Here is a 56538-nt window from a genome sequence, read left to right as displayed (position 1 = left end):
CGCCGATCAGGCCGTTCACCAGGTACAGGCCGGCCCCGGCGACAGCGCATTCGGCGCGGGTGATCGACGGCGCGTCCGCGGGCATCGCGATGAGCGCGTCCAGGCCCGCCCGCGCGGCGTAGGTCGCCCATGCCGCCCCCGCGTTGCCGTTGGTGGGCATGGCGATCCCGCGCGCGCCCAGCCGCCCGGATACCCCACCGACGGGGACGTTTTCGCCGCCCGGCGCTTCCTGGACAGCCGTGCGGACACCGGCGATCCCCGGCCGTTCGGCAACTACGGGATCCGCCGCCGCGAGGACGGCCGGGCGATCGGCGGCATCGGCTTCCACGGCCCCCCGGACGAGAACGGCGGCGTCACGATCGGCTACGGCCTCGTCCCCTCGGCGCGGGGCAGCGGCTACGCCTCCGAAGCCCTGCGCGAACTGCTGCTGCTCGCGCGGGCACACGGCGTCACCCGCGTGAAGGGCGACGCCGACCTGGACAACGTCGCGTCCCACCGCGTGATGACGGCCGCGGGCATGCGGCCGGCCGGACAGGACGAACGCGTCAGGTACTTCGACATCACATGGACCGGCGCGACGGCGAACACATCGCGGACCGCACCGGGGCCGCGTACCCGGGGATGACGTGGGAGCCCGAGGAGGCCTTCGCCGCTGTCGCCGACCACCACCGGGGGCGCCGAAGCGGGACGAGCCCCTCAGTTCTGCGTCCAGCGGTTCCGCAGCCGGGCGAGCTCCGTCGACCACCTGCTCCGGCGGTGGCCGCCGACCGCTTCGGAGGCCTCCGGCGGGGACACGGGCAGCCGGACCGATTCGCTGTACGTCTTCCACGCCCGGTACCAGTTGGGCGCCAGGACGGCGGCGAGCATGATGAGCGGGACGAGCACGGCGGATATCAACACGGCTGCTCCCTTCCGTGCGGCCGTCGCGCCGGCGGGGGCGCGACGGGCTGCGAGCGCGGACAGGGGTCGGGGGACGCGGGTCCGCCGACCGGACCGGGTGGAACGGGCTCCGTCCGATATCGTCCTCCCGGCCGCGGCATACGCAAATCGAGTGAACGGCCGCCGGCCGTGCCGCTCCTGGTCACCGTGCCTTCCCCCGGTCGCGACGTGGGCCGCGCCGCTGCCGCCCCCGATGCTCCGAACGGATGACGGGGTAGCGCCCTTGGCCACGGGTCGTGGGGGCCGCTCCCCTGACCGGGCCGAAACGGTCCGCCAGTGGATGGCCGCGGCGGCGCCGTGCGCGGCGGGCCGAACGGCGCGGGCTCCGCCTGCCCCGGCGGCAGGTTCCGGCGGCAGTCAATCCGCCGGATGACGGAGGCGGCCGGCCTCTGCGGTCGTAGCTGACGGCCGCGGGGAAGGTGGTTCCGCGCAGTCTTCCGCCGGGGGTGTTTCCCGCGGTGGGCGAGATGGGCAGCCAGGGACTGTGCGTGCGTTCCCCGGGGTTCGTTGACATGTGGAGATGAGGGACCAATGCCTCCTGAGATAGTCGGGCGTCGAGGCGCGTTGGCAGGGGAGAGGTTCGGGATCGGCGACAAGCCCCTCACGTTCGGGCGCAAGGCCGGGAACACGGTGGTGATCGCCAGCGTCAGCGTGTCCCGTCTGCACGCGGAGGTGCGCCGCGAGGGCCACGGTTTCGTGCTCTACGACCGGGGGAGCAGCAACGGGACGCGGGTCAACGGGGAGCGCGTCACCTCGCACGTGCTGCAGCCCGGCGACGAGATCGCCATCGGTGACGAGACCTTCGGCTTCGAGGCCGCCGACGCGATGGAGACCATCCTGGACCTCTCCCTGCTGGAGGCGCTGATGCCGCCGGCGGAGCCGGCGGAGCCCGGGCCGGTGCTGAGGGTGACGGTGGCGGGCGGCGGTCCGGTGGGGCTGGCGTTCGCGCTCCTGCTGGAGGACCTGATGGGCCGGCGGGTCTCCGTCACCGTCCATGACAGCCGTTGGACGCAGGACGGGGACCGCGTCGTCTGGAAGGACGAGGGGCAGGGCAACGTCCGCCGCCAGCAGGTCGTGACGGTGCAGAGCCGGCAGTACCTGAACCTGCCCGAGGCGGTGCAGGACCGGCTGTTCACGGAGGGCACGTACACCGAGATGTGGCCCGCGGGCCCCGACTCGATCCGGGGTCACAACCCGCGCAACATCCGCATCGCCTACATCGAGGACACGCTGCTGGACCTGGCCAACGCCAAGCGCGACCGCATCCGCCTGGTGCCCGCCCGGTTCGACGCGGCCGAGCAGCAGGAGGCGGTGGCCCGGGACCACGTCCTGGCGATCTGCGAGGGCGGGCGGTCCCGCACGCGCGAGCACTTCGCCGCCAGGTTCGGGACCGCCGACACGTCCATCTACTCGCTGGACGGTGAGCACCTCCAGGACGTGGTGCTGGGCCTTCGCGTGAGATCGAAGCTCTCCGACCCCATGACCGTCCTGCTGACGGTCGCTCAGAATCGCTTCCTCCTCAACTCGCTGCGGGGCGAGGGGTTCCTGAACATGCGCCTGACCGACGCGGAGGCGCGGGAGGTCGTCGGCATCGACCCGGTGCGTCAGGTCTTCGAGCAGTGCATCGCCTCCCGCCCCTGTGTGATGAGCCGGGACGGCCACGGGGACTTCCACTGCTCCACGCACAGCACGTTCTTCCTGCCCGCCCTCATCAAGGGCTCGGCGCTCTGGCAGCGCGTCAAGGAGTGCCTGGCGCTCTTCGACGTCGACGAGCGGGACCTGAGCGCGATCACCGCCTTCCGGCTGGACATGGTGCAGCGCCCGCGTTTCACGGCCCGCCTCCACCCGGCGACCGCGGCCACCCCGGGGACGTACGGGTTCCTGCTCGGCGACGCCGCCAACGCCATCCACTTCTGGCCCGGGCGCGGCCTCAACAGCGGCCTGGCCTCCGCCATTTCACTGGCCCGCACGCTCAGCGGCACCTGGCGCGGCAGGGCGCTGCGCGACGCGGACTTCGTACGGCACGAGGCGGCGATGTCGATGCTCCAGTACCGGCACAAGAGCCGTGCCTGGAACGCGATGATCACCACAGACGAGAACGGGGTGGGTCAGGCGATCAAGGACAAGATCGCGCGGAGCATCGAGGAGTCCGCCGCGGGAAAGCCGGACCGCGAGGCCGACATCGACGCCCTCATGGAGCAGCTCCGCGCGATCCGGGAACGGCTGGCCCCGCGCATCGCCGGGATGCCCGACGACCCGGCCCTGCGACAGCGGTTGGAGACCCTCGGCGACGAGACGCTGCGCACCCTGCGGGACAGCGGTCCGTGGGACACCGTCACCGTCGGTGGCGAGGAGGTCGACATCGACATCTTCTACCGGGACGCGCGGCCCGCCTCGCGCACGACCCCGGTGGTCACCTGAGCCGCCCGGTCAGAGGCCGACGGCCCCGGGCGGTGCGGCGCCCGGCTCGTCGAGGACGGCGGTGATCAACCCGGGGAAGCGGTCCTCCAGGTCCGCACGGCGCAGGCTGACCAGGCGCTGCCGGCCGTGCGGGTCGTTGCGGATGACGCCGGCCTCGCGCAGCGTCTTGAGGTGGTGGGAGAGCGTGGACTTCGGGATCTCTCCGTTGACCGGCTGGCAGGCCGCACCCTCCAGGGGGTGGTCGGCCAGCCGGCGCACCAGCTCCAGCCGCGAGGGGTCGCTCAGGGCGAAGAGCACATCGGTCAGCACCAGGTCCGCGGTGTCGGGGTGCGGCAGCTCCCGGGGGGCTCCAGTCATGGTTCGATAATAGTTGAACAATCGGCGTGCGTCTGCTTACTCTCGAATGGTTCGATATTTTTGGAACCATTCGGAGTACCGATATGCACACCCAGCGCCTCACGCGGCGGATGCCGCGACCGGTCGGCTTCTGGTTGCTGGCCGCCACCCTGCTCGCCTTCCTGGCCGCCTCCAGCGCACCCTCCCCGCTCTACGTGGTCTACCAGCACCAGTGGGGTTTCTCGCCGATCGTGCTCACCACGATCTTCGCGGTCTACGTGCTCGCGCTGCTGGTGGCGCTGCTCACCGTGGGAGGGCTGTCCGACCACGTCGGCCGGCGGCCGGTGCTCCTCGCGGCGCTGGTCGTCGAGGCCGCGTCCATGGTCGCGTTCCTCACCGCGGACGGGGTCGGAGCGCTGTTCCTCGCACGCGTCCTGCAGGGCGTGGCGACGGGCGCGGCGGCCGGGGCCATCAGCGCGGGGCTGATCGATCTGCAGCCGTCGCCCACCTCGCCCCTCGGCTCCCTGCTGAACACCGCGGCGCCGGCCACCGGACTGGCCGCCGGGGCACTGGGCGCGGGCCTGCTGGTGCAGTACGCCCCGGCCCCCACCCGTCTGGTCTTCGTCGTGCTGACCGCCCTGTTCCTGGTGCTCGCGGCGCTGATGCTGTTCCTGCCCGATCCCGTCTCGCCGCGACCGGGTGCCTGGGCCTCGCTGCGGCCCCGGGCGGCCGTGCCGGTCCAGGCCCGCCGGACCTTCCTGGCGGCCACGCCCTGCCTCGTCGCCACCTGGGCGATGGGCGGGCTCTATCTCGCGCTCGGCCCGTCCCTGACCGCCGGGGTGCTGCACATCGGCAGCCATCTGGTCGGCGGCCTGGTGGTGACCACCCTCTTCGGGATGGGGGCCGTGGCCTCGCTGGCCGTCCGCGACGTGACGCCGCGGCGGATGATGACCGGCGGCTCGGCGGTGCTCGCCGTGGGGACCGGGCTCACGCTGCTCGCCCTCGCCGGACCGTCCACGACACTGTTCTTCCTCGGGACCGGGCTCGCCGGCCTCGGCTTCGGCGCCGCCTTCCTGGGCGCGTTCCGCTCCCTGGCGGTACTGGCCCGGCCCACCGAGCGGGCGGAGTTGTTCGCGTCGGTCTACATCGTCAGCTACCTGGCGCTGAGCGTTCCCGCCGTGGTGGCCGGGCTCGCCGTGCCGTCCTTCGGCCTGCACGACACGGCGACGGTGTACGGCTCCGCGGTGGTCCTGCTCGCGCTGCTGGCGGCCGTCTCGGGAGCCGTCGTGCACAGGCCCCCGGTCGTGGTACCGGCGACGGCCGTGCCGGCGGAGGAGCCTTCCGCGGCGACGGGCCGGCGGACCGTGACGGCGGTCGCCTCCGCGCCGGCCGGCGAGCCGGGGTCCGGCATCTGACCGTCGCGCCGGGCGGGGCCCGGTAGGACCTCGCCGGCGGCCCCCTGGCGGGAATTGTGTCATCACTCGATGACTACACTTGATGACATCGCTTGGTGACATCAAGGAGAGTCGTGGAGAACCCCGCAACGGCAGGGCCGCCGTCCGGTCGGCAGCGCGCGCTGGTCCCGGTGCTGATATCGCTCGGCATGCTGGTCGCCGTCGTCAGCAGCCTCGGCGCGCCACTGGTGCCGACCATCGCCGCCGAGGAGCACGTGTCCCTCAACGACGCCCAGTGGTCGCTGACCGTCACGCTGCTGGTGGGCGCGGTGGTCACACCGGTGATGGGCCGGCTGGGCGACGGACCGCGCCGCCGCGCGGTGATCCTCGCCGCCCTGGTCGCGGTGCTGACCGGCTGCGTCCTGGCGGCGCTGCCGCTGGGCCTCGGCTGCCTGATCGCCGGACGAGCAATGCAGGGCCTCGGCCTCGGCCTCGTCCCGCTGGCCATCGCCACCGCCCGGGACGCCCTGCCGCCGGAGCGGTCGCGCCCCGCGGTGGCCATGCTGTCGATCACCACGGTCGCCGGGGTCGGTCTGGGCTACCCGGTCACCGGGTTGATCGCGCAGTCCTTCGGGCTGTACGCGGGCTACTGGTTCGGGGCGGCGGTCAGCGCCGCCGCGCTGGTGGCCGCCGCCATGGTCCTGCCGGCGTCCCCACGCCGCGCCGCGCCGCGACTGGACCTTCCCGGCGCGGTGCTGCTCGGCGCCGCCCTCGCCGGAATGCTGCTCGCGCTGAGCGAGGCCGAGCTGTGGGGCTGGTCCTCGGGGCGGCTGCTCGCCCTGGCCGGGCTCTCGGCGCTGCTGCTCGGGGCATGGGCCGTGCACGAGCTGCGGACCGCGCGGCCGCTGGTCGACCTGAGGCTGATCAGGGACCGCACCGTGCAGACCGCCAGTGTGACGGCGCTGGTGGCCGGTCTCGGGATGTACCTGCTGGTGTCGTCGGTCACCCGGTTCGTACAGACGCCGAGCGACGCCGGTTACGGGTTCGGGGCCTCCGTGGCCGTCACCGGGCTGGTCCTGCTGCCGTTCTCCCTCGCCAGCATGGCCGCGGGCCGGATCGTGCCGCCGCTGGCCCGGCGCGCCGGCACCGCGGTGGTGCTGCCGGTCGGGTGCGCGGTCTCCCTGGCCGCCGTGCTGACCTTCGCCCTGGCTCGCGGACAGCTGTGGGAGCTGTTCGCCGTCATGGCAGTGGCCGGCTTCGGCATCGGCTGGATGTTCGCCCTGCTCCCCGGACTGATCGTGGGCGCCGTGCCCGCGCACGAGACGGGCAGCGCGATGAGCTTCAACCAGGTGCTGCGCTACGTCGGCTACTCCACCGGAAGCGTGCTGAGCGCCACCGTCCTGCAGGCCCACACCGTCACCGGTCACGTACTGCCCACGGGCGACGGTTACCGGACGGCCGCCCTGCTGGCCTGCGCGGTATGGTCGGCCATGATCGTCGTGACCGCGGTCCTGCCGCCGAGACGCCGACGTGGTGCGGTCGCCGCTCGCGTACCGGGGGCGGCCGTCGTGCCCCGCACGCCGGACGAGGACGCGGCCCGGGAGGTGGTGCGGTGACCGACGGCTCGCCCTCGCGCAGGCGGGACGCCACGCGCAGCCGCGAACTGCTGCTCCAGGCGGCGGGTGAGCTCTTCGGCGAGCGGGGCTTCGACCGCACCACCACCCGCGACATCGGAGAGCGCGCGGGCGTCGACCCCGCGCTGATCGCCCGGTACTTCGGCAACAAGAGCGCCCTGTACATCGCCGTGCTGCGTGCGGAGACGGGTGACACGCCCCCGCCGGACCTGCTCGACCCCGAACGTCTGCGTGCCCTCTTCGAGCGCAGGGACCGGCGTGGCGCGGGCCCCGTCTTCCGGTCGGCCGTCCACGCCCACGACGATCCCGCGGTGCAGGACGCCGCTCGCGCCCAGCTCCACCTGCGTCTGGTCGACCCGCTGCGCGAGCGGTTCGCCCGCGACGGTCTGGACCGGCCGCAACTGCGAGCGGAAGTGGCGACCGCCGCATTCGTCGGGGTGCTGCTGGCCCGCGGCGCGGGAACGCTCGACGAGCTCGCGGCGGCGGACTCGGAGGAACTGCTGCCCCTGGTCCTCGCGGCGTTGCGGTCTCTCGACACGTGATCGTCCCGGCGTCCCGAGGTGCTCGTCAGCCGCTGGCCCCGCTCCCGGATGGGCCGTTCGCGGCCTGCCGCGGGCGCACTGGGTGATCGCCTCGAGCACGCCGCGGTTGTGGTGAGCGTAATCGTCGCGGCAGGTGTGGCGGGGGATGAACCCGGCCTGGATCTCGCCGGGCCAGGGCTCGTGGCCCTCGCGGCAGCGGGCGAAGCGCTCGAGGTCGCTCGCGTGCAGCTCGTGCGTCGCGGAGCGGGCCTCGTCCTCCGCACGCCGGACGGCTGGGCCTCGGCCAGGGCCAGTTGCCCGTCGGGGATCTGCCGGCGTGCCGCGGCGGGCAGACGGTGCGGGAGCGGCCCGAGGCGGGTGCGCTCCACGTCGAGGGCGCCTCGCAGCAGTTCCTCGGTCACGGGAGTGATGATCAGGTTCTCGTTCGCGTGCAGGGTGCGATGCCGGTCCATGGGCTGGGTGCGGGCCGGGCCCGTACGTTCGGTGGTGACGTGCCGGGGCGCGCGCTCAGGACGCCGGCCGCTCGCGCAGCAGGGCGTCGAGCGAGTCCAGCGCCCACGACCACGACTCCTGCGCGGTGACGGGCGTGTGGTCGAAGCCCCCGGCCAGTTCGAGGCTGACGTAGCCGTGGAAGACGCTGCCCAGCAGACGTACGGCGTGCGTCTGGTCCGGCTCCGGGAGGTCGTAGCCGCGCAGGATGGCCCGCGTCATCTGGGCGTGGCGGACGCCGGCGCTGGCGGCCGCGGTCTGCGGGTCGAGCCTCAGCTGCGCCGCCGCGTAGCGGCCGGGGTGCTCCCGGGCGTACGCCCGGTACACGTTCGCGAAGGCGACCAGGGCGTCCTTGCCCGCGCGGCCGGCGAGGGCCTCGGCCGCCCGGTCGGCGAGTTCCTCCAGGGCGAGCAGGGCGATCCTGGTCTTCAGGTCCTGGGAGTTCCTGACGTGCGAATACAGGCTCGCGACCTTGACGCCGAACCGCTCGGCGAGGGCCGAGCAGGTCACCTGGGCGAAGCCGACCTCATCGGCGAGCTCCGCTCCCGCCCGCGTCAGGCGTTCCGCGGTGAGTCCTACACGTGGCACAGTGCGCCTCCCTTCTCCGTAAAGGATTATGCGCATACCTAAAGTAATTAGGCAAACGCCTAGTGGCGATCTGGGTGTGGGCACGCAACGCTACGAACGGCCCACTCAGGATGCGGGGCAGGTCACGGCATGTAACGGTCGTCATGTGCATTTCGGGTTCGGCTGGGACCAGGGGACTCCTGGACGGCTTCTGCCGTCGCATGATCGTCCGCCTCGCCCAGGACGCCGGGGTCAACTGCCCCGAACGACCCCTGTCGTACAGGGGGCCGTGACCTCGGACGTATCCCACCCCGCACGATCCACAAACCACTCCCCAAGTTCTGCTGAAACGTGAAGGGTCGACTCGACCGCCGCCGTGTCGTGCCGCGCTGCGGTGTGCCGCGCGACGCCTCGGCATGGGCAGTGGGCCGCACCCTTCGGCTACCCGGAAGGAATGGGCTGTGAAGGCTCGTCTTGGCTTGAGCCGGGGAAGGACGCTCGTGGCCGTTGCGCTGGCCACGATCGTCACCTCGGCCCTCACCGGATCGTTGTCCGCCGTCGCGGACGGCCACTCCGGCAACTCCATAGGCTCCGACCACTGGGGTGTCATCACCCGGAACACGATCGGCTCTCCTGTCGCCGTCCTTCGGGACGGCCCGTTCGGCTCGTTCGGTGTCACCGGATCCGCCTCCCGGCCGCCCTACGGCAACGGCAGCCTGGGCATCGAGGTGGCGGACGACTCCACCTCCCTGAATCCCCCGAGTGAGAAGGTCGACTTCGGCAACGAGGTCGACTTCTACGGCGGCCGGGTCCGGGACCTGACGGCGCTCGGGTTCCACGTCTTCCAGACCCAGGAGAACGTGGACTTCGCCAACGCACGCAACCTGCCGAACATCAAGATCGAGATCAACCCGAGGCTGACGGCCGACCCCTACTCCACCATGGTGTGGCTCCCGCCCGCGGTCACGCAGACGAACCGGTGGAGCGGCCCCCTCAACGCCGTCACGACTGGCGAGTGGTTCCTGTCGGGCGGTGAACTGACGCCGCTGTGCACCCAGTCCAGCCCGTGCGACTTCATGACGCTGAGGAACGCGCTCCCGCAGGCGACCATCTACTCCGTCGCCGTCGGCAAGGGCCGCGACAACCTCTGGGCCGGCGCGGTCGACGGCCTGCGGGTCAACCGGTACGTGTACGACTTCGAGGCAGATGGCGTCAGGGCCCGCCGCGTCGGCTGACGGCCGTGACCCCTCCCGCCGGGAGGAACCCCCGGGCCGTCGCCGGAGCGAGCTCACCGGTGACGGCCCGGACCGCGTCCGCCAGGTCGCGTCAACCGCCTTTCCGCCGCGCCTCGATGACCAGCAGGGTGATGTCGTCACCGCGAGCGGCGGACCGCGGCCCGTGCCGGCCGGTCAGTGACCGCGGCCCAGGGGGGTGGACAAAGCGGACGACCAGGTCGAAGCCGGGCCGGACACGGTGCGGTGGGGCGTCCGGCGACGCGGTCAGGCGTTGCACGAGGCAGTCGACGGCCTGCCGGGCGATGGCCTTGTTGTCGGGGGAGATGGTGGTCAGCGTGATCGTGCCGTAGCGCCCCTCCTCGATGTCGTCGAAGCCCACGAGCGCGACGTCCTCCGGCACGCGCAGCCCCCGGGTGGTGAGCACCCGCAGGGCGCCGATGGCCTGGAGGTCGTTGTAGGCGAAGACCGCGTCCGGGCGGGCCCCGCGGTCCAGCAGATCGGCCATCGCCTGGGCGCCGTCCGCCCGGCCGTACCCGGCGATCAGGTCGCCGCGGCCCGAGTCCCCCTTGGAGGCCGCAGCAGTTGACCCCCTGAGTGGGCGTCGACCAGGCGCGCGGGGTCCTGCTCCCTGACGGCGTCGGCGAGCTCACCGGTTGCCTGCTTGCTCCACTCGCCCCAGCCCCCGTTCATCAGCGTCCACACCAGGACGGACGGGGTGCTGATGTGCTGGTCGACGATCTGGTGGACCTGGTCGAGGAAGGCCCGGCTCTCCGGGGTGCCGGCGGCCGCCGTGCCGCGGCTCGGCATGTCCTGCCGCGCCATCAGGCCCAACTTGTCGGCCCGGTAGTACCAGCGGTCCGGCTCGACCTTGATGTGCTTGCGGACCGCTTTGAAGCCGGGCTTCTCGTGCTGCGCGGGGTCGTACTTCAGGGCCTCGTCGGTCGGCGCGGTGTAGAGGCCGTCGGGCCAAGAGCCCTGGTCGAGGGTGGCGAGCACGAACACCGGTTTGCCGTTGAGCAGCTTGATCCGGTCGGTGCCGCCGGGGGGGCGCCGTCGGCCCGCCGGGTCGGCCGGCAGGTCAGGGGGGTGGTGCGGTCGCCCCAGAGGCGTCCGAGGGCATGCGCTCTGCGGCTGCCCGTTCCCCGCGCCCACCTGTGGAGCCCGGACGACCCGTACCTGTACGACCTCGAGGTCACCCTCACCGACGGCCGCGGCAAGGACCGCGTCGGCTCCCTACGTCGGCATGCGGTCGATCGAGGGCGGCCATGCCCCGGACCGGCGGCCCGGGGTGGCGGATCCACTGGGTGCGCGCCCGCCGCGGACATGCTGCTGCGGCGGTCCGGGACCGCCGCAGCAGCATGTGATCGACGGGGGCGGCGTCGCCGCCCGGACGTCAGTGCAGTTGACCGTCGGGGGACACCGGTGTCGTCGCTGGTTCGGCGGGGGTCGCCGCGGGGGCGGCCCAGGCGGCCTCGGCCGCCGCCGCCCAGGCGGGGTCGGCCCAGGACGTGTCGGCCCGTTCGTCGGGTTCCAGGACGTCCTCGCCGTACAGGTCCTGCAGCCAGTTGCTCTGGTAGATCGTGTCGAGGTAGCGCTCGCCGAGATCCGGCGCGATCGCCACCGACGTGAGGCCCGGCGCGCCGTTCTTCTCGAGCCAGCTCATCGCGCCGCTGACCACGGTGCCCGTCGAGCCGCCGAACAGGAAGCCGCGCCGGGCCAGCCGGTGGCAGGCGCGGATGGTGTCCGCCTCCTCGACCAGGACGACCTCGTCGACGAAGGACTCGTCGAGCAGCGGCGGGTGGACGCTCATGCCGAGCCCGGGGATCATCCGCCGGCCCGGCGCCCCGCCGAACGTCACGGAGCCCACGCTGTCCACCGCGACGACCTTCACCGGCCGGGACCACTCCCGGAACCAGCGGGCGCAGCCCATCAGCGTTCCCGTGGTGCCGGCCCCGACGAACACGACGTCGACCTCGGGGAACTGCCGCGCGATCTCCGGAGCGGTCGTCCGGTAGTGCGCCCTCCAGTTGCCCGGGTTCGTGTACTGGCTGAGCCACACGTACCGGTCGTCCGAGGCGCACAGCGCGCGGACGAAGTCCAGCCGCGCGCCGAGGTAGCCGCCGTGGGCGTCCGGCCCGGAGATGATGTGCACCTGGCTGCCCAGGGCCTTCATCAGGAGCCTGGTCGACAGGTTGCACCGTGCGTCGGTGACGCACAGGAACCGGTAGCCCTTGCTGGCGGCGATCATGCTCAGTGCCACGCCCAGGTTGCCGGACGAGGACTCGACCAGGATCGACTCCGGAGTCAGGATCCCCTCCCGCTCGGCAGTCTCCACCATCTCGGTCGCGGCTTTGAGCTTGATCGAACCGGCGAAGTTGAAGCCCTCGCACTTGAGGAAGAGTGATCGCCCGAAGATCGACTCGAGGTCGACGAAGAGCTCTTCCTCGTTGAAGGCCTGGGGAACGGATATGACTGTCACGATGGCCTCCTCATCTGCAGCGCGACTCCCGTCCAGACGGGGCAGCGCGTCAGCGGCCGCTGTGTCCTGCACTGATGAGCTTGCGTGGCTGGACCGTTGGTCTTTCCCGGAGGTACCTCCGCATGCGGCTCCTTGTCGTCCGTGGCCGTGCCGCCCGCCCCGCCGTCGGGTGCCCGGGCCCAGGTCCGGGGGCCTGGCGTCGTGGGGGCGGGTTCGCGGCCGTTCATCCGTACCGGCGCAGTTCGTGGAAGAAGTCGTCGATGACGTGCAGCTCGCCGGAACGCGCCACCTCGTCGTAGACGTACTTGCCGACCGCGAGGTCGAGGACTCCGAGGCCGAAGGGCGAGAACACCACCGGCCGGTCCTCGCGGAGCGCCACCCGTCCGGCGATCACGTCGTCCAGCGTGCCGGCCAGGAAGTCCCGGTTGCCCGTGCGCTGCTCCGCCAGGTGCGGCGACGTGTCCGCCTTCAGGCAGTGCTCGACGTCGTCGACCACGTTGGTCGAGCCGAGCACGATCTCCGGCGTGAGGTCGCGCAGCGACATGTGCAGCACGAGCGGCTTGTGCCCGAACCAGGTCATGTCCCGCACATGGGGCTCGCCCGCGACGGTGGCGAAGACCACCAGGTCGCTCGCGCGGATGATCTGCTCGGCGTTGTCGTACAGGGTGATACGTCCCGGGGCGCCCGTTTGTTCAACGTAGCCGCGGAAACCCTTCGCGCTCTCGGCCGACAGGTCGTGCACGCCGATCTCGTCGAAGTGCCAGCCGGTGCCCACCAGGTAGGTGTGGATGTAGCGGGCGATCAGCCCCGTCCCGATGAACCCCACACGCCGGGGGCGCTGGTCGGGACGGCTGAGCCGGTCGGCGGCCAGGGCCGCCATCGCCGCCGTCCTGGTGGCGCTGATGATGGAGCTCTCCAGGCACGCGATGGGGTAGCCGGTGTCGTGGTCGTTGAGGATCAGTACCGCCGAGGCGCGGGGGATGCCCGCCACCACGTTCTCCGGGAAGCTGGAGATCCACTTCAGGCCGTCCACGCGTACGTCGCCGCCGATCGAGGCGGGCAGCGCGATGATCCGGGCCGTGGGACGGTCGGGGAAACGCAGGAAGTACGACGGCGGGTTCACCGAGTCACCGGCGGAGTGCAGCCGGTAGGTGGTCTCCACCAGCTCCGTGATCTGCTTCTCGCGCCCGTGCAGCGCGCGCTGGACCTGGACACCGGGGACCACCGCGAACGGCGGTACGGTGAGCGGCCCGGAGGGTGCGGAACCGTGGGTGGTGGAGCGGTTGCCGGTCATGCGGTGGTCACCTCGACGGTCGGGGAGCAGTCGGCCAGGCGCACCGCGTCGGCCATGGCGACGAGCACTTCACGGGAGCCCTCGTACGCCTCGCGGCTGTGCGCGGTTCGGATGTTGTCGACGAGCATCAGGTCGCCCGTCTGCCACGGCTCGCGGGCGGTGTTGGCCTCGTAGACGTTGTTGAGCAGCTGGACGACGTCCGCGCCGATCGGGTCGCCGTTGCCGAAGCGGGTGTTGAACGGCAGGCCTTCGGCGCCGTACATGTCCACGAGGTACTCGTGCACCTCGGGGTCCATCGTCCATTCGTTGAGGAACGCGATCTGGTTGAACCAGCAGCGCCGGCCGGTGACCGGGTGGCGGACCACGGCACTGCGCCGCTGGCGGGTGTGCAGGGCCCCGTCCGGCTGCCACTCGAAGGCGATGGCGTTGGCGCGGCAGTAGTCCTCGACGGCGGAGCGGTCGTCGGTGCCGAAGGCCTCGGCGACGGTCGCCCCGATCTCGTCGTTGTAGCTGCGGGTGAGCAGCCAGCCCTCCCGCTCGAAGCGCTGGACGAGCTCGGGCGGCAGTGCCTCGAGCACGGTCGGCGCGTCGGCCACCGCCGTCGCCCCGCCCTCGTCCGGGGCGGTCAGGCAGGCGAACATCATCAGGCCGGGGAACTCGAGCCGGTAGCTCAGTTCGTGGTGCATGCACATCGGCTGGTTGGGCGGCCAGTTGGAGGAGGAGTACAGGCCCTCGGCGTAGGTCCGCCGGGACGCGAAGGCCTCCTTCTCGGCGGTCAGCCGGCCGGCCAGTCGCTTGACGACGCCGGCCGCCTTGTCCGCGTCGCTCAGGCCGAGGCCGCGGATCAGGACCGAGCCGTGCTCGGCGACGACCGCGCGCAGCGCGTCGCGGTGCCCGTCGGCCCAGCCCGCCGGGTCCTCGACGGCCCCGGTGCGCAGGATCGGGGGTGAGCCGGGCCGCAGCTCGAGGTCGAGCAGGGACGGAGGGGAAGCTGAGGTCGACAACTGCGTCTCCTCTCGGTTGCCGTTCATGGGGAGGCCAGGAGTTCGGCGGCGCGCAGGACCGCCTGCGCCACCTCGTCCGGGCAGGTGCGGAGGAAGTGGTGACCGCCGTGGGCGAGCTCGTACAGATCGACGTGCTCGGCCAGCAGCTGCCACTGCCGGTACCGGCGGGAGTGGTCCGCCGTGTACGGGTCGTCGGCGGCGACGACCACGGTGACCGGCGCCTGCAGCCGCACCGGCGGTGCGGAGTCCAGGGCGTCGGCGAAGTATCGGTGGGCCGCCACGCAGTCGTGGCGGTAGGCGGCGGCCACGCGCCCGGCGCGCGCCTTGTCCAGCTCGGCGAGCCGGCCGTAGCCGTCGTCGCCGCTCAGCTCGGCGGCGATCTCGGTGTCGCTGCGGGCGGCCAGCGCGTCGGCGGCGGCACGCCGCCCGGCGGAGTCGCCGAGCAGTTGCGCGCCGAGGAACACGCGCTGGACCTCCACGCCCTTGTCCTGCAGCCGCCGGGCGGTCTCCACCGCGAGGGCGGTGCCCGAGGAGTGGCCCCACAGCAGGATCCGGGACAGTCCGCGGCCGGCGATCTCCTCGACCACCGCGTCGGCGACCTGTGCCATCGGGGCGAAGGGCTCGTCGCGGGCGGCCGGGTCGTGGCCGGGCAGTTCGACGGCGTAGACCGCGCAGCCGGCGGGCCGCAGGGCCGCGGCCAGCGGCCGGAAGTTCACCGCGTTGCCACCGGCGTACGGGAAGCACACCAGGGCGCCGTGCGGCTCCCCGTCCGGCTCCGACAGGACCTGCAGCAGTCCGGGCCGGCCTGTCGTCCGGCCGTCGGCCAGCTCGGCGAGGTCGGCGAGGACCGGATGCGCGGTGACGTCCTTGAGCGAGATCGCGCGGTCCAGCAGGATCGCCAGCCGGACAGCCGACAGGGAGGTGCCGCCGCGGTCGAAGAAGTGGTCCCGGCGCCCGATCCGCTCCTGCGGGATGCCGAGCACCGCCGACCACGCCCTCGCCAGGCGCTGCTCGGCGGGGGTGCCTGGGGCCTGCCGGTCCGCCTCGGCGGAGGCGGGCCCGGAGCCCTCCTCCGCGGCGAGCGCCGTCAGGGCCTTGCGGTCGATCTTGCTGTTGGCGGTCAGCGGCAGGCTCTCCTTCCAGTGGAAGGCCGCGGGCACCATGTACGCCGGCAGGGACGCCGCCAGGTGCTCGCGCAGTACGTCCGCCGCCACGGGCCCGGGACCCGAGTAGAAGGCGACCAGCTGGCTGCCGTCGTCGCTGACGACGACCGCGCCGTCGCGCACGCCCGGCGCCCGGACCAGGGTGTTCTCGATCTCGCCGATCTCGATGCGGAAACCGCGGATCTTGACCTGGTGGTCCTTGCGGCCGAGGAACTCCAGCGTGCCGTCCGGGTGCCAGCGACCGTAGTCGCCGCCGCGGTACAGCCGCTCACCGGCGTGGTGGGGGTCGGTCAGGTACGCCTGCCGGGTGCGCTCGGGGTCGTTGATGTAGCCACGGCCCACGCAGACCCCGGAGAAGACGATCAGCCCGGGCGCGCCCAGCGGCACCGGGGAGAGGTGCTCGTCGACGACGTACACGCGGACGTTGTTGACGGGCCGGCCCAGCGGCACCCAGTCGGTGTCCGGGACCCGGTCCATCACCGCGTGGTTGGTGTCGTCGCTGGTCTCGGTCAGCCCGTAGGCGTTGACGAGCTTGACACCGGGCCGGGCGGCGAACCAGCGCTTGACGAGGTCCTTCTTCAGGGCCTCGCCGGTCACCGACACGCAGCGCAGATCCGGCAGTTCGCGCGGCTGCCGCTCCAGGGCGGACAGGACGACGTCCAGGTAGGAGGGGACGAGCTGGAGGACGTTCGCCCGTCCCTCGGCGATCGAGTCGAGGAAGCGGTCGGCGTCCAGGATCGTCTCCTGTCCCACCAGCAGGGTCCGCCCGCCGACGAGCAGCGCCGAGACCAGCTGCCACAGCGAGATGTCGAAGCACTGCGGGGCGGTCTGCGCGACCACCTGCCCCTCACCGATGCCGAGGTCGTCGATCTTGGCGTAGAGGTGGTTGAGGAATCCCGCGTGCTCGCACATCGCGCCCTTGGGCTCCCCGGTCGAACCGGAGGTGAAGTATATGTACGCCAGCTGGTCGCGGCCGACGGCCACGCGCGGGTCCTCGCTCGGGTGGTCCTCCGCGTAGGCCTCCTCGACCAGCAGCCGCTGCACCTCGGGGAGCGCGGACAGGGCCTCGTCCAGCGTGGCGGTGCTGCCGCGCTCGGTCAGCACCACGCGGCACTCGGCGCGGGTCAGGGTGTTCCTGATCCGCCCGGCCGGGAAGTGCGGCTCGATCGGCAGATAGGCCCCGCCGGCCTTGAAGACGCCGAGCACGGCGGCCAGCCAGTCCAGGTTCCGCTCGGTGACGACCGCGACGACGCCCTCGCGCTCCAGACCGCGCGCCAGCAGGGCGTGGGCCAGGCGGTTCGCGCGGGCGTTGAGGTCGCCGTAGGTCCACTGGCGGTCGCCGTGGACGGCGGCGACCGCCTCCGGGTGCGCCCGGGCCCGCTCCTCGAACAGCTCGTGCATCCTGCGGTCCGGCAGCTTCTTGTGCGGTCCGGCCATCCCGGCCAGCTGCAGCCGGTTCTCCTCCGCCGACAGCAGGCTCTTGCGGCTGTGCTCGGCGTCCAGGTCGGCGGCGATCCGCGCGAGGGCGGCCAGGTGGTAGCCGGCGACACGGGCCGCCGCGTCCTCGTCCATGACGTCGGTGGCGTAACGCAGCCGCAGCGAGAGGCGGCCGTCGCGGTCCGACGCGCTGACCCACAGCACGGTGCCGGGGGCGAGCTCGACACCACCGCCGGACAGGTCGAAGACCGTCTCGAACAGCGGCTCGGCCAGGTCCAGCTCCTTGCGGAGCGCGTCGACCGGGAAGTCCTGGAAGGCCAGCAGTTGCGACTCGGCGCCGTGCGCGTCCAGCAGCAGGGACCGCCATGAGCCGGGGCCCGCCGACAGCCGGCACGGCAGCACCGCGCCGCCCGCGGCGACGTACCCCGTCACGACGTCGGTCTCGCCGGAGAGCGCGGCCAGCACCCTGGCGTGCGCGGCCAGCAGCACCGAGCCCAGGGGGACGGTCACCTCGTCCGCCACACGGCGCACGGACGCCGTGAGGCCGTCGGGGACCGCCACCACGTGCTCGGCGGCGCCGATGACCGGTTCGGGAGCCCAGCGGGGGATCGCGGTGAACCCGCCCCTGAGGAGCACCCCGCGCCAGAACTCCCGTCCGGCGTGCGCTGCCATGTCCATCGACCTGCCTCCACTCGCGGTTTCCACGGGGCTACACACCGCTGATCAGGGCGGCGGCGCGATCGCCGCCGCTGTTCGGGTTCTTCGGGTTCTCGGGCATCTCGCGGGCCGGGTTGCCACCCCACCGGGCGCGCGGGGGGAGTTCCTCGCCCTTCATCACGAAGGAGTCCGGGGCGATCACGGCGCCGTCGCCGACGGTCACGCCGTAGTGGACGAGGGCGCCGACCCCGAGGGTGCAGCCGGCACCCAGCGAGCTGTGGTCGGACTTGAACGCGCCGTCCTCCTGGGAGTGGCTCTGGATGACGGTGCCCGCGTTGAGCGTGCAGTCGTCGCCGATGGCGGCGAGGGAGCGCTCGGGGAGGAAGAGGCCGTCGTCGAAGACCCGGCGACCGATGCGCACGCCGAGCAGGCGCCAGACGACGTTCTTGTACGGCGTGCCGTTGAGGACGTTCAGGTACTCCGTCGCGGCCGTCACCTTCCAGTAGCGCTCGTGCTGCCAGAAGTCGATGTCGTAGATCGAGCAGTACAGCGGTCGCAGACCGCGGAACCTGGTGACGACGCGCTCGCCGAGCACGATGTAGGTGACGGTGACCATCAGGACCACGACGTTCGCGAGGGCGACCGCCGCGGCGCCGTACGTGGGGTACAGGTCGGCGGCGCAGGACGCGATCAGGGCGACCAGGAAGAGCAGCAGCCACTGCAGCATCAGGTGCAGTACCGCGGTGCCGGTGTTGTGCTTGTTCTTGTCCGCGAGCAGACGCCGGAACGCGTCGCCGTTCTTCAAATGGTCGAATTTGCTGTCGCGGTCCACCGTCCGGGGAATCTCGAAGCTGGGCGAGCCCAGCAGCCCGACGTTCTCCCGGACCGGTCCCTCGACCGGGACCATGACCTTCGTGGCCAGCAGGCAGTTGTCGCCCGTCCTGCCCTGGGAGGGATAGGCGATGTGGTTGCCCAGGAAATTGTGCGGGCCGATCGCCGTCCGGGTGACGCGGAAAGAGGTGCTCGAGTAGTCCGCATTCATGATGGACAGTCCGTCGGCGACCATGGTGCCGCTGCCTACCTTGCTCAGGTACGGATTCTCGTGCTTCACCTCGGTACCGAAATTCGAGCCGGTCTGTTCCACCGGCGACAGGTCGTAGCCGATGGCGCGCAGGTAGTGCACGACGGCGGAGCTGTCACCGAACAGGACGCGGAAGAACTTCCGGTTGGTGAGGAAACCGATGGTCCGGTGGACCCCGTAGCGGAATCCGTAGAGCGGGTGCACGGTGTCGGGCTTCACGAGCGGGTGCAGCAGCCGCGGCACGGTGACCGCGACGAGCAGGCCCAGCAGCAGAGCCCCGCAGAAGAGCACCAAGGAGGCGACCAGGGCGTCGGCGTAGAAGGTCCACGTCGTCAGGGCCGTCGGTCCCGGCTCCAGCAGGGTGTCCAGGCGCGGGACCACCGCGAGCAGCATCGCCACCCCGCCGACGGCGAGCGGGATCCATACGGCCAGGAGGATCAGCAGCTGTGACAGGCAGTAGGTGACGCGGCGGATCCTGCCGCACCCCACCGGCGCGACCACGCGGTAGTCCGCCGCGCCCGGCTGGGCCGGGGAGCCGTGCCAGCGCTCGCCGGCGGGGACCGCCTGGCCGCTGTGGAGCGAGGAGGCGTGGCCGAGTTGGGCGCCGTCGCCCATGGAGGTGCCGATGTCGAGCACCGTCACCTCGCCGATCAGCACGTCCTTGCCGAGGGTGACCGGGCCGGTCTGGATGGCCATCGAGTGGCCCCGGTAGCAGGAGAAGTACGAGTCCTTGCGGATCACCGTGCCGTCTCCGATGGTCAGCAGATCGGTGCAGACCGGGACGTGCTTGGAGAAGATGGCGACACCGCGTCCTATTCGCGCGCCCATGGCCCGCAGGTACAGCACGTACAGCGGAGAGCCGACGAACAGCACCATGGGGTTCGCCCGGATCAGCGTCCGCACGCACCAGAACCGGAAGTACGCCAGGCTCCAGATGCGGATCTCCTGCGGCTTCCACCGTCCGACCAGCAGCCACTTGCCCGCGATGGGCAGGACGCAGACGCCGGCGAAGGCCGCGCCACCGAACTCCACGGACCGCAGGTAGGTGTCGAAGGGGTTCGCGCCGGCGGATATCCACTCCGCCCCGCGCGCGATCACGAGCGCGGCCAGGTACGAGTAGCCCAGGAAGAACAGCGCTTGCAGCACGCCGCACACCACGTAGCGCGGCGTGCCCTTCGCGGCCGCCACCTGGATCGGTTCCGGGACCGCAACGTCGGCGAGGGCCGGCGTGGTGGCGGGGGTCTGGGCGCCGGTCGGCGGGGTGTCCGCCATGGCCGTCGCGAGACTTCTGATGGTCGGATACCGGTAGATGTCCTTCATCGACACCGACGGCAGATCCTGGTGCTTCCTCACCCGGGCGCAGAAATGCGCCATCACCAGGGAGTCGGCACCCATTTCCGTGAAGAAGTGGCTGTCGACCGACACCCGGTCCGCGTGCACGATGCCCGCCAGGATGTCGGCGAGGATCCTTTCCGTGCCGCCGGCCGGGGCGGTGTGGGGGCCCCCGGTGGTTGAAGATTCATCGGGATCCGAAGCGGGATCGGACGCCAGGACCTCTGCAGATTTTTCCACGATGTGAGCTCCTTGAGGAAAAGTCGACCACGGGCGGCCGGTAAGGCCGGTACCCGGTGTCCCTCGCGCCCCGGCTTATGGGCCGGAGCGAGTAATCCGGAAGCCATGCGGTCGTGAGCTCTTCTCTCGCCATACAACCATATGTCGCTCCTCGTAGTCTCCGCCGTCCTCGTTCGGACTGCCACTCGAAGATGATCGAAGGGGCATGTCGCGGCCCTGGGCTGCGTAAAAGCTCGAGAAGTCACGACGAATCGACGAGTACCGTTCTGGAAAGCCGGAAAAACCACCGATTCCCAGGGTTGCGGGAAAGAGACGGAGCTGCGATAAGCGCTACCGAGAGTGGTCGTCCAGGTCAAGAGAGTTGAAAGGCGACGGCCGAGTGCTGAGGGCTCGTCACATGGCAGAGCCCGCCCGCGCACAGAGTGCGGGGGCGGGCTCTGCGGTCACGCGCAGTCGTACGTGAAGCCCGTCGTGACGGAGTGGTGGCCGGGCGCGGTGATGCGCAGTTCCGCCTGCGCCCGGTACGAGCCGTGGCCGCGGAACGTCCACAGCAGGTGCAGCCGGGCCTCGTGGCTGCCGCGGGGGACCTCCTCGTACAGCACGTCGGAGGACGTGCCGTCGTTGCGTAGCCAACGGTAACTGATGGTGCCCGGGCGGCCGTTGGTCGTGACGACCGCGACGAGGTCGACGGTCGTGTCGCAGGCGGGTGCCGACGGGGACGTCGTCACCCTCACTCCCTTGACCTGCAGGCCCGGCCCGAAGCGCTGCCAGGCGAGGAAGAGGAGCACGGCCACCAGCACCGCGGCGGCCAGGGCGTACCCGCGCGGCCACCTGCGACGTCGCGGTTCCGGCGGGACGGTCGGGGCGATCAGGCCCCGCCATACCTCGGCGGCGATGTCGGCGCGGGCGGCGGCCCCCGGAGTGACGCCGGGCCCGAAGCGCAAGACCTCGCCCTCGACCCGGTCCGGGAGGACGACGGTGCAGCCGGAGTTCACCGTAGGCGCCGCTCCGTCGGCGCCGGCCGTGGGCTCGAGCCGTGCCGTCGGCGGTGCGGACGGCGCCCAGTGCTCGGCGAGGACGGTGGCGCTGTACTCGGGATCGGCCACGGGCCGTACGGCTTCGGCGTCCTGGGGCGTGGCGTCCTGCGGCGGTGTGTCGTTCGGCGGTGTGTCCGCTGGGCCGAGACGGAAGGTGGGCTGGGTTTCCTCCGGAGGGAGGTCGCGCGACCCGCTCATGTGATCACGCACTGACGGGTGAGGATCTGCTGGAACGACTGCCCGTTGGCCGCCGCCGGATCGGTGCCCGCCACCGCTCCGAACCAACAGCCGCCGGCCCGCGGGAACGTGTGGTCGGCGGTGAAGTCGTACGAGGTCGAACCGCTGCGGGTGAAGGTCTGCGAGCCGTCCACGGTGCCGCGCTCGCCCTTCGCGTCGCTGGAGTACCACGTCACCGTGACGGTCACCGGGCGTGCATCACTGGTGCGCAGCCGGATCGCCGCCGAGGCGCTGAATGCACCCGTCTGGGTGAGCGAGGTGACGGAGACATCACTGACACTCACCGGCGGTGTCGTCGGCGTGGAGGGCGACGCCGGCGGCGTGGCCGTCACGGACGCGGAAGCCGTGGCCGATACCGTCGTGGTCGGCGTCGGCGCGGTCGGCGTGGTGACGGCGGTCGTCCCGGCGGAAGCCGGGGCGCTCTGCGGCTCCGAGGGCGACGGACTCGATGACTCGGGCGAGGGACTGCCCGGTGGAGCCGTCGTCCCTGGCGCGGCGGAGCTGCCGCGCGGGGTCGCTCTCGTCGTTTCCCCTGTCCAGTTGGCGGTCGTCTGCCGCGGGCCCTCCCCGGAGGCAACCGCGGCGAAGGTCAGCAGTCCGGCGATGATCACACCACCCGCCGCGGCGAGCATGCCCTGACGTGTCAGACGCCGGGCGCCCCCGCGGAGCACGGTGGTGGCCAGGTCGGCCGTTCCCGCTGCCGGTCCCCCCGATGGGAAAAGCAGCGGCAGCAACGCCGCGAGCGCGGCGAGCCTGCGCTGTCCCCGCTCCTCCCAGTCGTCTCCGTAGGCCGCTCCCGCGATCACCTCCAGTTCCGCGACGAACGCCTCCGCGTCCGCCGGCCGGTGCGCCGGGTCCTTCGCCATCCCGCGGAGCACCAGTTCCCGCACCGGCTCCGGGGCCAGCTCCACCGGCACCGGCGCTTCGATGTGCTGGACGGCCAGCTCGGCGAAGTTCGCGCCTCCGAACGGCTTGCGGCCGGTGAGGCACTCGAAGAACGTCGCCGTCGCCGCGTACACGTCCGCCGCGGGCGACGCCGGGCGCCCGTTCCACTGCTCGGGAGCCATGTAGGCGGGCGTTCCCACCACGGCCCCCTTGGTCCCGCTGCGCAAGGCGATGCCGAAGTCGGCCAGCTTCGACGATCCGTCCGCCGCGACCAGTACGTTCTCCGGTTTGTAGTCGCGGTGCACCACACCGGTGCGGTGGGCGGCGGCGAGGCCGAGAAGCGACCCCTTGAGCACCACCAGCGCTGCCTCGGGACCGGTGGCTCCCTCCTGGCGGAGGAGCGCCCGCAGGGCTATACCGTCCACCAGCTCCATGACGATGGCCGCGCCCTGCGGAGACTCCACGTACTCGTACAGACTGACGACATACGGTGTTTCCAGACCTCCCAGCAGCTGTGCCTCGGCTCGGAACTCCTGAACGAACTCGGGGTCGGCCCGCAGTTCGTCGCTCAGGTACTTGATCGCGACGGGCGTTGACGTGGCGTCATGGGACGCGAGCACCACACGACCGCCGCCGCCCGAGCCCAGTTCTCTGGCCTCGGTGTACCCGGGAGCCCTCCAGCCGCTCATTCACTTGTCCCCCCTGCCCGTGGCGCGGCGCCGGCGGCCGCGTCGACTTTTCCTCTCCAGACACGATTCCCGAACGACCGGTTCCCGGGGAACCCCCCACCCGGCTGAACACCCCCCGCCGACCGTCCGTAGTACGGGGGGACATGCGTTCCGATCCACCGAACGGCAACAGGGGAGGCGGCCGGCATGGCCCCATCGCGCCACGTGCTCAGCTCCGTCGTCGCAGGCACGGCCGTCTTGCTGCCGCTGACCCTGGCGGGACCGGCCGCCGCCCACGGCGCGCCGGTGTCCCCGGTCAGTCGTGCCGCCGCGTGCGCGTCCGGAAGCGGACAGTACGCGGGGACCGCCGCCTGCCGGGCCGCCGCGGCCGCGAACGGCGGGAGCCGGCCTTTCGCGGACTGGGACAACCTCCGCGTCGCCGGGGTCGCGGGCCGCGACCGCCAGGTGATCTCGGACGGGAAGCTGTGCAGCGGCGGCCTGGCCGCCTTCCGCGGCCTCGACCTGCCCCGCACCGACTGGCCGGCCACCCGGCTGACCCCGGGCGCCGGCTTCACCATGGCGTACGGGACGACCATCCCGCACCAGGGCACGTTCAGGATCTACCTCACCAAGGAGGGCTACGACCCGAGCCGCCCGCTGACCTGGTCGGCGCTGGCGAGCGACCCCTTCGTCAAGGTCACCGACCCGCCCGTGTCCGGCGGGGCCTACCGCATCAGCGGGCGGTTGCCCTCGGACCGCACCGGGAGGCACGTCCTCTTCACGATCTGGCAGAACTCCTCGACGCCCGACACGTATTACTCCTGCTCGGACGTCGTCTTCCCGGCCGCCGCGGCCAAGGCGCCGGCCAGGCCCGCCAAGCCGGCGAGGCCCGCCCGGCCTTCGGCGACCGCGGCCACCACAACGCCCGAGGCCACCGCCTCCCGCAGTACGGCGTCCCCCTCCGCGGCCCGGACCGCCGAATCCGCCGCGGCCGCCCCGGCCTCCCCGCGGGACGCGGTCCGCACACCGGCGACCCAGCCCGTGGCCGCCGAGAGTGAGGGACCGGGACGCACCCTGACGGCCCTCGCCGGCGCCACCGCGCTCGGCGGCATGGCCGCGGTCGCCCTGCTGTTCCGGCTGCGCCGCTCGCCCGGCGCCCGGCGCCGCTAGGGCGTGCCGTCACATGCCCGCCTGCCCCGCGGCGCCTGGCACGGCACCTCGCTGCGTTGTCGAATCGTCCGAGTAGCCCACTGCGAGGACGACTCTCCGCCTTGCGATGCACCGCACCAGACACCGCGGGGCCCGCCCTCCGGGCGGCCGGCGCTCATGTGACGACACGCCCTCTTGGCCGTGTCGTCACATGCCCGACCCCGGCCTTCGGCCGGGGTCGGGCGGTGGGGGCACCTCCCAGCGGTAGCTGGGAGAGCTCCTTCGACGACACGGCCTCCATCCCGAAGGGCCGCCGCCTAACTGAGGGGTTCGCTCAGCTCGATGGCGCGCAGAGCGGCCGCCAGCGCCGGTGCGTCGCCGACGTCGAGGGCCGTGTCGGTCAGTTTGATGACGTGTTCGTCGCCGTGTGCCAGGGCCCGTTCGAAGACCTCTTCGGGAGTCGGCGTGCCCGGCGCGGCGTACGAGACCGCTTCGTCCGGTGCGTACATGGCGGTCACCGCCGCGGAGGCCGTCCAGGCGGCGCGCAGGCTCGGTACCCACAGGGCGCGCGGGAGCGCGGGCAGCGTGCGCAGGACGGCGTTGGGGGCCGTGGCCGCGTGGACCAGCATCGTCTCCTCGCCGTGGCCGTGGGTGGCGTACCGGTGGGTGGCCGCCCGCACCAGTTCGGTGAGGCGGTCGCGGGCCTCGTCCGGGTCGGTGATCCCGGCCGCCCACACCGGCAGGCCCGTGACGCGGTCGAGCCGGGCCGGGAAGCCGCCGTCCCGTACGGCGATGGGCGCCACGGCGTCGAGAGCGGCGGCCGCGCTGCCCGCGCCGGGCAGCGGCGTGGGGTCCGTGACGGGGTGGTGGCGGGCGGCCCAGTAGCCCAGGCCGTGGGCGAGTTCGGCCAGCCGCGGTCCGGTGCTCTCACCGGCCAGCAGGGTGCGCACGGCGTGGCCCACCCGGATCACCGGGTGCGTGGAGCCGCCGTGGATGCCGGGCAGGAGGCGGGGCCACCACTGCGTGAGCACCTCTTGCCAGGGCTGCCCTGCGATCTCCCGGCCGAAGTAGCCGATCCAGTCCGCGGCGCGGCGTGGATCGCCGAGCGCGGAACGCCAGTTGCCCTCCGTGACCGGTTCGACGGCGGACGGGAACTCCTCGAGCTTGTGTGCGTACAGGTCGAGCCAGCGGTGCACCGCACGGGCCTGTCCGTGGGCGGCGAGGGCCTCGACGGCCATCGGCGCGTGATTGGTGAGCCGTCCGAGCCGTTCAGGCCCCGATCCGTGCAGCCGCTGGAGCGCCTCGTCCAGGGTCCCTGTCGTATCCATGGCCAGGACAGTAGGCGGGGCGCCGCGGCGGCGTAACCGGCCGCGGACGTAGGACCGGACCTAGGTCCGCTGCCGGGTTCAGGCCGGTGGGTGGCGCCGCTGTGGCCCACGCCCACGCCCACGGAACCGGCCGGGCGGCTCCAGGCCCACGGCGCCGTGCAGATGAGACCAGACCCGGCACGCCGGGGCCGGCGCGTGCAGGCGCGGACGGGGGGTGTGCCCGGCGGCCGACTCGGCGGCTTCGGGCGTGGCGGTGGCCATGCCGTCGTCGGCGTCGCGGACCAGCGCGCTCAGCGGCTCGTCCCGGCTCGCGAAGCGGCGACAGGGCGAGCGGGGCGCTCGACGCCGCCCTCGCCTGGTGCCGCGGACTGCTCGCGGGCCGGTGACGGCCGCGCCCTCCTCCTTCGCCGGGCCCCTACGGCGCCGGGACGAGACCGTCGGCGACGAGGCCGGCCAGGACGGCCTCCCCGAGCGCGTGCACCGCGGACCGCGGACGCACCATCACGGTGAACTCCTTGATGAGGTCCGCCTCGTCGACCTGCAGCAGGTCGATGCCGTGGATGTCCCTGCCGCCCACGGTGGCGCGGAACACCAGCACCGTCGACGGCGCCTCGGTGCCGTCGGCGCTGGTCTCGACCGTGCCGTCGAGGGTCCCGACGTAGTGGAAGTCCTCGAAGGTGCGCAGCAGGACGCCGAAGAGCCCAAGCACCATGGGCTTGCCCTCGAACGGCGTGAACTTCACCGGGCTGTAGAGGCGGATGTCCTCGTGGAGCAGCTCGTCCAGCGCGCCGAGATCGCGGCGCTCGACGGCGGACCGGAAGCGGTCGGCGGCTGTCATGGCTCCTCCTGGTCGTCCGGCTCCGGACGTCGACACTCAGAACATTGATTACTCCGTTTCTTGAGTATCATGGGGCGCGGCCACACGGAAGAGCGAGGCACGGCCGGACAGGCGGACGGAAGGGAGCGGGGATGGCCCTGCGGCACGCGGTGCTGGCCGCGCTCCTGGACGGGGAACTCAGCGGCTACGAGCTGGCGAAGGCTTTCGACATCGGGGTGGCGAACTTCTGGCACGCCCTGCCGCAGCAGCTCTACGCGGAGCTGGCCAGGCTCGACAAGGAGGGGCTCATCGCCGGCCGGGAGGTCGTCCAGGACAGCCGGCCCACCAAGCGCCTCTTCCACGTCACCGAGGCCGGGGTCGCCGAGCTGGAACGGTTCGCGGCGGCGGTCGGCAAACCCTCCTTCGTCCGGGACGACCTGCTGGTGGCGGTACAGGCCGCCGACGTCGTGGACGCGGGGGAGCTGATCGCCCGGCTCGGCGAGCGGGCCGCCTTCGCCGACGCCAAGATCGAGCTGTTCGAACGGCTCCTGGTGCGGATGCGCGGCGGCCGCACCGAGGAGGAGTTCCTCGGCCGCGGCCGCCGCGTCGGCCCCTACCTCACCTGCCTGCGGGGCCTCGCCTTCGAGGAGGGCAACCGGGACTGGTGCCGGCGGGCCGCCGAGGTCCTTCGGCTGCGCGCCCGCGTCGCCGAGGAGCGCTGACGGGCCGCCGCGCCGGTTTCGTCACGCCCGCAAGGCGGCCGTCAGCCACGCGACGGCCGGGGCCAGCGCGGGCGGTGCGTCCTGGCCGGCCACCTGCGCCAGCAACTGCCAGTAGCGCTCGTAACGGGAGTCGTGGGAGATCTCCAGCCGTTCGGCCAGCCATGCCCGGAACTCGGGGCCGTCCGCCCGGCCCGACAACTGCGCGTAGACGCCGACGAGTTCCTCCACGACGGGCCGGGCCGACGCCGAGGCCGGGTCGACACCCGCCGCTACAGCGCCGCCCGCGCGCTCCCGCAGCAGTTCGGCCGTCCGGCGGGCCGCCGCCGGGTCCGGCTGCCCGCCTTCGGCGAGCGCACGGCTCTGGTCGGCGACGGCGCGGCGGACGCCGGCCCTGAACTCCTCGTCCTGGATCAGCTCTGCCAGCTCCACCCAGGCGCCCACCTGCTCCGGCGCGGCGTCGTCGGGGAGTTCGGGCATCGCGGCGCGCATCATGGCCGGGAAACCGGGGTCGACGTCGATGCCGCTCACGATGTGGTCGACGAACTCGTCGACGAGGCGGCGGCGTTCACGTTCCGAGAGGGTGGCGAGTCGGTGCATCAGTTCCGTCTCCTGTGGTGAGGCCCCGCGCCCCGCGACCGTCCGCAGCACCGTCTGGCGGATCCGCAGCATACGGATCTGCACCTCCAGAGCCTCGGCGTGGGCCGCGGCGACCTCGGCGACGGTGACCTTGCTGTCCAGGATCGAATGGACGGAGGCGAGGTCGATGCCGAGGTCGCGCAGCGTGCGCACCAGGGCCAGACGGTCGAGCGCGGCACGGTCGTAGAGCCGGTAGCCGGCGGGTGTCCGATCGGTCGGCGGCACCACCCCGGTGTCCGACCAGTACCGGATGGTCTTGACCGTCAGACCGGTCAGCCGGGCCAGCTCACCGATGGTGTAGAGGGTGTCGTCGTCCATGTCCGCCATCCTGGGGTCTCCCGCCGCGGGAGACTCAAGCATGCGCCCCGGGCGCTCGCGCGCTCATGTCGCGATGCGTCCGCCGGGACGGCCGTGGTCTGACGCGCCGCGGCTTCGCGGCCGCCGCGGGCGTGCAGGCGGCCTCCCTGGCGGGGTGGCTCGTGCCGGTGCTGGTGCTCGCCCTGAAGCCGCTCGCGTCGTGACCGCCGACGCCGCACGTCACCAGGCGCGGGCCTCGCGCAGCAGCAGGTCGCGGACGAGGCCGAGGTGGGGGTGATGGCCGGAGCCCGGGCGCTGGACCAGGTAGGCGGTGTTGATGGGCGGGTCGGCGGGGTCGAGCAGCGGCACGAGCGTCCCCTCCGCCAGGGCGGCGGCGCACAGGTAGCGGGGGAGGACGGAGAAGCCCGCGCCCGCGGCGACGGTGGCCAGCACGCCGCGCAGGTCCGGGACGGTCACGGCGGCCTGCCCGGTGAGGCGGCGGCCGAAGACATGACGCCAGTAGCGGCGGGCGATGGGCAGGTCCTCGGCGTACGAGACGAGCGGGACGCCGCTCAGCGCGCCGGGACCGCCGGACGCCACGTCCAGCCGGGCCGCCCGTGACGGGGCGGCCACCAGCACGAACTCCTCGTCCATAAGAGGGACGGCGCTGAGCAGGCGGCCCCGCGGGCGGTGCGTGGAGATCACCAGGTCGTGCTGTCCGGCCCGCAGCGACTCCAGCAGGTCGTCGGTGAGCCCGGTGCCGATCCGCAGCCGTACGCCGCGCTCCACGAGCGGTGCGAGCGCCGGCAGCACGCGCTCGCACAGCAGCTCCGCCGGGCCGCCGAGGCGGACCGGCTCGGCGGGCAGGTCCGCGTCCCCGTGCCCGCGGTCGGCGACGGCGGCGAGCGCGTCGAGCGGCTCGGCCACCCGGCCGGCGAGCTCGTCGGCGAAGGGCGTCGCGGCGACCCCGCGGGGCAGCCGCTCGAACAGTTCCCGGTCCAGTTGCCCTTCGAGCGTACGGATCTGGGTGGTCACCGTCGGCTGGGAGAGCCCCAGGAGCCGCGCGGCGGCGGTGAAGGAACCGGCGCGGTGCACCGCCAGGAAGGTGCGCAGCAGCGTCAGGTCCAGCGATCCCCCTCCCGGGGCCCGGTGCTCCGGGCGCATTCCCGGCGACCCATTGGAATCCGTATGGCTCATGGTAGTGATCCTATTGGAATCCAATGGGAGGTCCGCCCTACCGTCGTGCTGTCGGCCCGCACCGAAGCGGGTCGGCGGCAACCGAGCACCCCAAGGAGACCTGACAGCATGGCGAAGATCCTGTTCGTCCTGACCGGCGCCACGTCCTGGACGCTGTCCGACGGCACCGGGCACCCGACCGGCTTCTGGGCCGAGGAGGCCGCGACCCCCCACCGGATCCTCACCGCCGCGGGGCACGAGGCCGTGGTCGCCACCCCGGGCGGCGTCGTCCCGGCCGTGGACCGGGCGAGTCTGGCCGCCGAGGTCAACGGCGGGGAGGAGGGCGCCCGGGCCGTCGCCGAGGAGCTGGAGACGATGACGGCGCTGCGGCACCCGATCAAGCTGGAGGAGGCGGACCTCGACGACTACGCCGCCGTGTTCTACCCCGGCGGGCACGGCCCGATGGAGGACCTCGCCGTCGACCCGGTCTCCGGACGCCTGCTGACCGCCGCCCTCGACTCGGGCAAGCCGCTGGGCATCGTCTGCCACGGCCCCGCGGCCCTGCTCGCCGCCGAACGCGCCGATGGCAGCTGGCCCTTCGCGGGCCACCGGCTGACCGCCTTCAGCAACGCCGAGGAGACCCAGGCCGGACTCGCCGACCGGGCTCCCTGGCTCCTGCAGGACCGCCTGGTCGCCCTCGGGGCGGACTTCCAGGAGGGCGAGCCGTGGGCGCCCCACGTGGTGTCCGACGGCAACCTGATCACCGGTCAGAACCCGGCGTCCTCCGGCCCGCTGGCCGAGCGTCTGCTCGCCGCGCTGGGCTGAGGCTGGACCAGCCCGCCCGGCGCCCCCGAGGATGGGGTGCCATGAAGGTGGAGAGCGTGGCCGACGCCGACGCCCTGGCGTGCCTGGCGCACGAGGGCCAGACCGACCGCATCGGCGTCCCCTACATCGAGCACGTCCGGGCGGTCGCGGCGGGGCTCGCCGCCTTCGGCCCCGAACTGCAGATGGCCGGTCTGCTGCACGACGTCATCGAGGACACCCCCTGGACCGCCGGCCGGCTGCGCGCCGCCGGCGTCCCGGACCGGGTCGTCGCCGTCGTCGAGCAGGTCACCAACGAGCCGGGCGTGCCCTACGAGGACAAGCTGCGGCGGATCGCCGCCTGCCGCGAGGCGGCCCTGGTGAAGATCGCCGACAACGCCCACAACAGCCATCCGGACCGGGCCGCACGCCTCGACGAGGCGCAGCGGCTGCGGCTGGCCGCCAAGTACCGCCGAGCACGCGCGATCCTGTGGCCCGCGGTGCCCCGTGAGGACGTCGCCACGATCCTCGCGGCCGTCAACACTGCGCTGCTGCCGGACCTCCCGCCGGCCTGCGGAGCGCGGTGACCACCCGCTGCAGGCCGGCCAGCCAGATCGCGGCGTCGACGGCGTAGTACAGCAGCGGGTCCGGGGCCCGGCCGCCCGAGGCCGCGCAGACGTCCGCGATGACGGTGTGGTCGGTCGGCACGCTCCGCTGCGGGGCGTCGTCGGGCGCCGGACGCATGGCCCCCGAGCGCAGGTCGTACGTCAGCGGCAGGGTCGTCAGCCGCAGATGGTGCGCCGCGTCCCGCAGGTGCGCGGCGCTGAGGGGCCACGCCGCCAGCGCGCCCGGCGGGCAGTGGTCCACCAGGGTCTGCCCCATGGTGAGGACCCGGTTCCCGGCCAGCACGATCGCCTGGAAGTCCGTCGGCAGGGGCGGGCCCGCGCCGGGGGTGTCGCGTTCGGTGGCGAACTGCGCGTAGCTCGCCTCCGCGATGAGCTGGGCGAGCCGGGCCCTCCGCAGCGCGTCACCCATCGTCCCGGTCCCGGTGATGCAGTCGGTGATCTGGGTGACCGCCCGGGTTCCCTGGTCCAGCAGCCGCGAACAGGCCCGTCCCAGCTCGCCCGTGCCGCCCCGCGGCCAGGCCAGCAGTCCGACGAGGATGCCGGTCAGCGCGCCCGTGACCACGTCCACGATCCGGAACGCGGCGAATTCCGGACCCGTGGGGGCGATCTGCGTGAAGGCGGTGGCCACCGCGACCGTGAGGAAGGCCTGGCTCCACCCGAGACCGAGCACCGGCCCCGCGGTGAACGCCAGGAAGAACACCGGCGGCATCGCGACCGCGTACACCAGCGGCCGGTCGCCCACGAACAGCAGCAGCGCCGCCGCCAGCGCGGCCCCCACCACCGTGCCCCGCACCGCGGGGAGTACGGTCGTACGGGTACCGGCGGCACTGGTGCGCATCACCGTCAGGGTGGTCAGCAGCGCCCAGAAACCGTGCGACAGTTCGAGCCCACCCGCGATCAGCCGCGCCACGGCGAGGGCCAGCGCGATGCGCACGGCGTTCTGGAAGTAGACCGAGCGCGGCGTGAGATGGACCCGCATCCGGTGCCCGTACAGCGCGACGGGCGACTGCCCCGCGTACCAGAACGGCCCCAGCCGTTCCGCGGGCCGGGTCGCCTCGGGCCGCACGGGCGCGCCCAGCGCGATCCGCACGGAAGTCACCAGGAAGGCCGCGGTGTACGCGATGTCGAGCGCGATCGCCCCGTCCCGCACCGTCGTCGCGGAGGCCGCCCCGGACACCGGCCGGCGGACCCGGTGCTCCTCGAAGGCCGTCGCGGCGGCCGCGCACGGGGCGACCGGGGGCGCCGGGCTCTCGCCCCTCAGGGCCAGGGCGGCGCCGTGGCAGGCGGTGGCCGAGGCCAGCAGCATCCGTGACCGCGCGGGATCGGGACCCGGCGTCCGCTCCGCCGCGTCCTCGGCCAACTGCCCGGTCTGCGCGAGCAGGTGCCGCACGTACGCGGCCCCCTGGCACAACGCCCGGTCGCGCGCCCCCGCCGACACCGGTCGCTCGTCCTTCGGCACGTGGCTCATGCGCAGTTGCTGCGCCGTCTCCAGCAGATGTTCCGGACGCTCGGACACCACCGGCGGCTCCAGCGCCAGCGCCCGCAGCGCCCGCGCCGCGGTCTCGCACGCGTGGGCGAGCCGGTCCTGGTAGCGGCCTGGCGACGGGTCCGGCCACACCGACACCTCGGCCGCCGCCATCAGCAGCACGCCGACCACCAGTCCGGACAGGCGCAGGCCCAGCGTCTGCGGCTGGTACGGGGGAAAGCACGGCAGGATGTAGAACAGCTGCAGGCCGTTGGCGAGCCCCACCAGCTTCGGCCCGCCCACCCCCGCGTACGTGACCGCGAAGCCGACCCCGAGCATTCCCAGCGCCGCCGTCCAGTCGCTCACGGCCAGTGCCGTGCCCAGGGCGACCAGCAGCGCGGCCACCGGCAGCGCGGCCAGCAGCGTCCGGGCACGCTCGCCCGGCGTACCGGGCACGTACGACAGGGCGCCGGAGGCGACCGCGCCGAAGAGGGCGTAGATCGCGACGATCGGGTCGCCGAAGCCGTAGCGCGCCACGAAGAAGCTCAGGCACGCCACCAGCGTCACCCGCGCGGCACGGCGCACCGCCCGGAGGCCCGGATCACGCGCCCGCACCCACTCCAGCCCACCGCGACCGGGCACTCGCGGCCTCCTCGCTGCTCGGGTCCACGACTCGCCGGACCCCTTCAGATCACCGTAGGCCGGGCAGGACCGCCCGGCCACCGCGTGGCCCGGCGGCGTCCGCGCCTCACAGGCGTACGGTGACCAGCGCGATGTCGTCCGCCGCGCCCCCCGTGACGCCCAGCCGGGCCAGCAGGGCGTCCGCGAGTCGCTCGGCGCTGAGCTCGGGCTGCTCGGCGAGCGCCGTGGTCAGCCGGGCCAGGCCGGTGTAGATGTCCTCCTTGCGGCGCTCGATCAGCCCGTCGGTGTAGAGCACCAACGTGTCCCCCGGGCGGTACGGCACGACCGCCTGCGGGCGGGCGACGGGGGAGGGACGGGCACCCAGGGGCGGGTCGGTGGCCTGGTCCAGCAGCTCGCAGCGGCCGTCGCCGTGGAGCAGCACCGGTGGGGGATGCCCGGCGCTGCTGTAGCTGATCGTGTGTCGCGCCTTGTCGATCAGGGCGCTGACGGCGGTGGTGGCCACCGCGCCGTCGACGCAGCGGGCGTACAGGCCGACGACCTCCAGGGCCCTCGCGGGACCGTCGACGGTGCGCATCGCCGCGCTCAGCGCGCTGCGCAGCATCCCCATGACGCTGGCGGCCTCCAGCCCGTGGCCCACCACGTCGCCGACCGCCACCGCGTAGCAGCCCGGCGAGAGGTTGACCACGTCGTACCAGTCGCCGCACACGTTCAGCGAGCCCGCGGCCGGCAGGTAGCGCACCGCGATGTCCTCGTGCCGGGCCAGATCGGGCGAGTGGAGCATGGCCTCCTGCAGCGTCAGGGCGACCTGCCGTTCCCGGGCGTGGGCCTCGCGCAGCTGGTCGTTGAGGCGCTGCAGTTCGCGGGCCCGCGCGTACAGCTCGGCCTCCATCGCCTGCTCCCGCTCGCTCAGCTCGGAGCCCTGCAGCCCGTGCCGGTGCCGGCGGGCCTGGACGAACGCCGTCACGTCCTCCACCCGGTGGATGATCCACGCCACGGTACCGTCCGGCCCGAGGACGGGGGTGTTGATCGGGCTCCACCAGCGCTCCTCGAACCTCCCGGGCTCGGCCGTCACCGGGATGTCGTACTTCTGCGGCGCCATCGTGTCGCCCTCGCGGGAGGTCAGCACCCGGTGCAGGGAGGCGCTGAGGTTGCGCACCCCGTCGGCCAGCGGGTCGGCGGGGTTGTCCGGGAACGCGTCGAAGATGTACTGCCCGATCAGGTCGTCCCGGGTGCGCCTGGTGGCCTCCAGGTAGGCCCGGTTGACGCCCACGATGACGAGCGTCGCGTCCAGCACCAGGTAGGGGCTGGGCATCGCCGCGAACAGCGCACCGTAGTCGATCTGCGGTGTCGCCTCGGTGTGCTGCTCGTCGTCCCCCCTGTCCGGCAGGGTCACCCGACCAATCTATAAAACGTTCGCCCGGGCGGCCCGCCCAGCGACCCCGGGCTTGGCCGGGCGTCCGCGGGATCAGCCCGAGGCGAGCGAGGTACGGGACTCCAGGTCGCGCCGCGTGGCGTCGCCGTACTCGCCGCTCTCGTCGCCGCGGACGCCGTACCAGACCTGGAAGCGGGCGACGGCCGCGGCGAGGCGCCGGTCGAACCGGCCGTCGACGGCACCGCCCGCGTACACGTCCGGGATCCGCAGCAGCCGGGCCTGGAGCTCGCTGACGGCCGGTCCGGAGTCGCCCTCGCGGAGCACCCCGCCGACGGCGCCCGTGCCAGGGGAGCCGGGAGCGGCGGCCGTGGGCGCGCCGGACGCGGCGGGGGCGGCCCCTTGCGAGGGGCCGCGATGGAGGACGCCGGGGGAGAACAGGGCGAGGGCGAGGGCGAGGGCGAATCCGGCGGCGCCCCCGGTACCGGTGAGCACGGCGAGGTCGCAACGCTCGCGTGGTGCGGGGAGAGCGGCGGAGCCGTCCCGTCCGCCCCACCGCCCGGGGATCCGTTCCGTGGGGCGCGGACCTCGGCGGGGGCGGCGCGGTGCGCGGCAGCGGCTGGGTGTCGGGACCGTCCTCCCGGGGCGGGGTGGATCCGCCGGCGGGGCGGAAGAGGCCGAGGGAGTCCTCCCACGGCTCGTCCGGCCCTCCGGCCGTCTCCCGCGCGGGGATGACGCGCGTCGGCTCGATCATGCGGCGCCGTGACGGTCTTCCGCCGGACGGGTTCGGCACAGCGGTCCCCCTGTTCTCCCCCCTTCATCCGTTACGGGCCGACCACGTGAGGACCGCCGGTGGGCGCAGGCTCCGGGAATCGCCGAATTCGCCGCGGCCCGGGCATCGTTGGGGTATGCGTGCGGCCGGCCCGGCGGCGCCGGCGCGGAACCCTGATGACCTTGTGCGGGCCCGTCGCCTATCGTCGTGGCTGCGGAGACCGCTCCGCGGGTGACGGCACCGAGTGGAGGACGACTGTGCGCTACCGGGACCTGGGACGCAGTGGGCTGAGGGTGTCGGAGATCGGCTACGGAGCCTGGGGGATCGGGGCGTCCGCGTGGGTGGGCGCGACCGAGGACGAGTCCGTACGCGCCCTGAACCGCGCCGTCGACCTCGGGGTGAACCTCATCGACACCGCCCGCGGCTACGGCGAGAGCGAGCGGATCGTCGGGCAGGTCGTCCGCGAGCGCGCCCGGGCCGGCGATGAGATCCTCGTGGCCACCAAGGTGCCTCCGAAGAACCGCCTGTGGCCCGCCCCCGACGGCGTCGACCCCGCGGAGGCGTTCCCCGGCGACCACATCCGCGAGAGCCTCGACACCAGCCTGCGGGCCAGTGGGCTCGACCACTTCGACGTGCTCCAGTTCCACGTCTGGAGCGACGAATGGGTCGGCCGCGGGGACTGGGCGGAGGCCGTCGCGGACCTGAAGCAGCAGGGCAAGATCCGGCTCTTCGGGGTGTCGGTCAACGACCACGAGCCGGACAACGCCCTCGCCCTGGTCCGCAGCGGGCTCGTGGACACGGTGCAGGTGATCTACAACGTCTTCGACCAGGCGCCCGCGGACGCGCTGCTCCCCGCCTGCCAGGAGCACGGCGTCGGCGTCATCGTCCGGGTAGCCCTCGACGAGGGCGGCCTGACCGGCCGGATCACCGCCGGGACCACGTTCCCCGAAGGCGACTTCCGCAACCGCTACTTCCGCGACGACCGTCCCGCGCAGGTGGAGCGGCACGTGGACGCCATCGTCGCCGACCTCGGCATCGACGAGGACGACATGGCGGAGACCGCCCTGCGCTTCGTGCTGAGCGCCCCCGCGGTCTCCACCGTCATCCCCGGCATGCGGTCGGTGCGCAACGTCGAGCGGAACACGGCGCTCAGCGACGGACGCTTTCTGACGCCGGAACAGCTCGCGGTCCTGGCCCGGCACCGCTGGGAGCGCAACTTCTACGGCTGACCGGCCCGACCGCCCGCGGCATGAACGCCCCGGCCGGGGGAAGGCGCGCTTCCGGACGGAACGGCTCGTTCACGGAGGTGGCCATGGCAGCCTCGACGGCTCACGCCGACCCGCCGGAAACGTTGCGGACCGATGTGCCGGCCCGGCTGGGCCCGCCCTCCGGGCGGGCGGCGCTACTTTGACGACAGGGCCACTAGAGCGCGCCGCGTTCCACGCAGCCGCGCAGGAACGCGGCCTGCCCGGCGTGCTGCAGGTCGTCCGACACCACGCTGACCAGCCGTACCGCGAGCGTCACCGGAGGATCCCAGCTGGTGTCGACGACGCGCGGGAAGTCCGTCTCGCGCAGCGTCCGCAGATAGCCCAGGGTGTGCTCGTACACCGCGTCGTGATAGCCGGTCAGCAGCTCGCCCGACTCCACGCGCAGCGCGGCGACGTCCTTGGGGCGGTGGCCGTACCCGGTGTCGTACGGCGCGAAGGGCAGACCGAACCGGTCGGCCCAGCCGCCGTCGGTCCACAACTGCCCGGTGCCGGCGACGCCGGCCACGTGATCGTCCTGAACGCGCGTCAGGTGCCAGATCAGCCAGGCGATCGAGTTCGCCCCCTTGTCGGGGCGCGCGTGCAGGGCGTCCAGGGACATGCCCTCGACGGCCTCGTGCACGGTCTCCTGGATCCTGCCGAAGGCGTCGGCGAGCAGGTCTGCGCTCTTCATACGTGCTCCCTCGTGCTCCCTCGGTCTCCTGCGCCGGGCGGCCCCCCGGTGCCACTCAGCCCACGCTAGGCGTGCCGCCCCGCCACGGCCACCAGACACTCCAGCACCCGGCGCGGCGGCTGACTCGCGGCACCGTGCGGGCGGCGGCACACGCCCCGGCTCCGCCCTTGCCTCCGCGGAGGTACGCGGTCGCGCGGCTCAGCCTCGCGAGCTCCACCGGCGGCCCTGTGCCTCGTGCCGCCGGTGGCCCTTCCGGTCGCCTTCGTCCGCCTGGGTGAGTCCCCCGGCCCGCCGAACTCGTGGGCGTCGTCCTGATCGACCGCGGGCGGCCGGCGGCGCCGGGGGCCGGCCGGACCGCGCGTCAGCGGATCGCCAGGACCAGGGTCACGACGTAGTGCTCCTCCATCATTCCGTCCGGGAAGTGCCGCAACAGGCGCTCTCGTTCGGCGGCGAGGAAGACCCGGGCACGTTCCTCGCCGAGCACCAGGAACGCCGACTGGGTGCCGATGTTCGCCAGATGCACCTCGACGGGCACCCGCCGGGACCACGGCAGCCGGTGCTCGGCGAACCCCGGCCCGTCCGGCAGCCGCCCCGAGCGGGGATGCGACAGCGGCCCGAAGAACCCGCCCAGCCGCTCCTGCTCGGCGGCGATCCACGGCACCGAGACGTCGGGGTCGTTGCGCCACAGCGCGAACGCGCCGCCCGGCCGGAGCACTCGCAGGGCCTCCGGAACCGACCGCCGCGGATCGGTCCAGTGCCACGCCTGGGCGTAGGTCACGAAGTCGAAGGCGCCGGAGGCCAGCGGCAGCCGGTCGCCGTCCCCACGCACCAGGCAGACGTCCGGCAGGTCACGGCGCAGCTCCGCGGCCATGCCGTCGCCGGGTTCCACGGCCACGACCCGGGCGCCGCGCTCGTGCAGCAGCGCCGTGGCGATACCCGTCCCCGCGCCCACGTCGGCGACCAGGGCACCGCGCAGCCGGTGCCCCGCGAGCTCCTCGACGGCATCGAGGAGGGCCGGCGGGTAGGAGGGACGGTTCGCGGCGTACCGTCCGGCTGCCCGGTCGAAGGAGCGGGAGCGAGGTGAACTGGTCATGCCCCCATGATCCTCCGCCCCGGCCGGCCGCAGGGCGCGGTCCCGTGCGGGTCCGCGGCCGGCCGGTCAGTCCCAGCGTCCGGATCCGTGGGCCGCGGCACCCGCGGCGGGCCGGATCCACCGCGTGGCCAGGAACGCGAGGCAGCTGACGGCGGCGATGAGCAGACCGGGACCGATGCCGCCGCCGCTGCCGATCGCGCCCAGCGCGGTCGGATCGCTCGCGGTGCCCGGGTAGACCGGCGCGCCACCCGGAGCCGTCGGCGCCCCGGGCGCCCCGGGAGCCGCCTGCCGCGCGCCCTGGCCGTTGCCGGAGCCGCCGGAACCGCCCCCCGAGCCGCCGCCCGCCTCACGGGTGGGGGAGCCGGCGAAGGCGGGCGGTGCCGCGCCCGGCGCGTCCGCACCGGCGGGCGGCGCCGGGGCGTCACCGCTGTCCGTGGCGCGCGGCAGGCTCACACCGAGCGCCGCCATCGCCGTGGTCACCGGCTGGAAGAACGTGATCCCGCCGGCGGTGCAGTCGCCGCTGCCGCCCGAGGTGATCCCGAGCGCGAAGCCCTGGGCGAACAGCGGGCCGCCGCTGTCGCCGGGCTCGGCGCACACGGAGGTCTGTATGAGACCGCTGACCGTGCCCTCGGGGTAGTTGACCGTCGCGTTCAGCCCGGTGACCTGACCGGAGTGCAGCCCGGAGGTGCTGCCGCTGCGGAAGACCTCCTGCCCCACGAACGGGTCGGCCGCGCCCGTGATCCGCGCCACGCGTCCGGCGCCGACCCCGACGACGCTGCTGTGGTCGGAACCGTCGTTCTGGTACTGGACGAGCGAGAAGTCACCGCCGGGGAAGGAGGTCGAGACGGTGGTGCCGACGGGGTTGGTCCCCTGGTTGTCGGCGAACCAGCCGGTGCCCGGCGGGCCGCAGTGGCCGGCCGTCAGGATGAAGTCCGTCGTGCCGTTGGTGACGTTGAAGCCCGCGGAGCAGCGACTGCCCCGGGTCAGGATCGGCGCGGCGCCCGCGGTCCTGGTCGTGAAGGAGGCCTCGGTGCGCTCCATGCGCACCTGCCCGCCGATGCCGTCCGCCACGGACCGCAGCCGTGCCCACCACTCGGCGGAGACCGTACTGTCGGCCAGCACGACGACCTCGTTGGACACCGGGTCGACCGACCATGCCGTGCCCGGTACGCGCGGGGCCTCGCGCAGCCGCCCGGCCGCGTTCCGCAGGTCGCGCATGCTGTAGCGGACGACCTTTGCCCGGGCGCCCGCCCGGGCGACCTCGGCCGCGGTGTCCTCGTCGGTCACGGCGACCACCGGGCGGCCCTCGTCGTCCACCCAGCTCCCGCCCGTCCGGACGTCGCCGAGGCGCGCCGCCAGATCTCTGGCCAGGCCCGCCGCGTCCGTCGCGCCCTGCGCGCCGGCCGGGGCGTCCAGGACCTGGCTGCCGCCCCTGGTCCGCGTGCCGTCGGGGGCCGCCCCGAAGGCCTGCGACATCATCACTCCGCCGCAGACGACTCCCGCGACGGCCACGAGTCGCAGCGCGCGCTGCACCTGACGCCGTGTGCGCCTCACCGTGCCCCCAATATCCGCTTCCGTACTGCAGGTCACCGGCATGGACTGCCGCGGGTCCCGAGTGGGGACCCGGCCTTCCATACGTGCGGGGGAGCCGCCGCGCTCACCGCGCGCCGGCGACGATCCACACGCGTGGAGGTGCCCGGGCCGGCGCAGCGCCCTATCGTGGCCTGGTCGCCGGTGCCGGCGACCAGGCGAGGCATCAGGGGACGACATAGGTGGTCAGTTCGAGGCGGTCGTCGAGGTCGGCCGTCCCGTCGCGGAGGTCCTCGCCTTCCTCGCCGACGGGCGCAACGCCCCCAAGTTCAGCCCGCGGGGGCAGGAGATCGTGCGCACGCCGGACGCCCCGACCGCGGTCGGCACGGTGGTCGCCGGCACCGTGAAGGATGCCGGGATGAAGTCCCACCGGGAGTTCGGTGTCACCGAGTCCGACCCGCCCAACCGGATCCGCTGGACCGAGCAGTCGAAGAACCCGGTCACCGCCGAGGGCGGCTACGACCTGCAGCCCGTCTCCGAGACCACCACCCGGGTGCGGAGCTTCGACCATCTGGAGGGGCACGGGCTCGGGAAGCTCCTGGCGGGCCTGGCCCTGAGCGCCGCGCGCAAGGACGCCCCGGCGTTCGGGCTGCGGATCAAGGCCGCCGTCGAGGCCTCCTGACCCCCGGGTCCCACCAGGCCGCAGGCCCGTGCCGCCGTCGCGGCAGGGGTCACCCGGGTCCGCCGCCGACAGCAGACCCGGGTGACGTACTCGGTGGCCGCGCCCGCCGCTGCCGGGCGGCGTGGCGGCTCAGTAGCGCAGCACCGCCGCGATCCGGTCGTGCTCCGCGAGGCTGTCCGGCGCCACGAAGTGGACCTCGGCGCCCTTGTCGAGAGCGGTCTCCACCAGTTCGTCCACGATGTCCTCGCGGATGCCGTCCTCGAAGCCGCCCGCCTCCGGGCCGTCGCCGTCCACCGGGGTGAGGTGACCGTCGCTCAGCCGCACCGCGCGCTGGAAGTCCTCCTCGACCACGACGAGTTCGGCGCGGCCCTCGCACACGGACTCCCACACCTCGTCCAGCCCGGCCGCGAAGATCCTGCGGCTGCGGGCGTCCACCAGCCTGCGGCCGATGCGTTCCGCCTCCCGCTCGGCGAACTCCTTCTGCGCCGGGGCGAGTTCCTGGAGCAGCGTCTGCGCGGGGCCGTTCGCCAGACCGCCCTTGTGCACGACGGCCACCGCGGCGTCGGCGGCGGTGCCGACCTCCTTGAGCAGGGCGACCGCGTCCGGCAGCCCGACCAGGTACAGCGGCCGGCCGTCGGCGGCGAGGAGCGAGGCGAGGGCGCTGTCGACCGACCGCAGGAAGCGCCGCGTCTCCTCGTCCCGGAAGGTGCTCGGGTGGTCGCCGACCTGCTCCTGCCGCTCGGGGTCCCACTGCACGGGGTCCGGCTCCAGGGGGAAGCCCTGCGCCTCCTGGGGATGCAGCGTCTGGCCGCTGCCGCTCCACAGGGTGGCCCGGTCGGCCGCCACCGTGACCACCCAGTACGGGCGGGCCCTGGCCTTCGCGGCGACCAGGTTGCGGGTGAGGAAGCTGTCGCTGAGCACCACGCGCTCCGGGACGGCCCGGGGCAGGGTCCAGATCTGGTGGTCCCGCTCCGTGGCGTACATGACGAGCCCGTCCAGCGAGTAGCGCAGGTCGACTTCGGCCGCGGCGGCCTTGAGTTGCGTCTTGATGGCCATCCGGGCCCGGCGGGACGCCTCGGGATCGTGCTCGATCCGGCGCTCGGCCTCCGCGAGAAGATTGCGCAGCCGTACGGCGTCCTGGGCGTTGTCCGGTTCGCGCCGGTGCGTCGGCATGGTCAGCGACACCGCCGGATACGGCCTGGTCGCGCGCAGTTCTCGCAGGGTCCCGGCCGTCAGGGCATAGGTTTCCATGATCGCCTCCCTGAGAGGTCCGCGGTTGCTCCCCGCGGACGGGGGCACCCCACACCCCGAGCGTCGCACACCAGGCGGGCCGCCGCCTGCCGGGGAAGGCGGCCCGGAGGCGCGGCGTTCAGGCGTGGTTGCGGTGGTGCGCGCCGAAGCCGGAGTCCCAGGCCCACATGTGGGTGCAGCCGGGGCACTGCAGATGCAGCACGGGCCCCTTGTTCGACAGCAAGTAGCGCCAGTGGTCGGGGCAGTTGCGGCCCTCGGCGCAGGTGGCGCACTCCCGGTGGTCCGCACAGCGCGGGCAGGGCACCCACGCCCGCCGGCCGGGGTCGGCCGTGGGGTCAATCGGAAGCAGCACCGTCGTCCTCCCCGGGCTCGGCACGGGGCGGCAGCACACCGGCTGCCACGAGCGTGCGGTACACCGCCTCCTGCTCCTCGTCGAGGCCGGAGTAGAGCAGCCGGTACGCGGCCTCCTCCTCGTGGAGCACTGCCACCGGGTCCCAGTCCTCGCCGAGGGCGGCGAGGACCTCGGCCCCGCGACGGGTCTCGTGGTCGGTGAAGTCGAGCTCGAACGCCTGGAGGCGGTCCGGGGTGTCGTCGTCGTTCATGTCGCCCGCTCCCGGGGCAATCGGGGATGAATCCACTCTGTGTAACAAAGTGCCGTGCCCGGGGGAAAGCTTTCCCGGCCCGATGTGACGAAGCGCATGCGGCTCCGCCGCTGGTCAGGGACGTACCAGCGGCGGAGCGCCAGGGGGCCGGGGCCCGGCCGGGTGGCCCGGGCCCCGGTCAGGAGCGCCGGGCGGCCTTGCGGCGGACCGTTCCCAAGAACAGGAACGGCCTGCGGGGGGCCGCCTGCGTGGCCTTGGTCCGCTTCGTGGCCGTACCGGCCCTGGCGGCCTTCGCGGCCGTGCGACTTCGGGGTGTCCTGAACGCCTTCGCGATCCCGGACGTCCTCGCGCCGCCCGCGGGCTTCGCCTCCGGGGCGTGGCCCGGGGCCGCCGGGCGGACCTGGTGCACGACCCGGCCGAGGCGGCGCCCGAAGAGCAGGTAGCCCAGCAGGGCACCCGCGGTGTTCATGATCACGTCATCGACGTCGAAGGCGCGACCCTGCACCACGGCCCCCTGCGCCAGTTCCACGAGGATCATCACCAGGCCGGTCGTCACCACCACGCGCAGCGCACCGCGCGCCTTCGGCGCCAGCACCGGGAGCAGCACACCGAAGGGCATGCCCAGCAGCACGTTCCCACCGACCTGCCGCACCGCGCCGGCCACCGTGTACCGCTCGTAGTACCGGCGCAGCGAGGCTCCGGGCTGCAGGTTCGCGTGCGCGAGCCCCTCCGAGGCGTACGACGGCGCAAGCGTCGCCCGGGCCAGTACCGCACCGAACACGACCATCGCCGCGAAGGCCAGCGCCATCGCCGCCCAGCGGGCCAACGAGGCCGGCCATGTCCGGCGCCCCGATTCCCGTGAATCCGGCGTACGCCCGCGCACCACCAACCGAACCACGGACTTCCCCCTCCTCTGGTCTGTTCCGGTCAAGGTCTCCCCGTGTCACAGACCGGATACCCCGAGTGCCGCCCGGGATGCCGGGTGAGCGCCCCGCCGCGTCGGTCAACTCGGGGGCGCCGCCTGCCGGGAAGGGGGCGACGGCGCAGAGGACGAGGAACCGCCCGCTCGCCCGGCCGCAGGCACCAGGGCCGGCGACCGGGTGATCGCCAGGACGGCCGCGTCGTCGCCGAGGCTGCCGCCCGCGTAGGCGAGGAGGTCGGCGCACAGGCGCTCCACCAGCGCCTCGGGATCTTCGGCCGGCTGCCCGGCGAGCCGCCCGGCCAAGGGGTAGAAGGTTCCGGCCACGTCGCGTGCCTCGACGACTCCGTCGGTGTACAGCAACAAGGTGTCGCCTGGCTCGAAGGTGAACGTGCCCACCGTGGGCTCCCCGCCGGCGAACTGCGACAGCCGCAGCGGCGGCGCGGGCGCGGGCATCTCGAGCGGGGTCACGCGCCCGTCGTGGAGCCGCAGCGGCGGGGGATGACCACAGGTGACGAGGTAGACCACCGGCTCGTCGTCCGGGATGTCGGCGACGACCGCGGTGACGAAGGACTCCACCTCGTCCTCGGTCGGCTCGTCCTCCGCGGCGGGGTCGGTGAGCTCGGAGGAGATGGCCTGCTCCAGCCACAGGACCAGGGCCGGCAGGTCGGCCTGCCGGTGGGCCACGGCGCGGAAGGCGCCCAGAGTCAGCGCGGCCTCGTTCACCGCCTCCATGCCCTTGCCGCGGACGTCGCCCACGATCACCCGGGTCCCGGTGTCCGTGCGCACGGCCGCGTACAGGTCCCCTCCGATCTGCGCCTCCTCCTCCGCGGCGAGGTAGACCGAGGCGATACGCAGCGTCCCGATGCGCCGGGGGATGGGCCGCAGCAGCACCCGCTGCGCGGTCTCGGCCACCGAGCGCAGCCGGGTGACCTGCTGCTCGTGCTTCACCCGCAGATGGGCGAAGAAGGTCGCCAGCACCGACATCAGGGCCAGCGTGGCGACCTGCGCGGAGTGGTTCAGGTCCAGGGGCGTCGTGCGCATCCCCGCCACGACGATCTGCGCGACCACCGCCACCCCGCCGACGATCGCGGTCGTCCTGGTACTCGCGAACGACGCGGTGATCGCGGGGGCGGCCACCAGGAACGGCCCCAGATGGACGTCCGGCGGGGACATGATGTCCACGACGGTGACCAGCAGGATCAGCGTGAGCATGGCGGCCACCAGCAGATACCCGGGCCGCCACGACTTCCCCCACCGTTCCAGGCGTCGTGCAACGTCCATGACTCTTGGATACACCCGCGTCCGCGGCCCTGCCCGCCCGTGCCGCCCCGCCTCAGGAGCGCCACTTCTCCCGTACCAGCACCTCCCGGATGGGCCAGTCGGTCCCGGTGTGCCGCAAGCCGGAGGGGTAGCGGCCGCCGCACACGAAGTCCGGGGTGGTCGGGCCCGTCCCCGAGTCGTCCAGTGCATTGACGTGGTCGGCGTGCGCCACCGCGGACGGCGGGCCGAGGGCGATCCGGCGGTTCACGATCAGGTGCCGCCGCACGGGAGAACAGGCGCATCGTCGAGGCGAGCCGTCCGGCGATCTCGGCGGCGGGACCGGCGATGCCGCCCGCGGAGATGCAGTCGGTCCGGCCCTCAGGGGCGAAGAGCGCGACGTACGCCGTCCGGTCGCCGTCGTCGACGACCGCCGCGTAGCCACTGATCGGCTCGTCGACGGCCGACCGGTCCAGCAGGTTCTCCCGCTCCGTTCGCGTCGTCATCGGCACCGTGTCGGGCGGGAGACGCTTGCGGCTACGTCATTCGGGCAGCGGGATGCGCATGCTCACCGAGCCCCGCAGGTCCAGCCACGCGGCGGACGGCCCACGGACCAGCCGCAGGATCACGGTGTCGCAGCCGGGACAACGCGCCACCAGTCCGGGGGCGTGGTCGTACACCCGCAGCGAGGCCACCGGCCCGGTCCGCCCGCAGCCCACGCAGCGGCCCTCGGCGGCCGTCATGTCCACCGCGAAGATCTCCCGGAGCGGTCCCGCCAGCGCGTTGCCGTCGGTGTACGCGTCCGTGCCCTGTGCGCTCATCCCAGCCTCCCGTCGGCCCGGCCGTCCCGCCGTCACCCACCCTACGCAGCCGCCGCCCGCCCCGCCCGCCGGATCTCGTGTCGCCGAACGCCCGCCGCTTCCCCAACGGGAGCGGCGTTCTGCTGCAGCTCGTCGTCGGCTGGCTCACTGGCTCGCGCGGCAAGAGCGGCGGCTCGCTCCCCCTCACGCTCTCCGCACGGCGGAGACGCAGGTCAGCCCCAGGATTCTCCGTCGCTCTCCGGTCGCGGGGAGCGACGCGGAGACCGGCGGCGGCCATATCCCGGACGGCGAGCACGTCATCGCACCTCAGCGGATGAGGGCGGCGACCCCTTCGACGGCTGCCTTCGCGGCCGCTGCACCCCGGCGCGGGGTCCGGCGAGCGCGGCCGCGAGCGGCCCGCTCGCGCGGAGACCCCGCACATCCTGTCAGCGACGGCCTTCCCTGACGCCTCGCTCGTAGACGTGCCGGGCGCGTTCGCGGCCGAAGACGATGTTCTTGATGGTCATGGGCGTGGCCGTGGCGCAGTCGGCGGGATTGTTGTCTTTGCGTGCCATGGCGGTGGCGATCCAGAGGCCGCCGCCGCGGTGCCAGCCCCGGATGGTGAGGTAGTCACCCCAGTCCCCCTCCTGCGGTGTCTGCGATTCGCTGGGGCAGGCGTTGCCCTTGCCAGGGAGGAAGTAGTCGACGGCCGGCGGGAAGGGGGTGATGTCGTCGAAGACGGCGATCGCCGCGCCGGGGAAGTAGTGACGGTTTCCCGTGCCGCCGCCGAAGGTGTCGATGTAGCCGATGTTCCCGCGCTCGTCCGGGGCGATCGCCGGATAGGCGTGGCCGATGCCGCGGCTGTACACGTCGTGGCTGGGACCGACCCTCAGGCCGGACTCGCGGACGGTGGTGATCCTGACGTACGGGAAGGGGCGTCGTGTGCCGTATTGCTGTGCCACCCACGCGAACCACAGGTAGCCGCGGGCGCGTGCCGCGAACACGCCGCCGGACGTGGTTTCGACGCACCAGTTGGTGACCACCCGGTCCTGGCTGCTGCAGTCACCGCCCATCCCGGGCACCTGCCAGGTCATGTAGCGGAAGGGCGGGACGGCCCGGTCCACGGTGGTCACCCACCGGGACTTCTCCGGCCAGACCAGCAGGCGCAGCCGGCGGCCCTTGCCCTCCGGCAGGGCGGTGGCCGCCGCGTAGGCGATGTCGGTGATGCCCTGGGGGACCCGCAGTTCCCCGTCCTCCTGGTATCCGGGACCCCCGATGGTGTCGGTGCGGGTGATCGCGTCGTAGTGCGCCGGTCGCCCCGCGGCCAGGTCCGCGCGGGAGACCCGCAGCAACGCGGCGGCCAGGACGTCGTAGTCCTTGGTGCCGTCGTGGAATCTGATGACGCGGGTGGTCAGGTACAGGTAGCGGCGGCCGATCACGATGTCGTTGTAGTCGAGGTTCAGGTCGTCGGACCAGCCGAAGGTGGCCGGGGTGATCGTGTACGGGCGCCAGTTGACGAAATCCCCGATCGCGGAGTTCGCGAGGACCAGGTGGCCACCGCCCGGAGCATTGTCGAGGGCAGGCATGTACTGCAGCACCCAGTGCTGCCGGTGGTAGCGGTGGTCGGCCTTGGTGACCTGGTCGCAGCAGAAGTGCGGGCCGAAGATGGTGAACGGGTCCAGTCCGTGCCAGATTCTGCCGTTGTCGCGGGAGAACTCGGCGTGCATGTTGGCGGTGGCGAAGATGTCCCGGCGCGACTGGTCCGTGCTGGGCTCCGGTTTCGAGTACTCGACACCGGTCGTCACGGGAACAGTTGTGTCGCGGAACAGCGTCAGCCGCTTGGGGTCCGTGGGCGGTGGAGCCGGGTTGTGGTCCGGGTCCGGCACCGGCGGCCCCAGCCGCGGGGACACATCCGGCACCAGGACCGGACCCGGGGCGACGGGCCCTGGTCGCCGCCGTGGGTGGCCCAGCCGGCCCGGCGTGCGCCGGGCACGGGGAGCCGGGGCCGGAGGACCGGTCCACGCGTGCACCACGGGCCCCGGCCGCAGCAGCCCTGTCAGGGCACGTTGCGGCCCCGGTGTCGACCACTGCTGCGCCCCGCCCACCGATGGTGCGGCTCCAGCCGCGGAACTCCCGGAACCGACAGCGGCGATATCGGAGAGCAGCAACACGGTCGTCAGGAAGGCGAGCCAGACCCGCCCCCGGCCTCTGGCGCGCGAAGCACCGTGAATATTTGTCATATTTTTCACAAAAGGTAATATCATGGCCATTTGCGAGGCGAGCAACCGACGGGCCGGGAGAGTCCGCCGATTGGCCCACCACGAATCGCCGAGGCAGGTCACGGATGTCGCCGGCCGCCGCCCCAGGGGCTTGGTATGTGCAAATCGCCTGGGCAATACGGCGATTTCGAGACCTCGTGGTGCGGCCGGGGAGGGCGGCGCCCCGTGGACTCGGACTCCTGACAGGCTGGGAGGATGGCGCCGTGGCAGGTGGTTTCACCTACGAGCAGGTCGGGGTGACCGGACCGGCGGGCCCACGCCGCCGGGGTTCCACCGCCTGCACGAGCGGATCCGGCTCGGCGAGGGCCCCGAGGTGTTGGCCGCGGCCGGACGGGCGCTGATGGGGTGGCGGATGCACCGGGCGACCGGACTGCGGGTGCCCGCCGGCACCCTCCTACAGCGGCGGCGCCGAGGCCCCGAACGGCTCACCCCTGCCTGCGCGGGGAGGACCTGATGCGACCCACGGACCTGCTCGAAGCATTCGGCTCAGCTTGACGTTTAACCTCGCTGCGCCTTGTGTTCCTTGATCGACTCGGCGCGTTTGACGGTCTTGCCGACGTCGTGACGCTTGGCGCGGTGCTTGTTCTTCGAGCCAGGTGGTCGTCCGGGGCCGGCCCGTGTGGGTTTCGGTGCGGCCGCAGGATGGGCCGCCGTCGCTCGGAGGTTGCGAAACCCGCGGCGGACGCGGGCTGGGGTGATGCGACGGGGTTCGGTGCGTCGTTCCCAGGGCCGGCGTAGGTCCTCGGTGAGGGGTCGGGCGAGGCGGAGCTGGGTGTGAGCGGCGACGATGAGCCAGGTCCACAGGTCGGCGGTATCCGAGTGGCGGATCTTCGGGGCGGTCCAGCCGAGGGTTTGCTTCATCAGTCGGAAGGTGTGCTCGAGGTCGAAACGACGGAGGAACGACTGCCACCAGCGGTCCGCTTCCGCGGGTGTGGCGTCGGTAGCCGAGACCCACAGCCAGACGGGTTTCGGCTCGCGGTCGCCTGGCAGGTACTCGACCTCCAGGCGAAGCAACGTGCCGTGCAGGATGGGTAGTTCCTCGTCAGCGTGGTTGAGCCAAGGACCGCGGTGGGTGAGTCTGGGGTGCATCCTGTTCCAAGCCGTCGCTTTTGCTTTGCCGTAGCGGGTGGTGTCCGTGGATGTGGTGATGTCGGGCTGGTGCCAGGTGTCGGGCTTGGCGAAGGTCAGGACGCCGCCGTGCCTGCGGGGTCGCCCGCCTTTCGGTCCTACCCGGGCGGGGCCCGGATCGCGGAGCATGACGCGGTCCGAGCGCAGGCGCCCGACCAGGACGACCGGCAGGTCTGTCAGGGCGTGGGAGAGGTAGGCGACGTCATAGCCGCTGTCCATGACGATCAGGATGTCGGGGTCGCCCGGCCGCCAGTGCCCGACAGCCATCAATCGGCCGACGACTTCTCGGAGTTGGCTGGCGGTGACCTGGGTGGCGTCGTCCGCTTGGCCCAGACGGACCGCGTCCAGGAGAGCGACCCAGGAGGTGCGGCCGGTCTCCAGGGCGGCGACAAAGGAGTAGGGCCAGCCGGGAATGAACTGGTCGGTGCTGCGGTCTCCGCGTCCGTAGACGTGGCAGAACAGCCGGTCGTCGCTGGTGGGCGCGTCGGGTCGCAGCCAGTGCGACACATCCACTGCAAGCACGATCCGCCCGTCGGCCGCCCTCGGCAGCGGAAGGCCTGCCAGGGCGCGGCGTAGTCGTGTCGGCTCGATCCAGCCCCGGTCCAGGGCCGCGTACAGGGCACCGTGCCCGCGCTGGTGCTCGGCGGCCAGCGACAGTTCGACCAGGGTCTTCACCGGCCCGTCCGCACACAGCACCGCATCGGTGAGCTCGAAGAGCGTGTCCGCACGGGCGTACAAGCAGTCGTAGAACTCGACCCGAAAGCGGGACAACACGTCCAACGCTTCACGTCCGGGCACATCGACGGGCAGACTCATGGGCAGCGGCCGTTCTCTCGCATTTCGTGACTCGACATCTCGAAGCGTGGAGAACGGCCGTTCCTGCTGTCCCAGGAAGAACCACAGGTCAGCAGGACGGGTGACCTGCGAGGTTAAACGTCAAGCTCAGAAGCTGTTTCACATCTTCACCGTGCGTAAGTAGTACTGGTGAGCGCGAAGCGGGACGCCGCGAACCTCCGCACCCGAGGGTGTGACGACGAAGCTGCTGCCGCGCACATGTACCACCGCCGCGAAGCAGGCCTCATCATCGACCAGATCATCGTGCCGCCCCGCAGTGATCAGCCAGCCTGACCAAGACCCAGCCGCAACCCGGACAAAAATCCACCCCCGGTCCTCTGACGCTGACGGCTTGGTTCTCACCCGACCCGACCCGACCCGACCCGCACCGGCCGGACGCCGCGATCGCCCGCGCTTGGCAACGCCTGGAGCACACGCAGGGCCGATTACGGATCAACGACCCAGCCTGCGAACTGGATGTCAGCCGGAGCTACCTGAACAGGCGGTTCAACGAGTAGATCGGCCTCTCGCCAAAGGCGATGGCCGAGCAATGCTCAAGACCTGTGGATCGGTCCGGGAGGGTACGCGGAGGGCGTACCTTCCCGAATGATCCTGTGATGGTCACCGAGTAGGCCCGCGTTCGTAGCGCGGGTCGGAAAGCGGCTCGGCGGCCGGGCTGTCGCCGGCCACCGTGACCCGGCTGACGAAGCAGCGGAGCGACGACCACACCGCCTTCCAACAGCGCGACCTGGCCGAGTCCGAGTATGTATACGTGTGGGCGGACGGAGTGCACCCCAAGGTCCGGCTCGGGCCGGCGCACTCCTGCGTCCTGGTATTGATGGGCGTGCGCCTGGACGGCACCAAGGAGCTCATCGCGCTGGCCGAGGGGCTACGCGAGTCCACCGAGTCGTGGGCTGACCTGCTGCGCGACTGCCGCCGCCGGGGCACGCGCGATCCCGAGTTGGTGGTCGGCGACGGCGCGATGGGCCTTTGGCAGGCCCTGGCCGAGGTGTTCCCGGCTGCCGCTCGTTCAGATGAGGCAGCAACACCGTGAAACGGCGGCCGAGTTGGGGCAGCATCTCCTCCGTGATCGCCATATCAGGCCAACGAGTTGCTGATCGCAAAGCAATAGGTTGATTCTTGACGGCTTCGACAAGGCCCGGAACGTCACGAACGCCCTGCCGAAGTCCGCACAGCCGGGCGCGACGAAGGCGATGCAGGAGATCTACAACGCCGAGGACCGCGCCCACGCCGAGAAGGCAATCAAGGCGTTTGCGAAGACCTACGGCACCAAGTGGCCCAAGGCCGTCGCGAAGATCACCGACGCCGAGGAACTACTGGCGTTCTACGACTTCCCCGCCGAACACTGGAGCCACCTGCGGACCACGAACCCCATCGAATCGACGTTCTCCACTGTCAAGCTCCGCACCAAGGTCACCCGCGGCGCCGGCAGTCCGGCCGCCGCCCTCGCCATGGTGTTCAAGCTCGTCGAGTCCGCGCAGGAACGCTGGCGCGCGATCACCGGTGCCCGCCTCGTCGCTCTCGTCCGCTCCGGCGCCAGGTTCGAGAACGGCGTCCTCGTCGAACGTGAGGAGACGGCAGCAGTCTGACACACAGTGACCGGCCATAGGATGCGCTCGTATCACCGAGACGGGGACAGTGGCAGACCATGGACAACGGCACCCGCAGCGAACTCCTGAGCCGCCTGGCCGAGACGATTGAGTCCGTCACGGTCGGGCATCCGGTGCGCGTGGCCATCGACGGGCCGCCTGCCGCTGGCAAGACGACCCTGGCCGACGAACTTGCCGTTGTCCTGCGCGCACAGGGCCGCGAAGTCATCCGCGCGACGATCGAGGGCTTCCTGTTCCCCAAGGCGCAGCGCTATCAGCGCGGCGAGTACTCGCCCGAGGGCTGCTACTTCGACAGCCACGATCACGACACGATGTGCCAGGTCCTGCTCGACCCGCTGGGCCCAACCGGTGACCGAAAGTTTCAGCAGGCGGTCTACGACCGAGGCACCGACACCGCACTGTCTCTCCCCATCACCGAAGCACCCGCGGACGCCGTGCTGCTTTTCGACGGCGTCTTCCTCTTGCGCCCGGAGCTGGCTGGCCGTTGGGACCTCAGCATCTTCGTGTCTGTCACGTTCGAACGGACGCTAGATCGCGCCCAGACCCGAGGCGAGGCGCTGGCCGGATCCGCGGCCAGCACAGCCGAGATCGAGCGGGCCTGGCACAACCGTTACATCCCCTCCCAGCAGCTTTACTTGGCCACGGCCCGCCCAACAGACCACGCCGACATCATCGTCCACAACGATGAACTCCAGCGGCCGGCCTGGGAAATCCGATCGGGCTGATCAGATCCACAGAATTTGACAATTACTCGCGATGGCCCACGTCCTGCGCCCTGCTCACCTCGACCGACTCCCGGCTCAGCCTGATCAGCGAGGCATACGGCTACAGCGACCAGGCCCACCTCGACCGGGAACTCCGCGCGCCGGCCGGATGCACGCCGACGGAGCCCGGCGGGTCGCCGGTCCGGATGTAGGGGCTCAGTCCTCGCCTTCCGCGTCGTCCTCGTCGACTTAGATTGGTTCATTGATCCGTTCGAGGCTCTCCTCGTATCGCCGCGTTCGCGGATCGCTCACCCCGAATATCCGCTGGGCCCGCTCCAGGGTGTCCTCTGCCAGAACCCCCGCGTGCGCGTATCGCTTGAGCGCCCGCAAGGTGAGGGCCAGGTCGCCCGCGACGCTGAGTGTGTCCTGGTGATTGGCGCCGAGGATGTTCCTGTATCTGCGCAACAGGTCCTGTTGCTGCAGCAGCGCCTCGTCGTATCGCCCGCGTCTGAAAAACAGTCCGGCCTGGTTGCCCCGCAGCCGCAGTACGTCGGGATGATCTGGCCCCAGGACTCGATCGCCCCGTTCGATGGCCGACTCGTAGAGAACCTCCGCCCTCTCGAATTCGTCTTCGCCGAACGTGACCAGGCAGCCGGCGAGGTTGCCGGTGGCGACAATGGTGCGCTGATGCTCCAGCCCGAGCACCCGTTCGCGCCGGTCGACCACGTCCTCCCAGAGGGCCCGGGCACGGCCGTGATCACCGGAGGCGAACACGTTCCCGGCGAACCGGTCGTTCAGCGCGATGAAGTCCGGATCATCGGGATCCCGGAAGCCGTCCCACACGCTCTTGACGAACCATCCGGCGGTGAGCCCGGCCAGATGGTCACCGCCCAGATACGTGTAGCGGAGAATTCCGGGAACGATGGCACGGAAGGTCTCGGACTGCGCCCCGAGCCGCACGGCCGACCCGCCGAGCATGCCGAGGGCACCCACCGCCAGCTTGAAGGATCCCCAGTGCGCCCGGTCGTCCGGATCCAGGCGCGAGAGGTATCCGTGGATCGCCAGGAAATCGTGAAGCTGCTCCTGGCCCGCGCCGTCGACGACGTCGGCCCGGAGAGCGTCCGCGACGCTGGGCAGGGCCCGGAGACAGGCTCGTAGTCTCTCGTTAGGCGGAGCCGCGAGCATCCCGAACCCGATCGCCGGCTCCGATCGGATGAACTGCAAGAGTTCTTCGAGGCGCGGTAGAAGCAGGCGGTTGTCGGTGTAGACGTGGATCTCGTCGCCCTCCTCCATGCTTTGCTTGAGTTCCTCCAGTCCGTCGAGTGTCGCCGGATCCACGGAGGTTCCGTCGAGCATGATCGACGACGCTGTCCGCCAGTCAGGGTCCCTGTGCAGGCGCCCCCGGGCCTGGTCGATCAGGATCTCGATCGTCTGATTGATCGCCCAGGTGAACTTGAGGCCGAGATCGGTGTCTGCCATCCGGAGCCTGAAGCCGAGATCTCCTACGAACTCCGGGCGGGTCTTCTCCAGGTTCTCGGCGACGGCACGCCCGTGGTTGCAGATCTGCAGGGCCGTTTCGAGATCCTGTCCCGCCGCGCAGCGAAACCTGATCGCCGTCTCATACGCTCTCAGGAGAGGGCGGAGGTACCGCTCCTCGCCGTCCTCGACGAGCTCCTCGTAGACCGCGACGGTCCTGGAGATCGCGGTGACCGCGTCGTCCATTCTGCCGAGGACGTAATAGCTCACGGCGAGTCCGTCGGTCTGGGCCGCCAGTTCGCTGAGGGAGGCGGCCCTGTCCTGGTCCACGAGTTCCTCGGCGAGAAAAGCGCTGTACTGGTGCAGCATGAGGGACTCGTTCGGCTCATCGTTGCGGGCGAGGGCGTCGGCGAGCCCTGCCGTGATCTGGGTCATGTACGGCAGATAGGCCTTGTACGCCTTGTAGCCCCAGTGAGCCAGCTCCTCGTAGCCCTGGAAGGCCTGGCGAGACACGGTGAGAGCCTCGGGCGCGCGCTTCGCCCTGCGCAACTCAGCGCTGTATTGTCCCTGCGCAAGCGACAGGAAGTGGAGGTGCTTCCCGCGGTTTTCGGCGGCGAGTTCCGTCAGGTAGCCCACCGCGCGTTCGGCCGTGCGCAGGGCTTCTTCGTATTCGTCGGCGGCCGCGAGAGCGCCGGCCAGATTGTGCAGCGCGGCCGCCAATGTTTCCCGCCAGTCTCCTCGGCCGGATTTGACCGCGCGCTCGAGGTAGGCGATTCCGCTCCTGACGGCGTCCAGAGCCCTGGTCGCCTCGCCGAGATAGCGCAGGCGGTTACCGTAGTTCAGGTAAACGGCATACACGTCCTCGGGTTCACCCGAGGCGGCGCGGTAAGCCACACCCCGAGCCGCGAGCGCGGCCCCGAGCCCGTCGAGTGCCTCGTGCGGGTGCGGCACGGTGAAGTGAGCGTCGTACGCGGCCTCGTTGATGACATCCGCCCCCGTCAGGTAGGGCAGGCCGAGCGCGGCGGTCAGCTGCCGTGCCGCCCTCAGGTCCTGCCGCCCGGCGAGTTCCACGGCGACGTCCACCAGGCGCCGCAGGTGCGCCTGGAGCAGTTCCGAGAGCGATTGCGAGGCGTCGGTGTTGTCGACGAGTTGGGCGAGGGACTGCCCCAGGTGGGTTCTGAGATCGTCACTGACCTCGGGGTAGTCGTCCGCGGCGAGCGCGAGGGAGTTCAGCAGGCGCGCGAGATACGCCGGGTGCTCCGCGACCGCGCGCGATACGACGAGTCGCTCGACGAGGGCAGCGCGGCCCTCCGTGGTCGCGAGCAGGTGAGAGGCGATCAGATCTGGTTCGATGGGCGCGAGCAGGGTGCCTGGGGCTCCGTCCGCGACGGCTGCGGCCGGGTAGCGCCGGTGCAGCGCGTTAGCGACGTCCGTGCGGGTCTGCTCCGGCTCGCCCTTGAAAGCGGGTGTTGATTCGAGCAGTTCCACAAGATCCTTCACGGTCGGAGCCGTGAGAGTCATGACGCAGAGCGCCTGCTTCGCCCGGCCGCGATCCGCCAGCGCGCTCGCGCCGTCCGTATGCGCCGTGCTCGACCTGGCCAGACGGTCGACTTCGACGTCGATGACCGTGTCAAGGAGCAGACGCGCCGAGTCGTCGGCGGCGGAAATGGGCACCGCCCGGCCGGAGGCCGTCAGCAACGCGGCGACGTGGACCAGCAGCGGCCGATCGTACGCGGAGATCCGCCGGACCTCTTCGGCCGGCAAATCCCGAGGGGTATCCGGTCCGCCGACGGCCTTGCTGAAGGAGCGATAAGCGGCCTCGGCGTGCCGTTCGCGGACATCCTGCTCATCGAACGCCTGGGTGGTCAGGTCGAAGGAGCCGGTGAGCAGCGAAGGGAGATCGACATTGCGGGGACGGAGCCGCCCCGGCCAGGCCTCCTCGCTGCGGGTGATGACGAGGAGCCGGATCGAGGCGCCGAGGTGACCGTCATGGAGCGCCTGCTGATAGAGGTTCTCGATGAACGTGCCCAGCATTTCGTGCTGGTGCTCGGCATAGTCGAAGACGATGAAATGCGGCGTGGCGAAGCTGTGCGTGCCGGAGAGCTTGTCGTAATCGGCGAATCCAGCCTGCCACATCGTCCGCAGGTCCCGGGTGAGCCTTCGGCAGGCCTCGGCGGCGATCCTGGACTTGCCCACCCCGGCCGGACCGGTCAGCCGTCCGATCCTGATATCCGGTCTCGGCGGCAGATCGTTCGCCCAGTCGACGATGCTGTCGAGCACCGAGCCGCTTTGGCCGTCGTTGACGAACTCGACCTGGCGGAACCGGTAGTTCACAAAGGCGAAGAGGCTCGCGTCAGAGAGCCGCGGCGGGGCACCGGACCAGCCCTCGGTGCCGAAGACCGACGGCCGCGCCGACAGATCGACGAGGGGAAGGCCCTGTAGCGGTTCGAGTGCGCTCACTGCGTGCTGCCGGGCCGCCGACAGGACTGCGGCGATCGAGACGCCGCGCAGGCGGCCGTTCCACTGAGTGGGGACGCTCGTCACGATGCCCAGCAGATGCCCGCCCGGGCCGATCACGCCCGCCCCCGAGATCCCGCCCCAGTCCTCGTCGGCCCGCGGCTTCGGGTCGATGACCTGAATCGCGATCGCCGTGTCGTCGTCGCCGACCACGGGGGCGAGGTTCACCCGCACGACGGTCGGCTTGGGCGACGTGGAGCCGGATTCGATGCCCGCGACCGGGTATCCGATGATCCTGCAGTTCTCCAGCGCCTGGACGCCGTGGTGGGTGCCTCCGCGGGCGGCGGTGCCCCTGGGCTCGTCCAGGTCCGGGACTATGAGCAGTGCGGCGTCGAGACCGTCAGCCTTCAGCGGAACGATCTCCGTGACCGCCGCCGGCGACGTGGATCCCTCCAGCCTGACCGTGAACTGCCGCGCGGGAACGCGGCCGCCGGCGTACTCGGACGCCTTCGTCACGACGTGCTGGGCGGTCAGGACGAGGCCGCGGGCGAGCAGAAACCCGCTACCGAGGAACACTCGGCCGTCGGCCGCGTCGAATCTGATTTTGGCCACTCGGGCGGCGAGGTTCTCGGCCATTTCAGTCGTTATCCGGGATCCGCACCGAGGGCGTGACCAGAAGCGGGCCCTGGTTCGCGTCGGAATCGACGAAACCGGGGTCCAGAGTGAGCGTCAATCTATGAGAGTGCGTTGACGCAGAAATTTTGCTTCCTTTGGCGACCACGAGCCAGCTGATACCCGCGTCGGCCGCGGCTTGTTTGGTCACCTCGACCGTGAGCTCAACCTCGATCGCCTTTACCTGTAATGGCATGAGCGGATCACGCTGGCCGTGAGCGACAGCGAGTTCCCTGCGAAGGCTCGCCAATACCTCACTCAGAGGAAGTCCGTCAGACATGACCGGATCGTACCGGAGACACCGCCGTCAAGCAGTGGCCAGCATCAGGACCGGTCCCCGCTGCCACAGAGCACCGATGACGGTGCCGCTGAGACCGGCCAGCAGGATCCCAGCGATGGCGGTTTTGGCGG

48 protein-coding genes and 5 pseudogenes (1 of these 53 only partly in view) are annotated in these 56538 nt (G+C 72.2%); 18 read left to right on the top strand and 35 right to left on the bottom strand.

The window, feature by feature from the left end; genetic code table 11:
• Window positions 1-160: pseudogene (locus ACRWNP_RS23710) on the bottom strand (threonine synthase) (it extends 658 nt beyond the left edge of the window).
• 24 nt (window positions 161-184) lie between these two features.
• Between ACRWNP_RS23710 and ACRWNP_RS23705 the strand changes: the two are divergent.
• A pseudogene (locus ACRWNP_RS23705) lies at window positions 185-625 on the top strand (GNAT family N-acetyltransferase); the annotation flags it as partial.
• Window positions 626-696: 71 nt separating this feature from the next.
• Here the strand turns inward: ACRWNP_RS23705 and ACRWNP_RS23700 are convergent.
• Window positions 697-900: a hypothetical protein gene (locus ACRWNP_RS23700; protein WP_431964514.1), complete on the bottom strand. Its 204-nt coding sequence runs from the start codon at window positions 898-900 to the stop codon at window positions 697-699.
• A 603-nt stretch (window positions 901-1503) separates the two neighbouring features.
• Between ACRWNP_RS23700 and ACRWNP_RS23695 the strand changes: the two genes are divergently transcribed.
• Complete coding sequence (locus ACRWNP_RS23695) at window positions 1504-3360, top strand: FHA domain-containing protein (protein WP_431964512.1); 1857 nt, start codon at window positions 1504-1506, stop codon at window positions 3358-3360.
• A gap of 9 nt (window positions 3361-3369) precedes the next feature.
• On the opposite strand, the gene ACRWNP_RS23690 is transcribed toward ACRWNP_RS23695, so the two are convergent.
• Entirely contained in the window at window positions 3370-3717 is a 348-nt protein-coding gene (locus ACRWNP_RS23690; protein WP_431964510.1) for an ArsR/SmtB family transcription factor, read from the bottom strand.
• Between the two features lie 83 nt (window positions 3718-3800).
• On the opposite strand from ACRWNP_RS23690, the gene ACRWNP_RS23685 reads away from it, so the two are divergent.
• From ACRWNP_RS23685 to ACRWNP_RS23675, 3 genes are all read left to right on the top strand, one after another.
• On the top strand, window positions 3801-5111 hold the full coding sequence (locus tag ACRWNP_RS23685) for an MFS transporter (RefSeq protein WP_431964508.1): 1311 nt from the start codon (window positions 3801-3803) through the stop codon (window positions 5109-5111).
• Window positions 5112-5224: 113 nt separating this feature from the next.
• A complete protein-coding gene (locus ACRWNP_RS23680; protein ID WP_431964506.1) occupies window positions 5225-6706 on the top strand; it encodes an MFS transporter in 1482 nt (493 codons plus the stop codon).
• Window positions 6703-7266 carry a TetR/AcrR family transcriptional regulator gene (locus tag ACRWNP_RS23675; protein WP_431964504.1) on the top strand — a complete coding sequence of 188 codons (564 nt, stop codon included), beginning with the start codon at window positions 6703-6705 and terminating at the stop codon, window positions 7264-7266. The genes ACRWNP_RS23680 and ACRWNP_RS23675 overlap by 4 nt, the downstream gene beginning before the upstream one ends.
• 248 nt (window positions 7267-7514) lie before the next feature.
• Here ACRWNP_RS23675 and ACRWNP_RS23670 read toward each other — a convergent pair.
• Window positions 7515-7718 (bottom strand): annotated as a pseudogene (locus ACRWNP_RS23670) (lipase); the annotation flags it as partial.
• Between the two features lie 55 nt (window positions 7719-7773).
• Window positions 7774-8343 carry a TetR/AcrR family transcriptional regulator gene (locus ACRWNP_RS23665; RefSeq protein ID WP_431964502.1) on the bottom strand — a complete coding sequence of 190 codons (570 nt, stop codon included), beginning with the start codon at window positions 8341-8343 and terminating at the stop codon, window positions 7774-7776.
• Between the two features lie 479 nt (window positions 8344-8822).
• On the opposite strand from ACRWNP_RS23665, the gene ACRWNP_RS23660 reads away from it, so the two are divergent.
• Window positions 8823-9557: a hypothetical protein gene (locus ACRWNP_RS23660; RefSeq protein ID WP_431964500.1), complete on the top strand. Its 735-nt coding sequence runs from the start codon at window positions 8823-8825 to the stop codon at window positions 9555-9557.
• A 91-nt stretch (window positions 9558-9648) separates the two neighbouring features.
• On the opposite strand, the gene ACRWNP_RS23655 is transcribed toward ACRWNP_RS23660, so the two are convergent.
• The gene (locus tag ACRWNP_RS23655) at window positions 9649-10098 is read right to left on the bottom strand and encodes a substrate-binding domain-containing protein (RefSeq protein WP_431964570.1); all 450 of its coding nucleotides are present in this window, start codon (window positions 10096-10098) and stop codon (window positions 9649-9651) included.
• The gene (locus tag ACRWNP_RS23650) at window positions 10098-10553 is read right to left on the bottom strand and encodes a hypothetical protein (RefSeq protein ID WP_431964498.1); all 456 of its coding nucleotides are present in this window, start codon (window positions 10551-10553) and stop codon (window positions 10098-10100) included. The genes ACRWNP_RS23655 and ACRWNP_RS23650 overlap by 1 nt, the downstream gene beginning before the upstream one ends.
• Between ACRWNP_RS23650 and ACRWNP_RS23645 the strand changes: the two are divergent.
• Window positions 10464-10733, top strand: a pseudogene (locus tag ACRWNP_RS23645) (hypothetical protein); the annotation flags it as partial. The gene ACRWNP_RS23650 and the pseudogene ACRWNP_RS23645 overlap by 90 nt on opposite strands.
• Before the next feature lie 217 nt (window positions 10734-10950).
• Here ACRWNP_RS23645 and sbnA read toward each other — a convergent pair.
• The 7 genes from sbnA to ACRWNP_RS23610 form a co-directional block, all read right to left on the bottom strand.
• Window positions 10951-12036, bottom strand: a complete 1086-nt coding sequence (gene sbnA / locus ACRWNP_RS23640; RefSeq protein ID WP_431964496.1) for a 2,3-diaminopropionate biosynthesis protein SbnA — start codon at window positions 12034-12036, stop codon at window positions 10951-10953.
• A gap of 223 nt (window positions 12037-12259) precedes the next feature.
• Window positions 12260-13330, bottom strand: coding sequence for a 2,3-diaminopropionate biosynthesis protein SbnB (gene sbnB / locus ACRWNP_RS23635; RefSeq protein ID WP_431964494.1), 1071 nt, complete (start codon window positions 13328-13330; stop codon window positions 12260-12262).
• Window positions 13327-14361 carry a TauD/TfdA family dioxygenase gene (locus ACRWNP_RS23630; RefSeq protein WP_431964492.1) on the bottom strand — a complete coding sequence of 345 codons (1035 nt, stop codon included), beginning with the start codon at window positions 14359-14361 and terminating at the stop codon, window positions 13327-13329. The genes sbnB and ACRWNP_RS23630 overlap by 4 nt, the downstream gene beginning before the upstream one ends.
• Window positions 14358-17612, bottom strand: coding sequence for a non-ribosomal peptide synthetase (locus ACRWNP_RS23625; protein WP_431964490.1), 3255 nt, complete (start codon window positions 17610-17612; stop codon window positions 14358-14360). Before ACRWNP_RS23625 ends, ACRWNP_RS23630 begins: the two co-directional genes overlap by 4 nt.
• A gap of 31 nt (window positions 17613-17643) precedes the next feature.
• A complete protein-coding gene (locus ACRWNP_RS23620) occupies window positions 17644-20247 on the bottom strand; it encodes a Pls/PosA family non-ribosomal peptide synthetase (protein ID WP_431964568.1) in 2604 nt (867 codons plus the stop codon).
• A gap of 440 nt (window positions 20248-20687) precedes the next feature.
• Window positions 20688-21479, bottom strand: a complete 792-nt coding sequence (locus ACRWNP_RS23615; protein WP_431964488.1) for a hypothetical protein — start codon at window positions 21477-21479, stop codon at window positions 20688-20690.
• Window positions 21476-23092: a serine/threonine-protein kinase gene (locus ACRWNP_RS23610; RefSeq protein WP_431964486.1), complete on the bottom strand. Its 1617-nt coding sequence runs from the start codon at window positions 23090-23092 to the stop codon at window positions 21476-21478. Before ACRWNP_RS23610 ends, ACRWNP_RS23615 begins: the two co-directional genes overlap by 4 nt.
• Before the next feature lie 186 nt (window positions 23093-23278).
• On the opposite strand from ACRWNP_RS23610, the gene ACRWNP_RS23605 reads away from it, so the two are divergent.
• A complete protein-coding gene (locus ACRWNP_RS23605; protein WP_431964484.1) occupies window positions 23279-24241 on the top strand; it encodes a lytic polysaccharide monooxygenase in 963 nt (320 codons plus the stop codon).
• Between the two features lie 296 nt (window positions 24242-24537).
• On the opposite strand, the gene ACRWNP_RS23600 is transcribed toward ACRWNP_RS23605, so the two are convergent.
• Together ACRWNP_RS23600 and ACRWNP_RS23595 are read right to left on the bottom strand one after the other, a co-directional pair.
• Complete coding sequence (locus tag ACRWNP_RS23600; protein ID WP_431964482.1) at window positions 24538-25548, bottom strand: questin oxidase family protein; 1011 nt, start codon at window positions 25546-25548, stop codon at window positions 24538-24540.
• A gap of 415 nt (window positions 25549-25963) precedes the next feature.
• Complete coding sequence (locus ACRWNP_RS23595; RefSeq protein ID WP_431964480.1) at window positions 25964-26386, bottom strand: nuclear transport factor 2 family protein; 423 nt, start codon at window positions 26384-26386, stop codon at window positions 25964-25966.
• A gap of 131 nt (window positions 26387-26517) precedes the next feature.
• Here ACRWNP_RS23595 and ACRWNP_RS23590 point away from each other — a divergent pair, with 131 nt between their 5' ends.
• On the top strand, window positions 26518-27087 hold the full coding sequence (locus tag ACRWNP_RS23590; protein ID WP_431964478.1) for a PadR family transcriptional regulator: 570 nt from the start codon (window positions 26518-26520) through the stop codon (window positions 27085-27087).
• A 21-nt stretch (window positions 27088-27108) separates the two neighbouring features.
• Here ACRWNP_RS23590 and ACRWNP_RS23585 read toward each other — a convergent pair whose 3' ends face one another.
• A complete protein-coding gene (locus ACRWNP_RS23585) occupies window positions 27109-28041 on the bottom strand; it encodes a MerR family transcriptional regulator (protein WP_431964476.1) in 933 nt (310 codons plus the stop codon).
• A gap of 65 nt (window positions 28042-28106) precedes the next feature.
• On the opposite strand from ACRWNP_RS23585, the gene ACRWNP_RS23580 reads away from it, so the two are divergent.
• Window positions 28107-28244 carry a hypothetical protein gene (locus ACRWNP_RS23580; RefSeq protein ID WP_431964474.1) on the top strand — a complete coding sequence of 46 codons (138 nt, stop codon included), beginning with the start codon at window positions 28107-28109 and terminating at the stop codon, window positions 28242-28244.
• A 16-nt stretch (window positions 28245-28260) separates the two neighbouring features.
• Here ACRWNP_RS23580 and ACRWNP_RS23575 read toward each other — a convergent pair whose 3' ends face one another.
• Entirely contained in the window at window positions 28261-29217 is a 957-nt protein-coding gene (locus ACRWNP_RS23575; protein ID WP_431964472.1) for a LysR family transcriptional regulator, read from the bottom strand.
• Window positions 29218-29325: 108 nt separating this feature from the next.
• Here ACRWNP_RS23575 and ACRWNP_RS23570 point away from each other — a divergent pair, with 108 nt between their 5' ends.
• Both ACRWNP_RS23570 and ACRWNP_RS23565 read left to right on the top strand, forming a co-directional pair.
• A complete protein-coding gene (locus ACRWNP_RS23570) occupies window positions 29326-30021 on the top strand; it encodes a type 1 glutamine amidotransferase domain-containing protein (protein ID WP_431964470.1) in 696 nt (231 codons plus the stop codon).
• Window positions 30022-30062: 41 nt separating this feature from the next.
• Window positions 30063-30584, top strand: coding sequence for an HD domain-containing protein (locus tag ACRWNP_RS23565; RefSeq protein ID WP_431964468.1), 522 nt, complete (start codon window positions 30063-30065; stop codon window positions 30582-30584).
• On the opposite strand, the gene ACRWNP_RS23560 is transcribed toward ACRWNP_RS23565, so the two are convergent.
• The 3 genes from ACRWNP_RS23560 to ACRWNP_RS23550 form a co-directional block, all read right to left on the bottom strand.
• Window positions 30535-32730, bottom strand: a complete 2196-nt coding sequence (locus ACRWNP_RS23560) for an FUSC family protein (RefSeq protein ID WP_431964466.1) — start codon at window positions 32728-32730, stop codon at window positions 30535-30537. The genes ACRWNP_RS23565 and ACRWNP_RS23560 overlap by 50 nt on opposite strands.
• A gap of 106 nt (window positions 32731-32836) precedes the next feature.
• Entirely contained in the window at window positions 32837-34042 is a 1206-nt protein-coding gene (locus ACRWNP_RS23555) for a PP2C family protein-serine/threonine phosphatase (protein WP_431964566.1), read from the bottom strand.
• Window positions 34043-34195: 153 nt separating this feature from the next.
• The gene (locus ACRWNP_RS23550; RefSeq protein ID WP_431964464.1) at window positions 34196-34594 is read right to left on the bottom strand and encodes a peptidoglycan-binding domain-containing protein; all 399 of its coding nucleotides are present in this window, start codon (window positions 34592-34594) and stop codon (window positions 34196-34198) included.
• 534 nt (window positions 34595-35128) lie between these two features.
• Here ACRWNP_RS23550 and ACRWNP_RS23545 point away from each other — a divergent pair.
• A complete protein-coding gene (locus tag ACRWNP_RS23545) occupies window positions 35129-36100 on the top strand; it encodes an aldo/keto reductase (protein WP_431964462.1) in 972 nt (323 codons plus the stop codon).
• Between the two features lie 193 nt (window positions 36101-36293).
• On the opposite strand, the gene ACRWNP_RS23540 is transcribed toward ACRWNP_RS23545, so the two are convergent.
• From ACRWNP_RS23540 to ACRWNP_RS23530, 3 genes are all read right to left on the bottom strand, one after another.
• Window positions 36294-36809, bottom strand: coding sequence for a mycothiol transferase (locus ACRWNP_RS23540; RefSeq protein WP_431964460.1), 516 nt, complete (start codon window positions 36807-36809; stop codon window positions 36294-36296).
• A 361-nt stretch (window positions 36810-37170) separates the two neighbouring features.
• The gene (locus ACRWNP_RS23535) at window positions 37171-37902 is read right to left on the bottom strand and encodes a class I SAM-dependent methyltransferase (protein ID WP_431964459.1); all 732 of its coding nucleotides are present in this window, start codon (window positions 37900-37902) and stop codon (window positions 37171-37173) included.
• Between the two features lie 66 nt (window positions 37903-37968).
• Window positions 37969-39456 (bottom strand): S1 family peptidase, encoded by a 1488-nt coding sequence (locus tag ACRWNP_RS23530; protein ID WP_431964457.1) that lies wholly within the window; start codon window positions 39454-39456, stop codon window positions 37969-37971.
• 214 nt (window positions 39457-39670) lie between these two features.
• Between ACRWNP_RS23530 and ACRWNP_RS23525 the strand changes: the two genes are divergently transcribed.
• Entirely contained in the window at window positions 39671-40114 is a 444-nt protein-coding gene (locus tag ACRWNP_RS23525) for an SRPBCC family protein (protein ID WP_431964564.1), read from the top strand.
• A 129-nt stretch (window positions 40115-40243) separates the two neighbouring features.
• Here ACRWNP_RS23525 and ACRWNP_RS23520 read toward each other — a convergent pair whose 3' ends face one another.
• The 8 genes from ACRWNP_RS23520 to ACRWNP_RS23485 all read right to left on the bottom strand — a co-directional run bounded on the left by ACRWNP_RS23520 (window position 40244) and on the right by ACRWNP_RS23485 (window position 46751).
• Window positions 40244-41365, bottom strand: coding sequence for a chemotaxis protein (locus ACRWNP_RS23520; RefSeq protein ID WP_431964455.1), 1122 nt, complete (start codon window positions 41363-41365; stop codon window positions 40244-40246).
• 118 nt (window positions 41366-41483) lie between these two features.
• Window positions 41484-41714 (bottom strand): hypothetical protein, encoded by a 231-nt coding sequence (locus tag ACRWNP_RS23515; protein WP_431964562.1) that lies wholly within the window; start codon window positions 41712-41714, stop codon window positions 41484-41486.
• Window positions 41701-41967: a DUF6400 family protein gene (locus ACRWNP_RS23510; protein ID WP_431964453.1), complete on the bottom strand. Its 267-nt coding sequence runs from the start codon at window positions 41965-41967 to the stop codon at window positions 41701-41703. The genes ACRWNP_RS23515 and ACRWNP_RS23510 overlap by 14 nt, the downstream gene beginning before the upstream one ends.
• A gap of 178 nt (window positions 41968-42145) precedes the next feature.
• Entirely contained in the window at window positions 42146-42775 is a 630-nt protein-coding gene (locus ACRWNP_RS23505) for a VanZ family protein (protein ID WP_431964451.1), read from the bottom strand.
• Window positions 42776-42970: 195 nt separating this feature from the next.
• A complete protein-coding gene (locus ACRWNP_RS23500) occupies window positions 42971-44170 on the bottom strand; it encodes a PP2C family protein-serine/threonine phosphatase (RefSeq protein ID WP_431964449.1) in 1200 nt (399 codons plus the stop codon).
• Between the two features lie 52 nt (window positions 44171-44222).
• On the bottom strand, window positions 44223-44435 hold the full coding sequence (locus ACRWNP_RS23495) for a hypothetical protein (protein WP_431964447.1): 213 nt from the start codon (window positions 44433-44435) through the stop codon (window positions 44223-44225).
• 253 nt (window positions 44436-44688) lie between these two features.
• Window positions 44689-44967, bottom strand: coding sequence for a DUF6510 family protein (locus ACRWNP_RS23490; RefSeq protein ID WP_431964445.1), 279 nt, complete (start codon window positions 44965-44967; stop codon window positions 44689-44691).
• 425 nt (window positions 44968-45392) lie between these two features.
• On the bottom strand, window positions 45393-46751 hold the full coding sequence (locus ACRWNP_RS23485) for a hypothetical protein (RefSeq protein ID WP_431964443.1): 1359 nt from the start codon (window positions 46749-46751) through the stop codon (window positions 45393-45395).
• Window positions 46752-47208: 457 nt separating this feature from the next.
• Here ACRWNP_RS23485 and ACRWNP_RS23480 point away from each other — a divergent pair, with 457 nt between their 5' ends.
• Window positions 47209-47679, top strand: coding sequence for a DUF1990 family protein (locus ACRWNP_RS23480; RefSeq protein WP_431964441.1), 471 nt, complete (start codon window positions 47209-47211; stop codon window positions 47677-47679).
• Between the two features lie 44 nt (window positions 47680-47723).
• Here ACRWNP_RS23480 and ACRWNP_RS23475 read toward each other — a convergent pair whose 3' ends face one another.
• Window positions 47724-49169: an NF041680 family putative transposase gene (locus ACRWNP_RS23475; protein ID WP_431964440.1), complete on the bottom strand. Its 1446-nt coding sequence runs from the start codon at window positions 49167-49169 to the stop codon at window positions 47724-47726.
• Between the two features lie 168 nt (window positions 49170-49337).
• On the opposite strand from ACRWNP_RS23475, the gene ACRWNP_RS23470 reads away from it, so the two are divergent.
• The 3 genes and pseudogenes from ACRWNP_RS23470 (at window position 49338) to ACRWNP_RS23460 (ending at window position 51543) form a co-directional block, all read left to right on the top strand.
• Window positions 49338-49481 (top strand): hypothetical protein, encoded by a 144-nt coding sequence (locus ACRWNP_RS23470; protein WP_431964438.1) that lies wholly within the window; start codon window positions 49338-49340, stop codon window positions 49479-49481.
• Window positions 49482-49848: 367 nt separating this feature from the next.
• Window positions 49849-50797 (top strand): annotated as a pseudogene (locus ACRWNP_RS23465) (transposase); the annotation flags it as partial.
• 59 nt (window positions 50798-50856) lie between these two features.
• Window positions 50857-51543 carry a cytidylate kinase family protein gene (locus ACRWNP_RS23460; protein WP_431964436.1) on the top strand — a complete coding sequence of 229 codons (687 nt, stop codon included), beginning with the start codon at window positions 50857-50859 and terminating at the stop codon, window positions 51541-51543.
• A 228-nt stretch (window positions 51544-51771) separates the two neighbouring features.
• On the opposite strand, the gene ACRWNP_RS23455 is transcribed toward ACRWNP_RS23460, so the two are convergent.
• On the bottom strand, window positions 51772-56091 hold the full coding sequence (locus tag ACRWNP_RS23455) for a tetratricopeptide repeat protein (RefSeq protein WP_431964434.1): 4320 nt from the start codon (window positions 56089-56091) through the stop codon (window positions 51772-51774).
• A 1-nt stretch (window position 56092) separates the two neighbouring features.
• The gene (locus ACRWNP_RS23450; RefSeq protein WP_431964432.1) at window positions 56093-56407 is read right to left on the bottom strand and encodes a trypco2 family protein; all 315 of its coding nucleotides are present in this window, start codon (window positions 56405-56407) and stop codon (window positions 56093-56095) included.
• Window positions 56408-56538: the final 131 nt, after the last annotated feature.

Source organism: Actinacidiphila sp. bgisy160, assembly GCF_965342435.1.
Lineage (GTDB): Bacteria > Actinomycetota > Actinomycetes > Streptomycetales > Streptomycetaceae > Actinacidiphila.
This window is presented reverse-complemented; position numbering and strand designations above follow the sequence as displayed.

Bases quoted from the DNA above. Each gene is read 5' to 3' on its own strand.
- ACRWNP_RS23690 (WP_431964510.1), bottom strand. From the start codon at position 3,717: ATGACTGGAGCCCCCCGGGAGCTGCCGCACCCCGACACCGCGGACCTG.
- ACRWNP_RS23685 (WP_431964508.1), top strand. From the start codon at position 3,801: ATGCACACCCAGCGCCTCACGCGGCGGATGCCGCGACCGGTCGGCTTC.
- sbnB (WP_431964494.1), bottom strand. From the start codon at position 13,330: ATGACCGGCAACCGCTCCACCACCCACGGTTCCGCACCCTCCGGGCCG.
- ACRWNP_RS23630 (WP_431964492.1), bottom strand. From the start codon at position 14,361: ATGAACGGCAACCGAGAGGAGACGCAGTTGTCGACCTCAGCTTCCCCT.
- ACRWNP_RS23625 (WP_431964490.1), bottom strand. From the start codon at position 17,612: ATGGACATGGCAGCGCACGCCGGACGGGAGTTCTGGCGCGGGGTGCTC.
- ACRWNP_RS23615 (WP_431964488.1), bottom strand. From the start codon at position 21,479: ATGAGCGGGTCGCGCGACCTCCCTCCGGAGGAAACCCAGCCCACCTTC.
- ACRWNP_RS23610 (WP_431964486.1), bottom strand. From the start codon at position 23,092: ATGAGCGGCTGGAGGGCTCCCGGGTACACCGAGGCCAGAGAACTGGGC.
- ACRWNP_RS23605 (WP_431964484.1), top strand. From the start codon at position 23,279: ATGGCCCCATCGCGCCACGTGCTCAGCTCCGTCGTCGCAGGCACGGCC.
- ACRWNP_RS23600 (WP_431964482.1), bottom strand. From the start codon at position 25,548: ATGGATACGACAGGGACCCTGGACGAGGCGCTCCAGCGGCTGCACGGA.
- ACRWNP_RS23595 (WP_431964480.1), bottom strand. From the start codon at position 26,386: ATGACAGCCGCCGACCGCTTCCGGTCCGCCGTCGAGCGCCGCGATCTC.
- ACRWNP_RS23590 (WP_431964478.1), top strand. From the start codon at position 26,518: ATGGCCCTGCGGCACGCGGTGCTGGCCGCGCTCCTGGACGGGGAACTC.
- ACRWNP_RS23585 (WP_431964476.1), bottom strand. From the start codon at position 28,041: ATGGACGACGACACCCTCTACACCATCGGTGAGCTGGCCCGGCTGACC.
- ACRWNP_RS23580 (WP_431964474.1), top strand. From the start codon at position 28,107: ATGTCGCGATGCGTCCGCCGGGACGGCCGTGGTCTGACGCGCCGCGGC.
- ACRWNP_RS23575 (WP_431964472.1), bottom strand. From the start codon at position 29,217: ATGAGCCATACGGATTCCAATGGGTCGCCGGGAATGCGCCCGGAGCAC.
- ACRWNP_RS23570 (WP_431964470.1), top strand. From the start codon at position 29,326: ATGGCGAAGATCCTGTTCGTCCTGACCGGCGCCACGTCCTGGACGCTG.
- ACRWNP_RS23565 (WP_431964468.1), top strand. From the start codon at position 30,063: ATGAAGGTGGAGAGCGTGGCCGACGCCGACGCCCTGGCGTGCCTGGCG.
- ACRWNP_RS23555 (WP_431964566.1), bottom strand. From the start codon at position 34,042: ATGCCCAGCCCCTACCTGGTGCTGGACGCGACGCTCGTCATCGTGGGC.
- ACRWNP_RS23540 (WP_431964460.1), bottom strand. From the start codon at position 36,809: ATGAAGAGCGCAGACCTGCTCGCCGACGCCTTCGGCAGGATCCAGGAG.
- ACRWNP_RS23535 (WP_431964459.1), bottom strand. From the start codon at position 37,902: ATGACCAGTTCACCTCGCTCCCGCTCCTTCGACCGGGCAGCCGGACGG.
- ACRWNP_RS23520 (WP_431964455.1), bottom strand. From the start codon at position 41,365: ATGGAAACCTATGCCCTGACGGCCGGGACCCTGCGAGAACTGCGCGCG.
- ACRWNP_RS23510 (WP_431964453.1), bottom strand. From the start codon at position 41,967: ATGAACGACGACGACACCCCGGACCGCCTCCAGGCGTTCGAGCTCGAC.
- ACRWNP_RS23505 (WP_431964451.1), bottom strand. From the start codon at position 42,775: ATGGCGCTGGCCTTCGCGGCGATGGTCGTGTTCGGTGCGGTACTGGCC.
- ACRWNP_RS23500 (WP_431964449.1), bottom strand. From the start codon at position 44,170: ATGGACGTTGCACGACGCCTGGAACGGTGGGGGAAGTCGTGGCGGCCC.
- ACRWNP_RS23490 (WP_431964445.1), bottom strand. From the start codon at position 44,967: ATGAGCGCACAGGGCACGGACGCGTACACCGACGGCAACGCGCTGGCG.
- ACRWNP_RS23480 (WP_431964441.1), top strand. From the start codon at position 47,209: ATGGCCATTTGCGAGGCGAGCAACCGACGGGCCGGGAGAGTCCGCCGA.
- ACRWNP_RS23475 (WP_431964440.1), bottom strand. From the start codon at position 49,169: ATGAGTCTGCCCGTCGATGTGCCCGGACGTGAAGCGTTGGACGTGTTG.
- ACRWNP_RS23460 (WP_431964436.1), top strand. From the start codon at position 50,857: ATGGACAACGGCACCCGCAGCGAACTCCTGAGCCGCCTGGCCGAGACG.
- ACRWNP_RS23455 (WP_431964434.1), bottom strand. From the start codon at position 56,091: ATGGCCGAGAACCTCGCCGCCCGAGTGGCCAAAATCAGATTCGACGCG.
- ACRWNP_RS23450 (WP_431964432.1), bottom strand. From the start codon at position 56,407: ATGTCTGACGGACTTCCTCTGAGTGAGGTATTGGCGAGCCTTCGCAGG.